A 57671-nucleotide genomic window follows, 5' to 3' on the forward strand; every position below is an offset into this window, starting at 1 on the left:
CCTTTGATCTGGTCAACTTCAACCGTCAGGCAGGGGCGACGCTTTCCAGCCTCGGGCGTCCCAAGGTCGAAGTGTTGGCCGACATGGCCAAGGGCATCAATCCTGAGATAAACATCAAACCCTTTCCCTCAGGCATTGATGAATACAACCTGTCGGAATTTTTTACAGAGGTAGACCTGTACGTAGACGGCCTGGACTTTTTTGCCCTTCCGGCGCGCCGGGCTGCCTTTACCGCCTGCGCCAAACTAGGCATTCCTGCCATCACCGCCGCCCCTCTGGGCATGGGCGTCGCCTACTTGGTTTTCATGCCCGGCGGCATGACCTTCGAGGACTATTTTTGCCTGCAAGGACTGGAAACCGAGCATCAGTATGTAAATTTCCTGGTTGGCTTGAGCCCCAAGGGCTTTCATCGGCCTTACCTTGTTGATCTCACTCGCGTCAGCCTCTCTGGACGGGATGCACCCTCAACGGTCATGGCCTGCCAGTTATGCGCAGGTGTCGCCGGCGTGGAAGCGCTCAAGATTCTGCTAGGACGCGGCAAGGTATGGGCAGCTCCTCACTACCATCATTTCGACGCCTACCAGGGAAAATGGGTGCGCGGCTGGCTTCCTGGCGGCAACCGTAACCCGATGCAAATTCTCAAGAGGCATATCGGCTATCGAATGTATGCGCGGCTATCCAGAAATTCACCGCCGGGAGCAAGCACCCCACTCCCATCAGAAATAGAAAACATCCTCGAACTGGCCCGCTGGGCGCCGAGTGGCGATAACGCCCAACCGTGGAGATTCGACATCGTAACCGATGACAAACTCACTATCCATGTAACCATACCGGACACCAATGTCTACGAGTACAACAATGGCCAGCCTTCTTTACTTTCCTTAGGATTTTTGCTCGAAAGCATACGAATCGCGGCTACCCGTTTTGGGCGATCCTTGACTTGGGCGTATCAGCAAACCGGAAGGCATGAGCACGCCATCAATGCTGAACTTCCCGTACACCCCGAGGTAACTGAAGACCCCTTGCTTTCTTTTCTCGCCATACGCTCGGTGAACCGCAGACGCTACAAGATGATCCCTCTTACCCCAGAGCAAAAACAGGTGTTGACAGCAGCATTGGGCAATGAACTCGAGATACGCTGGCATGAAACCCTTGGTGAGCGCTGGCGTATGGCGCGCATCAATATGCTTGCCACCAACGTCCGCTTGCGCATTCGAGAGGCATTTGAGGTGCACCGGCGAATTCTCGATTGGGAACGGGAATTCAGCATGGAAGGCGTGCCTGTTAAGGCGATTGGGCTTGATCCGCTCACATTAAGGACCATGAAATGGGTAATGCAGGATTGGCCCAGGATGCATTTCATGAATCGCTTCCTCGGCGGCACCGTCACTCCCCGTGTCGAGCTGGACCTGCTGCCGGGTCTGTTTTGCTCCGCGCATTTTAGTATAACGCGCAAGAACACCCCCGCCGCCGGAGACGAGACACCTTCTTTAGTAAGGGCCGGCCAAGCGCTTCAACGTTTCTGGTTGACGGCAACCCGTATAGGACTGGTGATGCAGCCTGGCTTGGCGCCGCTCTGTTTCGCCCATTATGGCAAACATAAGATCGCCTTCACAACCGATAACGCAATCCATCGCAAGGCGGAACATTTGGCCGCCAAGTTAAGCCAGGCGTGCGGGATTCAGGACAGCGATAACCTGCTTTTCATGGGACGGATAGGGCCCGTCTCAGCCAGGGTTGAATCCCGTTCGATAAGGCGTCCGCTTTCAAGCCTTTTGAATACCCCGGAGGCGAACCCAAAGTAATCGCGTACTCCTAAGGAAGCTCTGATTTATGCATGTTGAACCGCCAAGACGCCAAGAACGCCAAGACTTTTATTTACAAATTCAAGCCTTTTTTCTTGGTGACCTTGGCGCCTTGGCGGTTGGCGATATATTTTTCAGAGTTTCCCTAACGAAACGGATCGTTCCTTAACCCGCCCAACCGGAAGAAAAAGCGCAAATCGTCCAGATCACGGCGGTAACGTGACGGGAGCTTTTGACGCATCTCTCTTAACCGCTGCTGCAACGCATCCGGTAACGGCTTGTCATCGCTTTTGATCAGCACAAGAAAAGGCATCTTGAAGGTACTGTAAACCGTCGCATGAGGGGGAAGACATCCCCTTGCAGCAACCTGAAAGTCTTCGAATAAAAACGCGGCGCGCAACGAACGTTCGTAATCCAGCGAAAAAAGATGCGGTTGATGCCGGGCGTTCATGTAGGCGAAAAATAGCACAGACTTAAGTGACTTCAGGCGCCCAAAATCGACCAGATAGAGCGCGCCGCCAGGGCGTAAAATACGCTCGATTTCCCGGAAACAGTCCCTCAGAAGAGTATGGGTCGGAAGATGATGAAGGGCCATGGTGCTTATGACGCCATCGGCAGCGTGGTCCGTCATACCCTCCAGACGGGTGATATCGCCCTGGGAAAACTTCACATTAGAGAGACCTAAATTTCGGACATGAGTTTCCGCGCTCTCCAGCATGGCGGGGGAGAGATCAATCCCTAGGAAGGAAATATGAGGATTAAGTCCGGCGACTTGCGCCAATTGCGTGGCAGGACCGCAACCAAGATCAATCACCTTCTGGCAACCCTGGATCACCTGAGAGATCCGTGCGGAATGAAACAGGTAGGCGGCCGCCATTACTCCGTCGGCCCGGCCCGCCTCGCTATAAGCGGCCACCTGCCCGGGATCGTCCATGACTAAATCAGGCTCAGGCTCGCGGGGTAATGTCCGCTCGCTGAACACCTCCCGGAGAAGGGTTGGAATCAGGGATAATTGCGGCATCGAAACATCATAAAACAAAAGGCCTCCCCTTTGCCAGCAAAGGGGAGGCCTGTGTCAGACTGGATTAAATCAATCTGTCAGACTGTAAATTCCGCGTTAAGCCCTACGGCGGCGGCTTGCGAAAAAACCAAACGCCGAGAGGCCAATACCCAGCAAGGCTATACTGCTGGGCTCCGGCACTGTTTGAAGGCGCAGATCAGCGGATCCGGAAAGCGGTTGATTGGCGGGCAAGAAGGCATTGCTGAAGCTGCTGCCCACCTGCGCATCGCCTTTACCATCGGCATCGGGGTCTCCAAGCGTATCCTTAACTAAGAAGGGCGCAGCAGCACCACCGACAATATCCAATAGTCCGGTTCCGCTACCGGCTATAAGCGCGCCGATACCATCAAGGCCCACACCGGTTGCGTGCAAAGAGATGCCCGTAACATGATTCGGAAAAGCACCCCCATTTGTATCATAGATGTTGTTGCCTGTCAGATCCAGCCAGAGAAGACCATTGCCGGTGCTGGCCTCGACAAAGTCAGCCGCTATGGCCGCCGGAGTCCCCGGGCCGACGGGGGTAAGCGCAGTATAACCCGCAAGCGAGGGGTGATCTGTATAAAACTTAACAGTACCACCCGTAAAGTCAGTGTGCGTGGGAGAAAGGAAACTAACAGCATAATTGTCAAAAACATAGGTTAGACGGGTATCATTGTCACCCGCACTCCAGGTTAAACCGTTCGTATCGAAAATTTGGGTCACCTCGCCATAACCGCTTAATATATCCCCTAGCGCAGTGACTACACCTTCATAAACACTGGCAACCTTGAAGAGAGGACTCCCGCCGCTGCCGATATTAACGCCATCTACAATAATGGCTGCAGTTGCCTGGCCGGAAAACGAAAACGCCGTTGCCAGCCCCATCGCTAAAAGTAGCTTCTTGTTCATAGCATTGCTCCTTAGTAAAACAGTTGAGTGTTGTCGGTACGGGTCAAATTACGAATCTCAACAGGTTCATTTGCAAACTCGATGCCATGTCTAAAAAAAAAATATAACTACTTGTTTTAATTAGTAATATTTTTCATCTCGTCTTGAGAATTAGACCTTCTCATCCTTCGACTGTAAAATTTTTCGACAGAAACATTCGGCATCCACTGGCTAGAAATGTGAGTTAAGCGAAAAATTACAGGGATTCCTGGCGAACTGCTCTAAAACCCTCATCTAGAGCACTCTAAATAAGTATTTGTTTTTATAGAGATAATTTAAAAACCACTGCCAGTATAACCACCACTGGTACAACCGGCCATCAGCAATGTACCCGGCTTTGGAAATGTAAAATTCTCTGACAATTTTATAGTTAGGGAAGCTCTGATTTATGCATGCTGAACCGCCAAGACGCCAAGAACGCCAAGACTTTTCTTTACAAATTCAAGCCTTTCTTCTTGGTGACCTTGGCGCCTTGGCGGTTGGCGATATATTTTTCAGAGTTTCCTTAGAGGATAATCCCATTTTCAAGGTGCTCAGAGAGCCGCCTTGTCTACCATCCCATAGCTTGATCTGCTCATCAAATATCTCAGATAACCGGCGTAACCATTAAAGACATTTCTTTCTGTAACAAGCCCTTCCTGACAAAAAATTTCATGCACCTCCGGTAACTTTGAAAACGGGATCCCGGGATAATAGTGGTGATACACATGCAGCGTAAAGTTTAAATTAGGGATCAATAGAGATTCCCACCAGCGAAGCTTGATAAGCGGGGTGGATTCCGCAACCGTCGGATGAACCAAGTTATATTTATGTTCACATATCGCTCCCCAGCGCACAAGAACTTGCAGAACGGTCATCAACGGCAGTATCCAGTAAAGAAGAAACAGACTCCATGTATTTGTCCATACGAGAAACATTATAAGAATCAGATAGTATCCCAATCGAGGCCATCTTTGCGCGGACGCCTTTCCTTTAACGGGGGATGGCATATCCATTTGTTTGGATTTTATGGTTTTCCACGTGCTGAGCCCAATAAAATCCTTTAATACCGTCTTCAGTAAAGCTCGTCCTGGCTGCGGAAAAGTCCATTCTTCCCCCTGCTTACGAAGATAATCAGGGTCTTTGTCCGTAAAATATTCACGGTGATGGGTGAGGTGGACATTGCGATACCCTTCCAGAGTGATCAATAACGGGTAGGCGGTCATGAAATTGGCTATATAATCACCGAGCTTCGATCTAAATGCTGACCTGTGACACTGCTCATGCAACAGTAAACCAAGAATGTTTTGGCGTGTACCGATCAAGAAAATCGCCAGGACAGTAACCCAAATGTTCTGGAAATAGTCCGCAATGAAGATTACCCCAATGATCGTTACCCACGCCATTGCAAGTTGAAACAGGAAACGGCCCGGATCAGGCCGCGCGAAAGCTTTTATTTTATCTCCCGCTTCTTTTGAGAGACTCGTTGCGTCGCCCATAACCGCCGGTGACAGGGGTTCACCCATTTCAAAAATGTCTACACCACTCTTCGCTGTCATCGTGTTCTCCTCCATTTCCCAGCCGCTCACAGCTGATTACTGAGCGTCAAGGAAATAATATGGAAACCTCTGACGTGTCAAAGCTTCCTTAACTATATCGTCCTCATTACTTATCTACTTTAACCCAAATAGTGTCATTTTTTGGCGCCTGCTGACTCGGAGGAAGATCGCTATTCGTGTGTTTGCGAATCGGGGGGTCAGGGCTGTGCCTGTTCGACAAAGGGATGCCGAAACAATTCCCGCTGGAACCTCTCTCGGTGTTCATAGGAGGAAAGACAAGGGAAAGAATTGACGACCACAACACGCAGGAAATAGTGGGCGACGCTAAGCCGTTGAACAGGTGTAGTAAAGCGCCCTAAACTGGGCAGGGCAGATTTTCACTTCGTGGCCTGAGACCTCTCTCCGGGATGGACTTATTCTGGGCTTCCTCAGCGGAGACTAAGAACTTATCCATAAATAATTTACCGCAGAGGGCGCAGAGGAATCAAGAAGGATTTGTTTCTCCTCCGCGTCCTCCGCGGTGAAGCTTTTTCACCGCAAGGGACGCAGGGGAACTATTTATGGATATGCTCTAAGCCGGCGTAAGCCCAGCAAGCCCGCCATGCCAATACCTAACAACCAATAGGTCGCTGGTTCGGGAACGGCCAGGAAACTACGGCTTGACCACTCTTCAAAGCCCGCGCTCGCGCCGTAATTGCCGGCTGGAAGGGCGCCGGGCGAGACCTGGGCGCCGGGCAGCGGACCCAAGGAAGGTGGAGGTGAGTTATTTTTTTTACTGCTGTTACCAACTATGTTACCTACACCGCCAAAAGAAGAATAAAGGTAAACATACTGTTGGTTATTCGCCCCGGTGAATACCGAGTCAGGGACGAGTACGGTAAGGTCTATCCCTTTGCCGCTGCCACTGAAGTTGGAATAGTCAAGCCCAATGGTATTGTTGGTGGTGCTGGTATCCAGGTCGTAGACCTTGGTGGCGGTATGGGTCCCGTTGGCGTAGCTTAAGGTATTGGTCGTAAGATTATAGTTGTCGAGATCACCAACAGACCCCAAAAAAATCCTGAAATCATCCAGGGAAAGATATTGCTCCCCCTGGCCGCTGGATTCGTTGATATCCAAAAAGAACTCGCGGTACAAGGTGCCATTGACGTCTTTAGTGGAAACCGTCGAAAGCAGTAAGGAATGCGTCCAACGATTCTGGTCTTTGGTATCAAATTCCACCGGCCTACCATCGGTGTTGTAGCCATTTTCCACGGTGTCGTTGCCGTTCTGGGCCTGGATCCTCACGAAGGGATCAAATACCCCCGTGCCGACTGTGGTGTCGTTGTCTGGCGTAGCAAAGATGGCGTTGTTAATGACCGCGTATCTGTTAATCCGGGTAAGATCATAGGCATTATTGGTTATTATAGGACTGGCAATCACTGTGCAACTCGCCAAGCCTAACACGCCAAGCAAAGGATTCAATAATTTAGGGTTGGTTAGCTTCTTCACAGCAAATCCTTCAATTTCTTTCCGCCAAGGCAGCACCTAGATTGGTTGTTCATACGCAAATAAAGCAATTCTCATGCCTTATTATTAAAATATTGATATTCATCATATTTATTTATATAAAAAATCAAAGCGTAAGTACCACTGTAAAATTATTCGACAAAACAACCTGCATTTTGTCAAAGTTGCTTCAATAACGCCCGCGCCTCGGTTTCCTCGGGGAATTTCTTGCCGGAGGAGAGCAGCCGCTCCAATTCGCGGCGGGCAAGCGCCTTCTCCCCGGCCTTGGCCAGGGCGGATGCATAGTGATAATGCACTAGCGGGACATCAGGGGCAAGCTCAAAGGCTTTCTGGAGCTTCTCTAGGCCCTGCTTAGTCTTGCCCTGTTCTACCTCTAGCCAGCCGAGCGTATCCAACATGCTGAAGTCGTCGGGCTTAACCTTGTTGGCCTTTTCGGCAAGCTCCAGAGCACGTGCAGGTTCACTCTTGCGCAGCAGCCAGGCCAGATTGTTGAGCGATTTCGGATCATTAGGTGTCTTTTTCAGTATGGCTTCAAAGGCGGCGATAGCCTCTTGTTCCCGACCCAACTCGAGATAGGCGCCGCCTAAAAAGACGGGAGCGCGGATATCGTCTGGATGAGATTTTTGCCAGTCCAGCACATTGGCGAGGCCACCTTTTTTATCGCCAGCCGCCCAACGCGTACGGGCTAGCGCAAACACCAGCGCGTCCTGCTCAGGGAATTTTTTCACCGCCGCCTCGACGACCTGAATGGCTTTCGGATAGTCCTTTTGACGGAGGTAGATTTCAGCTTCGATTCCCATCCCCTCCGGCGAATCTTGCGATTCTTGCTGTAGTTCGCGGCTTAGCCGGAGCGCCTCGTCCAGCTTGCCTTCATTGAGGTTAAGCCGGGCAAGCGCCGCTTTTGCCCGGGGATGAGAGGGCTGAAGTTTAAGCGCCTGCAACAATGCAGTGCGAGTTGCTGCTGCATCATTCAACGCAGCGTGGGCGGTAGAGAGATAAAAATTTGCATCTGCCGAGTCCGGCCGCAGTTGGACAATATATTTAAAATTCCCGAGCGCATTTCCGGCATCACCGGTCATAAGATATGCCAATCCACGCACCTCTAATAAACCGAGGTCATCCGGATGGGCGCGGGAGGCCGCTTGGCTGACCTCAAGCGCCTTTGAGGGGTTACCCGTATTCAGGTAGTTTCTCCCTAGAAAGACAGCGGGCTCCGCTACCTCCGGATATTTGCGCATCGTATGCTCCAAAATTTCCTTGGCCTTTTCCTGGTGTTGGGCTTTCAGCTCTAACTGGGATAGGGCTAGCAGCGTCGGCAGATGGTCTTTATTGTGATCCAATATTTTTTGGTAATAACTGCGCGCCTCGTCCAGATTTTGTTTGCTTAACGCGAGCTGAGCAAGGTTATGGGCAGCCGGTGGATAACCGGGTTGTAGCTCTAACGCCTTGAGAAAAGACCGTCGCGCGCCCTCTTGATCCTTTTCCATCAACAGCACCCCGCCTCGATAATTATGGGGCACTGGACTGTTGGGTTGTTTGGCCTGGAGGGCGTCAATCGCCTGCAAAGCCTTGTCAAACTGTTTGTTACGCATTAGGGTCTGGATCAATATCTCGTCAGCCTCTGGTGCGTCGGCATTGAGCTGAATGGATTTTTCAAGCTCTTCGATCGCTCGTGTGTTTTCTCCTTTTTGCAGCAGGGCTACCGCAAGATCGGCGCGTGATTCGGCTTTAGCAGGTTCGTGCTCAACAACCCTTTGCAGGTATTGGGTGGCAAGTTCATTCTCACCTATAGCCAGATGTATCCGCCCTAATGCACTCAGGCTTTGCGGGTCATCTATGTTAATGTTTTGTAGCGTCGTAAGCGTCTTTTCGGCCTGCTCCCTGTCTCCCATCTTTATCTGTACCGCCGCGAGCAGCGCTTGAATCTGAACGGCTTTGGGATAATGACGTGTGTATTGAGTAAATTGTTGTGCTGCCTGCTGATAATTTTTCAGGGCAGTGTTGGTGAACCCAAGCCACAGTATTGCGGGGAGATATCCAGGCGTAGCCTTGAGCGCGGTCTCAAACGAGGTCTTTGCGTCGGTATAGTTACGGTTCTTAAACTGAATTACGCCGCGCAAGTGAGTCACTATGGGATGATCCTTGGCTATCTTTGCCGCGGTATCGAGATCCTGGCCGGCCTCTTTGAGGCTGTTATTTTGAACCCGTACCGCGGCCCTCCCGAACAGGGCGTTCAAATTACCGGGTTTGCGCTGCAAGGCGCTGGTGTAGGCGGCCTCCGCCTCGATCAAGCGTTTGTTGTCGCGCTCCAGATCGCCAAGCAGGGACCAGGTGTCGCTGTTTTTGTCTTCCAGCTTTAATGCCTTCTGCAGCTCTGCCCGCGCCACATCCGGTTTGCCCTGCACCGCCGCGCAACGCGCCAGGCCCCAATAGGCGGGGACATAGCCGGCATCTTTCTGTTGCGACTGCTGGAACAGCAGGCACCCTTCCAGCTTGCCCAAGCCCAGTTGCGCCTGCCCCTGGATTTCCAGCATCCTGGCGATAGCACCCTGCGAGGAGTCAGGGCCGGGCTGGGTTTCATCGAGGGCGCGCTTGTACAAGCCTTGCAGCAGCAGGGCGCGGCCCATGGGCGCCTTGAGGCTTTCCGGATTAATACCGAGTTCCTGCGCGCGTTGCAGCTCCTTTTCGGCATCCCGGCCCTGCTCGAGGGTGACATAGGCCTCGCCCAGCAGCCACCTCGCCTCGGCGTTGTTCGGATTCTTCTGCAAGGCGTTTTTGAGGTTGATGACGGCCTCCTGGAGCTTCCCCTGGCTCTGGGCGGTCTTGGCCTTTTGCAGATATTCCTGATCGGTGTAGCTCTTGAGCCGCTCACAACCGCTAAGCCCTAAAAGACACACAGCCAAAGTCAGTCCAATTACCCTCGCCTGACCATGTCCGATGAAATTTTCCATCATGTCAGCTCTCCTAATTCCTTAATTCTTTTAGCAACTGTATGGCTTCCTGCTCCTGGGGAAATTTGGCGCCCCCGGAGAGAATGCGCTCCAATTCATCGCGCGCCTTGATGCGATCGCCGGACTTGAGCCAGGCTTGCGCCAGGTGATAGCGTATTTCTTGCGCGTCGGGCGCCAATGACACTGCCTGCTCCAGCAATCCCAATCCGCGTTCGGTCTTGCCCTGTTCGACCAGCATCCAGCCTAGCGTGTCCGCCACTGCGGCGTTGTCGGGCTTGAGTTGATACGCCTTTTCGGCATACTCCAACGCGCGCGGATCCTTGACCTGCTGATACGCCCAGGCGAGGTTGTTGAGCGCGACGAGATTGTCGGGTTGTTTCTTCAACAAGCCGGCATACTCTTCGATGGCGGCGGGATATTTGGACGCCTTGAGATAGGCATCCGCCACATAAAATCGCACCGTCAGGTCTTCGGGATTTTCCTCAAGCCACTGCTTAACGCGCGCCTCGCCCTCTTCCGGCTTGCCGGCTTGTGTCTGGGCGGCGTGGATCCTCATGGCCAGCGCCCCGTTCTTGCCCAGGCCATAGGCCTTTTCATAGAGCGCCGCCGCCTCGGTGAATTTTTTCTCCGCCATGCGGATATCGCCTTCCAGCACATACCCCGCAGGCAATTGAACCGCCTGGCTTTGCACCTGCTGAGCGATTTTGAGCGCCTCATCATTGTGCCCTGCGCGCAGCTCCAAACCGGCCAGCGCGACCCGGGCGTCAAGATAGTCGGGCTTAAGCTCCAAAACCTTTTTCAGGGTCAAACCGGCGGCCGCCTGATTACCCGCGGCGATCTGGGCGCTGGCCAGGCGAAATTGGGCAAGCGGCGATTTGGGCTGGAGTTCGACCAGCTTGCCATACGTAGAGAGGGCATGGTCCTGTTCTCCTGCGGCCAATTGCGTCAAACCGAGGATGTCGAGCGCCTCGAGGTTATCCGGGTTGGCATTCTTGGCTTCCTCCGCATTGGCCAGGGCCTGCTTGACGTCGCCACTCTGCAGATAATACTTGGCAAGCATCAGCAGAGGCTGCGGCGCTCCGGGACTGGCCTTCTTGGCGCGCTCCAGCCAACCGAGCACGTCTTCCCGCTTGCCGCCGGTGCGAGCCGTGAGGTTCGCCAGGGCCAGCATGGCCTGCATATTGTTTTTGTCTTTTTCGAGCAGCGCCTCGAAACGCCTGCGCGCCTCATCGGGCTTCTTGTCCTGTAAATCAAGCTGGGCCAGATTCATCGCCGCCGGAAAATAGGCGGGTTGCAGCTTGAGCGCGTGTTCAAATTCCCGGCGGGCGCCGGCAAAATCCTTTTTGCCGATATACACAGACCCTCTCAAGTTATAGGTGAGAGGGTTGTCCGGTTGTTTTTTCTCCAGGCCCTGGATCGCGGTCAAGGCTTGATCGAGCTCATTACGCTGGATGTGGGTCATAATGAGCAGAATATCGGCCTGAAACTTTCCGGAATCGAGCTCGACGGCTGACTGTAGATCGGTCATCGCCTGCTCTGTTTCGCCCGCCGCCAAACGGCTTAAACCGAGACTGACCCGCGTCCCCGCGCTTTTCGGATCGAGCCTCGAGGCCTTCCCAAAGTATTCGGTCGCCTTGGCGAAGTCATTACTCTCCAAGTAGGCTTCGCCGGCCAGCATCAATAACTGACCGTCATCAGGGAGCTTCCCTAGAGTAGCCTCGAGGAGTCGTATGGCGCGTTGAAACTGTCTGGTCTTGATAAGGGTGGCCGCCATCAGCTTGCGCGCATGGAGGGTATCCGGCGCCTTGTCGAGCACGGTATTAAGATACTGCTCCGCCTGTTCAAAGCTGCCCAGCGCATACTCCGCGGCCCCCGCCAATAATACGCTGGGCAGATGAGCGGGAGCCGCCTTAAGCACCTGCTGTATCGCGTCACGCGCCGCCGCGTAATGGGTCTTGCGGTATTCGAGCAGGGCCTTGAAGTAATTGACCAGGGGGTTGTTCGGGGCGGACTTGCGCAGAATCTCGATATTTTTTTCCGCCTCGTCATATTGGGTGTCGCTGATCTGCATCGCGATCAAGCTCAACCTCGCCATGGCGTCGTCCGGTGCAAGCTCAAGCGCTTTTTGATAGGCCGCTATGGCGGCGCCGTTGTTGGGTATCAAGCGCTGCACATCGCCCTTCATTAACCAGGCCTGTACGTTTTTGGGGTCACCGGCAATCGCCCGCTCAATCAAGCCGACGGCGGTCTCCAGCTTGCCGTCCAGCCCCGCGAGTCTTGCCTGGCCGAGCAGCGCATCGGCAAATCCGGGCTGCTTGGTGAGCGCCTGCTCGAAGGAGTTTTTTGCATCGTCCAGGAGGCCCAATCCGAGTTGGGCATGGCCACGCACGCTAAGCACCTCCGGGGTGGGCTCTACCTTGGCGTCTCCTTCCAACTGGGCCTCGTCCAGCGCCTTTTGAAACTCACCTTGCATTAACAACGAGCGCGCCAGCGCGGGCGCCACTTTGGCCCGATCCATCTTGAGATCCAGTGCCCTGCGCAACTCCCTCTCCGCCAGTTTGACTTCGCCGGTAGTGTTATAGGTAGTCCCCAATAGATAGCGCGCCTCGGCATAATCAGGCCTTTGCTGCAACGCGTTTTTGAGTTGAATGACGGCCGACTTGCTGTCGCCCTTCTCGAGATAGTGCTGAGCTTGGGTAAACTGGGCCTCGGGGCTTTCTTTTTTGGCGCAGCCGGGGGCAAAGACAAGCGCCATCGCGGCGAGCGCAAAGACCAGCAGCCTGGCTGCGGCGGGAAGGGATCTTGATTCTCTCATGTGTGGTTATCCTAAATTTAGAGACTTAGGGACAAATGATTTCACCGCAGAGGACGCTGAGGATACAAGGAAGTTACTCATAAAGTCAGTAAGTAACTCTACACTTCCCGCTACGTCCCCGCCCCCTGTTCAGGGGGCGGGGACAGGGTGGGGGTAGATAAAACAGTGTATTTCTCAGGAGTCACATCATAAGAGCATTGTAACCTTACTTTGTGACTCCTGAGTAAAACTCAAACCTTGCAATTCAGCGATAGGAATATAAATTCCTCTCAACGATTCTCAATCATTTTTATCTGCGTCCTCCGCGGTAAATCAAGCTTTCTCTAACATAGCGCTATTTGAGTCCATGCCGGTTGAGCAAATCATACAGGGTGGGCCTGCTGACACCCAGCAGCTCAGCGGCCTTGACGATATTCCCGTCCACCCTGCCCAATACCCTGATCACCGCATTGCGCTCGGCCTCATCGCGCACCTGGCGCAGGTTCACCGGCTCCGGCTCCTTCGCCGACGCCTGCAGCCCGAGATCCTCGGCATTGATCTGCGGGCCCTCCGACATAATCACGGCCCGCTTGATGCAGTTTTCCATTTCGCGCACGTTGCCCGGCCAGTTGTAATGCTCTATCACATCCAGCGCCTCCGGCGTAAAACCGGCCAGCGAACGCCCCTGTTGCTTGGCGAATTTGTTGAGGAAGGCGTGCGCCAGCAGTGTAGCGTCTCCATCACGCTCGCGTAGCGGCGGGATGGTGATGACGATCTCGCTCAGCCGGTAATAGAGATCCTCGCGGAACGTGCCGGCCTCCATCAATTCCTTGAGATTCTGGTGCGTGGCGCAGACGATGCGCACATCCACGGGGATCTCTTCGCGCCCGCCGAGCCGTTCCACCACGCGTTCCTGCAAGAAGCGCAACAGCTTCGCCTGCAGGGACATGGGCAGATCGCCCACCTCGTCCAGGAAAAACGTGCCGCCGTTGGCGTACTCGATCTTGCCCAGGGTTTGCTTGGTCGCACCGGTGAACGCACCCCGCTCGTAACCGAACAGCTCGCTCTCCAGCAGATTTTCCGGTATGGCCGCGCAGTTGATCGCCACAAAACGTTTGTTCGCGCGCGGGCTCAACTGGTGCAGCGCGCGCGCCAGCAGCTCCTTGCCGGTGCCGCTTTCACCCAGCAACAATACGGAGGCATCGGACGGCGCCACCCGCTCCACGCTGCGGCAGGCCTTCAGCATGCCCTGGTCCCGGCTGATGATGCCGTACATCGGCGAATCCGTCTGGATAAACTGCAGACGGCGGTTTTCCTGCTGCAGGGCGTGCAGGCGGCAGGCCCGGTCTATCATCAGGCCCAGAATCTGCGGGTCGAACGGCTTCTGATAAAAATCATAGGCGCCCATGCCTATGGCCTTCACGGCGTTGTCTTTGTCCTGATTGCCGGTGATGACGATGACCTTGGTATCCGGCGCCAGCGCGAGTATCTGCTCCAGCGTCGCAAAGCCCTCCGATGAGCCGTCCGGATCCGGGGGCAGGCCGAGATCCATGGTAACCACCGGCGGCTCGTGGTGGCGCACTTGCGCGAGCGCCTCCTCGCGGTCACCGGCGACGAGCACCTCGTAACCGTCGAAACTCCAGCGCATCTGCTTTTGCAGACCGGGGTCGTCCTCCACCACCAGCAGTATGCCTTTGTCCTGGCTCACAGAGCCTCCTTGGAAACATAGCCCGCTATGGCCTGGGCTTCGTGGCGCCGCACGATAACGCGGAAGATCGTACCGATAGCCTCGCAACTGGTGACCTCGATCCGGCCGCCCAATTGGTGGATGTATTCACGGCTTTCGTAGGCGCCGATACCCATGCCCGTCGCCTTGGTGGAGACAAAAGGCTTAAACAGGTTGTCGCGGATAAACTGCTCACTCATACCACACCCGGTGTCGGATATTTCGATTATTGCACAATTATCCTCGGCATTGAGGCGGACGCACACCCGCCCTTCCGATGAAGTGGCCTCGATGGCGTTCTGGATCAGGTGCCCGATCACCCGCTCCAACCGCTCACGATGGGCGAGCACATAAAGTCCGGCGCTTGTAATTTCAAGCGCCGGCGTATGTTTGGCGCCCGATTTTGCCATAATCACACGCCGCAATAGCTCATCGAGCGGCAGCGGGACGGGTTTTTCGTTGCTCTGTCCGCCGGCGCGCAACTGCAGCAACAAGTGCTTCATCTTTTCGACGGAGTGCCCGATCGTGCCGAGCATATCCTGGCGAAATGCCGGGTTATCCTTATGACGTTCTGCATTGGCCAGCAGCAACGACAACTGTGACACCAGATTTTTGAGATCGTGCACCACAAAGGCGGACATGCGGTTGAACGACTCGAACTGGCGCGCCACCAGCAAGGCCTTGGCCGCCTCGACCTGCGCGAGATAGCTCGCCGCCTGGCGTCCCGCCGTCTTGAGCAGATCGCTCACCTCCCAGTTGAAGTGCACCTGCCCGCGCGACCGCGCCAAGACCACAAAACCGATGAGCCGGTCATGCAGCACCAGCGGCGCCACCAGCCACGCCTTGGGAATGGACCGCAGCCAACCGGGCAACTCCAGCGAGGCATAGAGATCGGGCTGGGCGGCATATTCTTCCAAATTGACGACCCACTGGCGGCCTTCCAAAAAGCGGCACAACGGTCCGCCCGGCTGTTCAATGCCGTTCGCAGCGGGCATATTCCAATGCGCCGCGCGCTCGAAGGCCCCCGACTCCTGGGCAAGCCATAACGCCCCGCCCGGACTCTCCACCAACTCGGCAATAGCCTGAATGGAACGTTCATAGAATCTCACCCCGGGCTCGCCCTCGGACAAGGTGCGGGTGAAGCGCAGCCACTCCTCGCGGTAATCGTACTTGTAACTGAAAAAATGCTTACTGAGAAACACCCTGAGCCGCGCGCGCAGGGTGCCGGAAAACAGCAGCATGATGAGCAGCAGCGCGGCGCCGAACAGAAAGGTGACCTGCAGGACCGTACCCCAATTCCCGCCGAAGAAGCGCAGGTAATAGCCGACCGCCGCCATGACCAACAGGTACACGCCCGCGCCGAACAAGGCCGCGGAGTGAAACAGAATGCGGCGCGACACGAAAATCTCCAGCGACCACTTGGGGTTGCGCGCAGCCGATACTGCAACCAGCGGCACAATGAGCGCATTGATGATTCCGCGCGCCTCCCAGATGGCGCCGTCTATCCGCTTAAACAACATGGCGTCGGAGTAAAGATAAAAGTCATAGGCGAACATGCCGCCCAAACCGATGCATACATGCTTTATTCCCCAGCGTTGGTCGGAGCGGGTATTACGGAACAACTGCTCCACCAGCACCATGCCTATCACCGCCAACACCACGCGAGCGGCAATGCCGGTCAGAAAATTGGGCGCTTGATTAACTGCAACGGAAAATACATGCGGATACACCGCCGCGGCTATCAGCAGAATACAGAGCAGTATCACCCCCGCCGCCATAAGCCGCAGCCCGCGTGACGACAAGGCCGCTGCCTGCCTGGAAAAACCCAGGAGAATCACCAGGAAGGCGAGCCATGCGGCGCCGCGCAGGACTTCAAGGAGATCGCCGGGAAGCGAGTACCCGCGGCCCTGGCTCACCTGGTAGGCCACCACCGCGGCCCAGAGAGCGGAAATCAGACAGGCCGCCGTTAACATCGCGCCTTGCAGACGACCGCGCCAACTGGTTAATAACAGCAGGGATAAAAACAGGAACGCCACGGCCGCCGTGGCGTAACTAATCGTTCCGATATCTGCGGTCATACCCAGCACACCTTACAAAGCAATCACCGCGGAGGACACGGAGGAAACAAGCTGCCTTTTGATTGCAATCCTCTGCGCCCTCCGCGGTCGTATTCGATTTTTGAGCCTATCTCGCGCCCTTGCCCCGCAACACCACTCTGATCGTCTCGAGCAGTATCATGATGTCGAGAAACAGAGTATGGTTTTTCACATAGTACAAATCATATTGGAGCTTTTCGACGGCGTCCGCAAGCGAGGCACCATAGGCATAACGCACCTGCGCCCAACCGGTGATGCCCGGTTTGATGCTATGCCGGGCATTGAAGTAGGGGATCTGAGCGGCCAGCTTCTCCACAAAGTAAGGCCTCTCGGGGCGCGGCCCGATAAAACTCATCTCGCCCTTGAAGACATTGATGATTTGCGGCAGTTCGTCAATCCGCAATTTGCGGATAATGCGCCCCACCCTGGTGATTCGATCGTCATCGGCCTTGGCCCAGCGCGGGCTGCCATCTTTTTCCGCATCCTGTCTCATACTGCGGAATTTATAGATCGTAAAGATTTGACCGCTCTGCCCCACACGTTCTTGCCGGTACAACACCGGGCGTCCATCCTCGAGTAGAATCGCGAGCGCGGTGATCAGCATGACGGGCAGGGTAGCCAGAAATAATACCGAGCTCGCTACCAGGTCAAAGACGCGCTTGATCGCATTCCTCAGTACACCTTGACGGAAGCCTTCTCCGAACACCATCCAGCTGGTATTGAGCGAATCGAGTTGTACCTGTCCACATTCCCGCTCAAAAAAGGTGGACAGTTCGGTGATCTTGACGCCGCTCAGCTTGCACTCCAGCAACTCCTGCACCGGCAGACCGCCGCCGCGCCAGTCGCGTACCGCAATGACAATCTCGTTCACGCCGTAATGTTTGGCCACGGAGAGGATGGATCCCTGCGCCGGCAGGACGCGCGAGGAACATACGTCATGCTGGGTCGCCAACAGGGGCAGGTAACCCACGATGTCAATATTTCCGGCGTGAAGATTCGACTGTGCGCCCTTCTCCACGTCAGCCGCCCGGGTACCCGTTCCGAGCACCAAGATACGCGGCTTGAAAGTGCCCAAGTTTGTCCATTTAAAGAGGATGGCGCGCGTTAACAACAGTCCTAAAAAGGCAATCAAAAAGGCAAGACCGAACACCCCCCGGCCTAAATAAAAGGAGGGCACAAGATAAAAGATGAGACCCAGAATTCCCGCGCCGAGCAAGAAGGCGAGCACCAGTTGCAACAGAATGCCTCGCAAGCCTTCCCTAAAATCACCGTGATAAAGCCCCACCGCGCTCATGGCCAGAAGAATGAGTGAGGTGAAGACCAGAGACTTAGGCCAAATCGGCGCCAGCGCATCGCTGAACCCTGCCTGATCCCCGGCAAAGCGCAGTGATCCGCCCAGATACACGGCCGAGACCAGAATTGCCGTCTCCACAAGAAGTAGCAGCAACACCTTAATCGGGATGTAATGGCTGAAGACGCGGATCATTCTAATTACGACCTCTTTTATTCCCTGGCTTTTTTGGAGTGCCGGCCGACTAATCCGTCGAACCTTCAATGAAGGCTTACGACACCTCTGATACTTTCCTGTAGCGCGTAGCGCCGCACTGACTGCAAAATATAACCGCAGAGGTCGCAGAGGAGATGCGTTATTTCAAGACACCCCCAACACCTCTGCGTCCTCAGCGGTGAGTTTTTTATCAGCGCATCCGGTGCAATGCGCTACGCTTATTGCACCCTACATACTGACTGCAAAATATAACCGCAGAGGTCGCAGAGGAGATGCGTTATTTCAAGACACCCCCCAACTATTTCAAGACACCCCCCAACATCTCTGCGCTCAGCGGTGAGTTTTTTATCAGCGCATCTACGTGCCAGCCGCTTACCCTGCTTAAAAGTATCGGCTTCCTACGTGGCAACTTTAATTCGCCACAGGTCTTCTTTGACATGCGCTCGACAGACGGCGTGCCTTTGGCCCTATGGGTGGACCGCAAAGCGGGATGCCTTGAAAGCGGCGCCCTGCTGACAATGGCATCATTTTACCGTTGTTTACCCACACACACCGAGTTTTGTCGGATTTTTTTACAGTCCAACCATTCCGTCCCCGGCTTCTTGCTATAACTAACTGAAAACAATAATAAATAAAATCAAGGTATGAAACTTGCTCAGGGCTATCCAAATGCATCCGTATACCCAGAAGCTTATGAAAACAGCCAAACTCGCTCTTTCCCTGCCTGTGCTGTGGTCGCTCTCCGCGACCGCCGATATAGTCAGCCCCTCTCTCGGCGCGCTGGAAGCCGCGGCCAGCCAGGGGGACCCCGAGGCCCAAACGGCGTTGGCCGTAAGATATGAGCATGCGGAAGGGGTGCCCAGGAATTACTCCAGGGCCATCGAGCTTTACTGCAAGGCCGCCAAGCAGGGCGGCGCCAACGCCCAGTTCAAGCTCGGCTGGATGTACGCCAACGGCCGCGGTGTGTCACGGGACGACGGCCTGGCTCTGGCGCTGTTTGATCTCGCGGCCAAGCAGGGACACAGCTTCGCGCAACAGATGATGGGTAACATGGGTGAGGCGATCCAACCCAAGACGCCGGCCTGCCTTAAACCGGAATCTGTTCCCATCCAGAATTTGGCCCTCGACTCACCGGCGAAGAAAGAGATCGCAAAGCTGGTCTATCAACTGGCCCCGGCTTACTCCGTAGACCTGGCGCTGGCGCTGGCGATCATCGCCGTCGAATCCGGCTTCCGGGTCAACGCGGTCTCGCCCAGGCAAGCCCAGGGCCTGATGCAGCTCATCCCGTCCACCGCACAACGGTTCCGCGTCAAGAACGCCTTTGACGCCGCCGACAACATCAAGGGCGGCCTGGCCTATCTGCAGTGGCTGCTCGCCTATTTTCAGGGTAACATCTTTTACGTCGCGGCCGCTTATAACGCCGGCGAGGGCGCGGTGGACCAGTATCACGGCGTGCCTCCTTATCCCGAGACGCAAAGCTACGTAGGAAAGGTCACCAGGATGTACCCGAAAACCCAACATCCCTATCAGGAGCACATCACCGGCCCGTCGCCGCTGGTGACGAAGCTTGAGGTGGCGCTGGTCGCTCCCGGCATCCTGCCTCCCGCGACACTAGTACGTCCCGGTACGTCGCAATGAACGAGCTATTCGGCTGGATCATCGTAACGGGCCTGGGCCTGGTCATCATCGGCATATTTCTGTTGTCCAGCCAGATTTCCGAGCATATGCGGGTCGCCGCCCAGATGATAGTGAACGGCAACAAACAGATCCTCGATCGCCTTGCCGCATTCACCCACCCCTCACCTCAGGAGCAGCCTACTGCTCAGCCCGGCAGAACCATCGAACGCCGGATTTATCAAAGAAGGGACCCGCTTAAGCAGCTTATGCAGGCTGCGGCGGAAGGCGAGCGCAGACGCTCTCCCGGCCGCCGCCTTGAGGATATGCTCGCGGCTCACGCGGCAGGCTACAGCCCTGATTGATTTGTCGAATAATTTTACACTCACCTATACTTCTCTGAGAGCGCTACCTCACTAAATTTTAAAAAATGTAATAATAACAGTAAGTTAAAAATTGTTTGTACTTTCTGGCACAAAAAATGCTGAGTTAGTAATTGAATGAAGATTTTTATCGTTAATTAGTGTAAGGAGATTAAAACCATGAATAAAAAATACAGCGCCATTGCGGCCGGCGTGATGATGGCCGTGGCGGGTACGGCAGCCGAGGCCTCGCATTTTCGCGGCGCCGCGATGATACCAAGCGTCAACGCCAACGGTCTATTAACCGTAACCACCACTAATTTCTGGCGGCCAACGGGTGTTTCAAGCGCGTTTGCCTCAGTCGGCGGGGGAGCAACTTTTGTAAGTTCGGCTCCATCCGTTATAGACACCAGTGACAGCCGTTTCACCAAGGTCACAAATGTTGACACGTATCAATTAAATAACGCCGGGACCTACGGCATCAGTTGGAGCAGTTGCTGCCGTGTAGCAGGGATTCGCAATTGGGATGGTTTCGGATCGAGCTCAACCAGCTGGACCATGAATTCGACCATCGTGTGGAACGGCGCCACCGCCAACACGCCCATCCTGTTTAACTTCAGCTCGGTGCAGCCCGAGGTGGTGCGCGGCGTGAACTACAACGGTAATCTCGGCGCCGTTGGCGGCGCGGGCATCACCCTAAGCTACGACCAGACTCTGAACGGCATACCGGTGCAACCGCCTGGATTTGCCGTCGACACCAGTACCGGCGCCCTTTCCATACCTGCTGTCAACACTGCGGCCTATATTGATAATAGCGGAGGTAATGCGGGCGCCGACTATGCCTTCAGCGGCAATATCAACGCGAGCGACGGCAGCAAAGTGGAATTCGACTGGCTATTCGACGCGGTGAACACCGCCGGCAATAACGCGCCTACCGTGACCGACGCCATCATCAATGCCTTGGTCGGCGCCACTGTCAACCATACCTTCACCGCGACCGATGACGGTCTGCCGAATCCTCCCAACGCATTGACTTGGAGCGGCCTTGTCGGCTTCTTGGGCGCCGCCCCGGCGATCCTTCCGACGTTTAATCCTCTGACCCAGGTGTTCACCTGGAATACCACCGGTTCCGCCGTGGGTACCTATATTGCTCTGGTTCAGGCCTCGGATGGTTCTCTTACCGATATTGGCCAGTTGACCATTAAGCTGGGGACGCAGCCAGGCCGGGTGCCCGAGCCCGCGACTTTATCGCTGCTCGGCTTGGGGCTCGCCGGCTTGGGGTGGATAGGCCGCAGGAAAAAGCCGGCCAACGGCTGACCGGTTCATCTTTTCAGTTACCTTCAAGAACTCCCCTCTGGGGAGTTCTTTTTTTTAGGAACTCTGAAAAATCCCGCTCTTAGGTAGGTTACACTTTAAAAGAATCTCTGATTTATTCATGTTGAACCGCCAAGACGCCAAGATTTTTCTTTACAATTCAAGCTCTTTTCTTGGCGGCCTTGGCGCCTTGGCGGTTGGCGACATATTTTTCAGAGTTTCCTTAAACTAAATAAGTGACCCTTCCGGAAATCCAGATTGACTTCAGTTGCCCTAAAGATTGGCCGTAACGATCCCTGCCCTTGCGGCAGCGGCAAGAAGTTTAAACATTGTTGTGGCGTCCTGGAACAAAGCAGGAGTCTGAATACAGACGTCGCCTCAATGTTGCGCGAGGCCTTTACCTTGCAGCAACACGGCCAGCCTGCCCAGGCGGCAGGGCTCTATCAACGCATCCTGCAGTCACACCCCCGCCATCCGGAGGCCCACTATCTATTAGGCTTTATTGAATACCAAGCCGGGAACCTGACACACGCCGCTGATCTCATGGGCAAGGCCCTGGAGCTGGGGTTAACCGACGCCGCCGCCCACTACCATCACGCTGTGGTTCTTCTCCAGTTACGCAGAGCCGCCGAGGCCATTGTGCAATTACAACTGGCGCTGGCGAAAAAACCGGACTTTGATGATGCACGGGTCAATCTGGCCAACATCCATTTTGAGTTGGGCGCCTTTGACGAAGCCGAAAGGCTGTACCGCGCAACGCTTGTTCGTCAACCGGAAAACTGGAAGGCCTATCACAATCTGGCGCACGTATTTTATTACTTGGGTAATATTGACGAGGCGATTCGCTATTTTGAGCAGGCCATCCAAATCGTTCCGCAGTACGCCGAGGCCCATGCCAGTCTGGCCACCATGCTGGAAGTCAACAATCAGTTAGTGGAGGCCGAACGAGAGGCCTTGAGGACACTGGAACTGCAACCCGGCAACGCCAGCGCGTCGGTAGTGATCGCCAAGATCCTGCGCCGCGGGGAGAAACCGGGCGAGGCGCTGGCGGCTTTGGATAAGATTGATTTTAACACGGCCACTCAACGCACCCTGATTACCATCTGGAATGAGCGTGGCCAGAATTTAGACCGGGTGGGCCGTTACCGGCAGGCCTTTGAAGCCTTTTCTCAATCCAAACAAGCGCTCGCCGCCTTTCGTGGGTCCGCCTACAATAACAAAGAGAGGGAGCTCCCTCTTGACGAGGCCGAGGCCTATTTCACCCGTGCCAGGACGGCGCAACTCGTCAAGACCCTCCACTACCCCTCTACCCTGCCCCTGCCTGTCTTTGTGGTGGGTTTTCTTCGTTCCGGCACCACCCTTGTGGAGCAGATATTGAGCTCGCATCAAGACATTGCAGCGGCCGGGGAACTGGAATTTACTCTAGAAATTGAGCAAGGACTGGTCGACCGGCAGGGAACTGCCTACCCCCGCTCCCTGGACAGCCTGGTCACAGACGGCGACGGTGCTGCATTGATGGCAAGCCGTGAACAATATTTACGCCAGCTTGCCGCACTTGGAGACTATCCCGGTAAAAAATGGGTGGTGGACAAACTCCCGTTTAATATGCTGCATTTACCACTGATCCGGCTGCTGTTTCCCGAATCGCCCATTATTCATGTGGTACGGCACCCGCTGGACACCGTGTTGTCATGCTTTTTTCAGGCATTCCTGCACGAGCATGAGTGGTCTTACACAGTGCAAGACACTGCAGAGCTTTATGTCCGCGCCGTCAGGCATGTGGAGCGGATGAAGGAGGCGCTGGATCTGCGCTATATGCAAATACGCTATGAAGACCTGGTGGCTGATCCCCAACCCAATATCCGCTCGCTGCTGTCCTTTGTGGATGTAGACTGGGATCCCAACTGCCTCAAGTTTTACGAGAACAAGCGCGTTGCCCGCACCGCAAGCTATGAGCAGGTGACGCGCCCACTCTACTCAAGCTCGGTTAACCGCTACCTTAATTATATTGATATGATTGATGAAGAAACCTTATCATTGCTTGAGCCCGTTATCGTTTCACTCGGCTATGAATTAAAGCGCAGTAAAAATGCTGTACCTTGAAAAAATATATGCCTCGATCAGATCAAGCCGTTTCGAGTAAGGAACCACTTATGCCGGGAATTAGACGAATTGCGCTGGTAGCATGCTTGGGATTGGGCTTGCTCAGCGGTCGGACTTGGGCCGTCCCCTTCACCGTCACACCGGACCAGCCCAATTTAAATTTGGGGCTACTGCAAAATACTTGGCGAGGCTCGCAAGAATTACAAGAAGTCTCCGATCTGCTGAAAAAAGGTGAACGTAAACAGGCCAAGCTCAAACTGGCCAACTTTCTCACACGTTTTCCGCGCGACGCGCGCGGGCCGGAAATGGCGGGCTTGATCTTTCTCGAGGAAAAAAACCTCGGCATGGCCGATCTCTCCTTCCGCAATGCCTTGACACTGAATCCGCAACAGGCCACGGCGCGCTCCAAATTGGGTGTAACACTGTTGATGCAAAACAGCCCCAAAGAGGCGGAAACCGAGCTCAACAAAGCATTGGAAGTCAGGCCGGCCGATTCGGTGGCGCGCCGCTATCTGGGTTGGCTGGAAGAAACGCGCGGCAATCTGCCGGGCGCGCTAACGCATTATGAATACTTGCTGAAGTCGGGTGAGCTGGCGCCCAATACCCTTACCGAGGTTCATGCCACCTTGGGGAAGGTCTACAATCTCTTGCAGCGCTATTCCGCTACGGTAGATCTGCTCACGCCGTTACTCGATCATCCGGAATCAGAAACAGTTAACACCGGGGCGCGGATGGTAGTGGCCGCAGCATATATCGGACTGGGTGACAAGGCCGCGGCGAAGACCCAATTGCAGCTATTGCAAAAGCTCTTGCCTGCGGATCATCCGGAATTGAGGATTATCCAAGCGGGCGTTGCGCGCTTAGAGGGTGATTTCGCCACAGCGCGAACCCGCCTCCAGGCCGTAAAAAAGGACTCGCCGGCATTTGCCGCATCGGCGGGCTATCAGTTGGCGCGCACCTATCAGGATGAGGGCAATTGGCAGCAGGCGGCCAAAGAACTGGCAACGCTCGCTTCCATCGTGGAAAAGAACGACCTCGCTTTCGTGTTGGGTGAACTGATGAATCTCTATTTCGGTCAGCATCACGTTGAGAAGGCAGTACCCATCCTGGCAGAGTATGTCAGTAAGCACCCCGATCTGCCGGCGCTGCAATATCTCTTGGCCGAGGCCAAGGTGGAGGCGCACGATACGGAAGGGGCGATTACCGTACTCCAGCAACTGAAATCCGCACACGCCGACTATGCGCCGGCCTATCACCTGAGCGCGATGATCGCTACCTTGCAGAATAAACCCGCCGACACCGAAAAAGATCTGCGGAAGGCCATTGAATTGGAACCAAAATTCCTCGATGCCTGGGTGGCGCTGGCGGGATTACATCTCGCCCAAAAGGATTATGACAAAGCCAAGATCACCCTCGATCGAGCCTTGCAGGCAATACCCGATCATCCCATGTTGTTATTTCAGCGCGGTGTGACCTATGACATGACAGGAAAACCGGACGAGGCGAATAAGGTTTACCGTTCAATTTTGAATAAATATCCTGACCATGTCCCCGCCCTCAATAAATTGGCTCTGAACCTGGCGGACAACAACAATCTGCAGGAGGCCAAGCAGCTTGCCGAGCGGGCTTACAAATTGGCTGAGCGCGAACCCACAGCGAAGGACAGTTATGGGTGGATTCTGCTGCGCACGGGTGATACAAAGACGGCCCTGCCATTGCTCGAAGAGGCCATTAAAGATATGCCGACGGATGGCGTCGCGAACTACCATCTGGGGGCGGCCTATTTAAAGACCGGCAAAACGGCTCAAGGACGTCAGTTGCTGAGCAAGGCGTTGAGTCTGGGAGTTGCTAAAAACACCGAAGGAGAAATCAACAACCTGCTGAAATAATTTGTGGGCCTGTTATTTATTCCAGAAGGCGGCAACTACCCTACAAAGCGGCCAACGCCGGGCTGAGGTTTTTAACATACCAGTCCATTGCCTGCTGGAGACCTTCTCCAATGCGGTGAGTCGGCGCATAGCCGAGTAATCGCGCGGCTTTGGAGATATCGGCTTGGGAGTGGCGCACGTCGCCCTCGCGAAAGTCTTGATAAATCGGCTGGCGGTTTCGCAAATGTGGAAATGTCTTTAGTAGCAGCCCTCGCTGCATTTCAAATAACTCGTTGAGACTGGTACGTTCGTTGAGCGCAACGTTATACACCTGATTGAGCGCCTCGGGGTTGTCGGTGAGGGCGGCGAGCAGGTTGGCCTGGTTTACGTTTTCGATGTAGCAAAAATCCCGGCTGGTTTCCCCATCCCCGTTGATATATACCGGTTCATCGGTAATCAAGGCGGCGATCCAGCACGGTATCACCGCGGCATAGGCGCCGTTAGGGTCTTGGCGCGGCCCGAAGATATTGAAGTAGCGCAGGCCGATGCAATTGAGCCCGTAACAGCGGGCGAACACCTCGGCGTACAGCTCGTTGACGTACTTGGTGACCGCATACGGCGACAGCGGTTTGCCAATCACCTCTTCCACCTTTGGAAGACCTGGATCGTCACCATACGTGGAGCTGGAGGCAGCGTAGATAAAACGTTTGACGCGTGCATCGCGGGCCGCCACCAGCATGTTGACGAAACCGGTGACGTTGCTTTCGTTGGTGAGCAACGGATCTTCAATCGAGCGCGGCACGGAACCCAACGCCGCCTGATGCAGAACGAAATCCACGCCCGCGCAGGCGCTCCGGCAATCCTCCAAACGTCGAATGTCGCCCTCCCTAAAAGCAAACCTGCTCCATGCCTCCGGCGCAACAAGCTCTCGCACCTGATCGAGATTGCGCTGGTAGCCGGCGGAGAAATTGTCAAGGCCGGTCACCTGCTGATCAAGCTTGAGGAGCGCCTCCACCAGATTGGAGCCGATGAAACCCGCCGCTCCGGTGACCAGCCAGTGATAACGATGCTTACGCAGATGGCGCTGCACATCCTGATATTTTGACATCGCTTTAGAGCCTCCAGACATGGAGTCCGGCCTGGTTGAGCGCCGCCCTGTCGAACTGCGATTTCACATCTATGAAGCAGCCGTTGTTGTCGAGTTTGGAGATGTAGTCCTGCAAGGGGCGTCCGGTAAACTCGCGGTGAGCCACCGCCATGACGATGGCCTGGGCGCGCGGCAAATCCTCCCATCTACGCAGTTCGATGCCATACTCATGCTGCGCCTCTTCTGTATTCGGCACCGGGTCGTGCACATGGACGTCAATGCCGTAGGATTCCAGTTCGCGGATCACGTCTATGACCCTGGAGTTGCGCAAGTCCGGGCAGTTTTCCTTGAAGGTGAGGCCCAGCACATTGATCTTGGCGCCTTTCACCTGCGAACCGGCGCGGATCATGTGTTTGACGGTTTGCTCGGCGATGAACTTGCCCATCCCGTCGTTGATGCGGCGCCCGGCCAGGATCACCTGCGGCTGGTAACCGAGCATCTCGGCCTTGTGAGTAAGGTAATAAGGGTCCACGCTGATGCAGTGCCCGCCCACCAGTCCGGGACGGAACGGGAGAAAATTCCACTTGGTGCCGGCGGCCTGCAACACCTCCAGCGTGTCTATGCCGATCTTGTCGAACACGATCGCGAGCTCGTTCATCAGCGCGATATTGAGATCGCGCTGGGTATTCTCGATGACCTTGGCGGCCTCGGCGACCTTGATGCTGGAAGCGCGATGCACCCCGGCGGTAATAATGGTTTCGTACAGCCCGGCGACCTTCTCCAGGGTCTCTGCATCATCGCCCGAGACTATCTTGAGGATCCTGGTGAGGGTATGCTCTTTGTCGCCGGGATTGATGCGCTCCGGCGAATACCCAACATGGAAGTCTTTTTTCCATTTCATCCCGGAGTGCTGCTCCAGGATGGGGATACAGACTTCCTCGGTCGCGCCGGGGTAAACGGTGGATTCATAAATCACGATGGCGCCGGACTTCATGTTCTGCCCCACGCTCTTGCTGGCGCCCGCCAGCGGGCCGAAATCGGGCTGATGGGCGAGGTCAACGGGGGTAGGCACCGCTACAATGATGTAGTCGGCCTGCGCCAATTGTTTAGGATCGGTGGTAACGGTGAGATGACACGCCGCGCGCAGATCTTCCGGGGAAACCTCGCCGGTCGGATCAATATACCGCTTATAGCTTTCAACCTTGCCGCCGGATAGATCGAATCCAAGGGTGGTTTGTTTCTTGCCAAACTCAACCGCCAACGGCAACCCGACATAGCCCAGGCCGACGACCGCAACCACACTCATAATACTTCCTGCCTTAGATATAATGGGTTATCTGAATTTATAGCGAGTAATCTTAGCAAATTTTGAGCCAACCCTCACGAACAGATGAGGGAACGCCTGGCGAACTCCCTTAAATAAATTTTACGCAGGTCATCACCGCTTCCCTCATTTAAGGATAGGATAGTCAGTAACTATAGCGTTACCGGGGAAAATCAATGGACGATAAAAATCTGTTACGCCACTCAAGAATTTTCGGTTACACAGCGGTTTTGTTGCCGCTGATGCTTACGCTCCTGGCGCCGCCACTCTATGCCGTGGAGCTCATCAAGGTGATCGAAAAGGTCAAGCCCGCTATCGTCGGTGTGGGTACCTTTGAGCAGACCCGCAGTCCACCGATCAACTTTCTGGGGACGGGTTTTGTGGTGGGAGACGGGCGGCACGTCGTCACCAACGCCCATGTCGTCCAGGCCGTGCTGGAAACAGACAAGAAGGAGTCGTTCATCGTCATGGTCGGGCAAGGCAAGGAGGGGCAGGCACGCGAGGCCCAGCGGGTAGCTGTAGACCCGGAGCATGACCTTGCCCTGCTCAAGATCAGCGGGGAACCCTTGCCTGCCCTGCAACTCGGCGACTCCGACACGATCCGGGAGGGCCAAACCGTGGCCTTTACCGGATTCCCCATCGGCATGGTGCTCGGCCTCTATCCGGTGACGCACCGCGGAATCGTCTCGGCGTTAACGCCCATCGTGCAGCCCGGGCTTAGCACCAAACGCCTGGACGAAAAGATGATCAAACGCCTGCGCGACTCGGCTTACATCGTATTTCAGCTCGACGCGACCGCTTATCCTGGCAATAGCGGCAGCCCGCTTTATGATCCCGAAACCGGCACTGTCTACGGGATCATCAATATGGTGTTCGTGAAGGGCACCAAGGAAGCGGCACTGAGCCAACCGAGCGGCATCACTTACGCCATCCCCGGCAATTACCTCCGCGATCTGCTGAACAAGCAATCAGACTCAGGCGCGAATTAAGGCAGTTCAGCCCAGCTTTTTAAGGAATCCCTGATTTATTCATGCTGAACCGCCAAGACGCCAAGGGCGCCATGATTTTTTCCCTACAATTCAAGCCTTTTTTCTTGGTGACCTTGGCGCCTTGGCGGTTGGCGATATATTTTTCAGAGCTTCCTTAATAAAAACCTTGGAGTTGCGCTGATAGTTGTACAAGGCTTGCCGCGCGACCGGCAGGTCTTTGATACTCCCTGCCTTAAAAGCGCGCTCCTGAAACCAGTGCGGGGTGTGAGTGGTGAGCACAAACAATCGTTTGATCTTGCCCTGCTTAGCCCTGCGCTCAATCTCCCCCAGCAACGCCTCGCCGCGCCCGGCATCCCGATAGTCGGGGTGCACGGCCAGGGCGGCCAACTCCCCGACCCCTTCTTTTGGATATGGATAGAGCGCCGCGCAGCCTATGACCATGCCATCGCGTTCCATGACCGTGAAGTGGCCGATCTCGGTTTCCAGGCGCTCCCGCGAACGGCGCACCAATACGCCATCCTCTTCCAGGGGCGCAATCAGTTCCAGAATGCCAGCGACATCATCAATCGTCGCGGCGCGCATGTCTTCATACACATCGCCCGCGATGAGCGTGCCGACGCCGTCGCGGGTGAACAATTCCAGCAGCAGCGCGCCGTCGGTACGGCGGCTGATGAGATGCGCGCGCCGTACGCCGTTTTGACAGGCCCGCACGGCGCAGGCGAGGTGGCTCTTCACGTTGGCATCCAGCGCACGTTTGCTGAACAGCACCCTTTGCGCTTCGCTGAGCGTCAATTGCCGCAATAACTGCTTTTTCTCATCCGCCAGGCCGGGGCCCTCGGTCAAGCACAGCAGTTTGTCCGCGCGAAGCTCCACCGCCACAGCGGTAGCGACATCCTCCGCGCTCAGGTTAAACACTTCCCCGGTGGGCGAATAGCCGAGCGGCGAGAGCAGCACCACGGCATTGTCGTCCAGCGCCTTTTGCAAGGCCTGCGCGTCCACGCGCCGCACCTCGCCCGTGTGCTCGAAATCCACGCCGTCGCGCACCCCGAGCGGGTGCGCAATAATATAATTGCCGGAGGAGGCGCGGATGCGCGCGCCCGCCATGGGGGAGTTAGCCACGCCCATGGAGAGCAGGGCCTCAATCTCCACGCGCAGCGCGCCCGCTGCCTGTTTTACGCAGGCGAGCGCCTCGCTGCCGGTCACGCGCAGGCCATTGTGATGGCGCGTTTTAACGCCGCGCTCGCGCAAAATCTCTTCAATCTGCGGGCGGGCGCCGTGCACCAGCACCAGCCGCACGCCCAACGTGTTGAGCAGCGCAATATCCTGGATGAAATGGGGAAAGCGCGCATCCGCCACCATCTCGCCACCGAACGTGATGACAAACGTGCGGCCGCTATGCGCCTTGATATAAGGGGCGGAGTGGCGGAACCAGTTTACAAACGCGGCGTTGTTATTTTTTTCCGGCATAACAGGACCTTGGTAAAGCGTCTATTATACCGCGAGTTTCAGTCTTGTTTGGCCAATTTAAGTGCCCGCGCCTCCAAACATCAAACCTTACCGATACACTTCTCTACGATGCGCGACACGCATGACCAGTATCACCAGCTCTGCGTTGCGCAATTCATAAACGATGCGATAGTCGCCCACACGCACGCGTCGTAAACCGTAGAATTCGCCTTTCAGTACGCTCCCGGCGGCAGGGTGTGTTTTTAACTTATCTATCGCCTCAATCAATCGCAAACGGTCGGCTTGGGGATTTTGGCGAGCGCCTTGGCCGCGCTTTGCTTAAGGAAGCTCTGAATAAGTCCGTCCCGGACTTCTCAGAGCACGGCCGCTCCTGCGCATCCCTGCGCCCGCGGCATTGGGGCGTCCTGCCCGGCAAAAAGCAAAAACGTGGCCATAAGATTATTATGGTGCTTTTCTTCATTTCAAACACTTGCGTGTTTGAAAAATGGCGGTGCATCCCTGCACCGCAGGAACCTCTGACTTAATCAGAGGTTCCTTAATCTTTAGCGACCAACTCACGCCTCACCTTTTCCCAGTCCAATACCGGATCGGCCGGATCGCGCAACCTATCCATGGCACGCTCCAGGTCTTCCACATCATCTAGATAATACTCAATAGCCTGACGTATCACATCGGCGCGGCTGCGCTTGAGGCGGCGCGCGGCGGAGTCCAGTGATTTGGACATATCGGGCGGGAGCTTGGCTGTTATCTGGGTCATTTCAACTTCCTTTAATGTATTTTAATGTGGCGGTCAAGCTACCGGCGATCCATCCGTCACCGCACCCACGCTGCTGCTCGACACCTGTTTGGCGTATTTCGCCAGCACGCCGCGCGCGTAGCGTGGCGCAGGCGGCTTCCATGCCGCGCGGCGGCGCGCAAGTTCGGCGTCGGGCACATCGAGTTGCAGCAGGCGTGCGCTGGCATCAATGGTGATGGAGTCGCCCTCCTGCACCAAGGCGATGTTACCCCCCACCGCGGCCTCCGGCGCGACGTGGCCGACCACCATGCCGTAGGTGCCGCCCGAGAAGCGGCCGTCGGTGATGAGGCCGACGGAGTCGCCCAGACCCTCGCCGATGATGGCCGAGGTCGGTGACAACATCTCGCGCATGCCGGGACCGCCCTTGGGGCCTTCATAACGGATCACGATCACGTCGCCGGGTTTGATCTTTTGCGCGAGGATCGCCTCCATGCAGGATTCTTCCGATTCGAACACGCGCGCCGGACCGGTCATCACCGGCTTCTTCACACCGGTGATCTTGGCGACGGCGCCTTCCTCCGCAAGATTGCCCTTCAGAATCGCAAGATGACCCTGCGGATAGATGGGGTTGTCCCAGGGACGAATGACATCCTGATCCTTGCGCGGCTCTTCCGGAATGTCCTCGAGCACCTCGGCGATGGTCTGACCGGTAATGGTGAGTGCATCGCCATGGAGAACACCATGCGCGAGCAGTATCTTCATCACCTGTGGGATCGCACCGGCTCTGTGTAAATCCGTGGCGACATAACGGCCGGAAGGTTTGAGGTCGCACAACACCGGCACGCGCGCGCGCATCGCCTCGAAGTCGTCAATGACTAGCGGGACTTGCGCGGCGTGTGCGATGGCGAGCAGATGCAACACGGCGTTGGTGGAACCGCCCACCGCCATGTTGACGGCGATGGCGTTTTCGAACGCCTTGCGCGTGAGTATCCGGCGCGGCAGAATTTGCTTTTTGATGGCGTCCACCAGCACGGCGGCGGATTGCGCGGCGCTTTCCGCCTTTTCCTCGTCTTCGGCGGCCATCGTGGAGGAATACATCAGGCTCATCCCCATCGCCTCGAAGGCCGAGGACATGGTATTCGCGGTGTACATGCCGCCGCACGAACCCGCGCCGGGACAGGCGTTACGTTCCACTCCGAGCAATTCCGCTTCATCAATCTTGTGCGCGCTGTACTGGCCCACCGCCTCGAAGGCGCTCACGATGGTGAGATCACGGCCTTTATAGTGGCCGGGCTTGATGGTGCCACCGTACACGAAGATCGCGGGGATGTTCATACGGGCCATCGCAATCATCGCGCCGGGCATGTTTTTGTCGCAGCCGCCGATGGCAATCACGCCATCCATGCTCTGACCGTTGCACACGGTTTCGATGGAGTCGGCAATCACCTCGCGCGACACAAGCGAATATTTCATCCCTTCGGTGCCCATGGAGATGCCATCCGAGATGGTAATGGTGCCGAACATCTGCGGCATCGCGCCCATCTTTTTCAACGCAGTTTCGGCGCGCGCCGCCAAGGCGCCGATGCCCATGTTGCACGGCGTGATGGTGCTGTGCGCGTTGGCCACGCCGACGATGGGCTTGTCGAAATCCATGTCGCCAAACCCTACGGCGCGCAGCATGGCGCGGTTGGGTGAACGTTGCACCCCTTGGGTGACAATTTTGCTTCTGCGGTTATCCGCCATGGAATGACTCCAGCTTGAGTTAGAACTGGGATTTTAACCTAAAAGCAGGGGGTTGCCAGCGGGAAGGACTAGAAGGTATGCCAGGATTTTCTCCGCCACTGCATCTTGGGAATGATGAGACCGATGACCAAGCCTAACAGAAGGGTGCCGGCCCCCGCCAAGAACCACTGTTGGTCGCGATGAACTTTCAGTTCTTCGTTCGTATCGCGCAGCACTTTGAGTTCACTCTCCATCATAGCAAGCCGGTCAACCTGCGCCGGAACAGTGGATAGTGTGGCCACGCTCTGAGCGGAGATCTTCACCGCGGTTAACTCTGACGGGCCTGAGGCAAGTGCATCCGTATTACCCAGTGGCGCAACCGGTATGCCTATCATCCCGGCGGTGGTGATTGAGCTTGCCAGCAAGGGGGCCGGTACCCAGCCCTCCACTCCGTCGGCGCTGCGCACCCGCAAAAAGCCGGGCGACTCATTATCCAACACCTCCACGACCGCGCTTTTCATCAATCTGCGCAGAGGTTCGGCATTGGCGCTGGCGGCGCCCAGCAGGTCTACGCCCTGGTCTTGGGAGACATAGGCGAGGGTTTGCGGCCAGGCCAGCACCGGCAGGAACAGGACTAAAAACACGATCGCCCGCATTATTCCACCTTTAAGGACATGTCAGCCTTCAGGCTTTTAAGCAAGCCTAGCGTCTCGATAACACAAGACATTTTCACGTTTTGGTCTGTTACGATTCCGGGGCGCCCTGGCCGCTCCCGGCATCCTGCCTGCCGTGCCGTACAGGGAAGAGCGACAGCGAAGGGTTCTACCAATGTCGCGGGAGGCAGGATGCCGGGAGCGACCGGCATTAGTACGTCCCTGTACGTCACAACTGCTTCCATACACAGCGCCCGCCGCTCGTCTTATCTATCGCTTCCAGACGCTGCAAGTGAGCAGCGGATTCATCAGTTGTCGCCAGCGGCACACTGAGGCGCGGGCGGTCGGCCTGCAGGCGGCGGGACGCCTGCTGGGCCTGTGTGCTGTCCGAGGCGCCGCTATCCAGTGACAGGCTGGCCTGGCCGCCGGTCATGGCCAAATAGACATCAACCAGGATTTCGGCATCGAGCAGCGCGCCGTGCAGGGTGCGTTGCGAGTTGTCCACCCCGTAACGCTTGCACAGGGCATCGAGGCTGTTTTTTTGGCCGGGATGAAGCTGACGGCCCAAGGTGAGGGTACAGAAGACCGGACAGTAGCGGCCTATCGGCCCCCTGTCTCCCCCCAGCAGCGATAACTCGCGGTTCAGGAATCCGACATCAAATGCAGCGTTATGGATAATCAATTCCGCATCGCGGACAAAATTCAGAAACTCCTCCGCGACGTCGCGAAAGCGCGGCTTGTCGGCGAGAAACTCGTCGGTCAGGCCGTGCACCTCCATGGCGCCGGGATCTATGGGACGCTCGGGGTGCAGGTATTGATGATAGCGGTTACCGGTGGGGCGGCGATTGACCAGTTCGACGCAGCCGATCTCGATGATCCTGTGCCCCTTCTCGGGGTCCAGACCGGTAGTTTCGGTGTCCAGCACAATTTGTCGCATTACTGTTTTGCTCCTTAAGTTTGGGAAACTCTGAATAAATCAGAGATCCCTCACATCATATCCACAAATAGTTCTTGCGGTGAAAAAGCTTCACCACGGAGGGCGGAGAGGAGAAACAAACCCTTCTTGAGGGTATTCCTCTGCGTCCTCTGCGGTAAATTATTTATGGATACGTTCTTAGTTTGTCTATCGCCTGCGTAGCCAGCTGGTCCGCGCGTTCGTTTTCCGGATGACCAGAGTGTCCCCGCACCCAGTGCCACTCCACCTCGTGGGCCTCCAGGGCCCGATCCAGGCGTTCCCACAGGTCGGCGTTCTTGACCGGTTTTTTGTCTGAGGTCTTCCAACCGCGCCGCTTCCATCCCGCCAGCCATTCCGTGATTCCTTTGTGCAGGTATTGGGAATCGGTCGTGACGCGCACCTTGCAGGGGCGGCGCAACGATTCCAGCGCCTGGATGGCGGCCATCATCTCCATGCGGTTGTTGGTGGTGTGGGCCTCACCGCCCGATAACTGCTTCTCATGGCCCTTGTAGCGCAACAAGGCGCCCCAGCCGCCCGGCCCGGGGTTGCCGCGGCAGGCGCCGTCGCTGAAGATCTCCACCCGATCAGTCATGTTTCATATGACTGGCGGTAGGCTCCACGACCCCTGTATTAACCAGCCGTGAACGCCGCCAGCTTGGCTTGATCGGGGTCAGCGTGGCGACCCGTTTCCTGGCCAGCAGGACATAGCACCCCGCCAAGCCCGGCCACCAACGCGCGCCCACGTTTTCCATGAAGCTCAGTTTCTGCATAACGCGGACATTCTGCAAGGGGGGGCGGAAAAAGTATCCCTGCTCCTCGATATTATCGAAGCCGAGCAATGCCAGCCAATCTTTGATGCGGGTAAGCCCGCGGAAGTTTCCGCACCAGGGGGGATAAGAACCTCGCCGCAGGAATAAACGCCACAGACCCCACAGGCTCCAGGGATTAAAACCCATTATCACCACGTGTCCTTCGGGGATAAGCACCCGCTCGGCCTCGCGTAACACCTGATGGGGATCGGCCTCAAATTCCAGAGTATGGGGCAGCACGATGACATCTACACTGTCGGAGGCCAGCGGCAGGGCGTCGGCTCTGGCGTACAGGCACATCCGGCCCCTGGTTTCCACATCCACCCCCAACACCATGCGATGGGTAATCCTGCTGCCGGCCAGGAGATCGGCGTCGCCGATCTGGCCGACCTGTAAAAGGTGGTACCCGAACAGATTGGAGAGTATCCCGTTAAGCCGTGTAACTTCCGTCTCAAGCAGAGTCCGCCCCAGATTGAGGCCATACCAAGCTTGCTGCCGTTGCCTAAAAAGTTGGGGATCACACTGCATTGCCGGTTTCATATATGCTTCATGATACGCGATAGCAACCTGCTCTATGAAGGGGTAGGATCTGACAGCCAAACTTGCGGTAGCGTAGCCTTCGGCGTGTTGAGCAGGCCCTTGGATAGGCAAGCCCTAAACGGACCAACTGTGTAAAAAATATACAAAGAGATCTTGAATTAGATTAAGTCTTAATTTTTAACTATTTGAAATATAACATATTTAGTATTTTTCTGGTCAATAAAGGTTGACCCGGCTGTCCCTAGCTTTTACCATGGGCGGATGAGTACACCCACTCTGACCCACGAACTGAGCAAGTTTGGGGGCGCTTTTGGGGGCATGAGCCTGCTGGCACTGGGGCTACTCGCCTGCGCGCAAACCCCTCAACGCGCCGATCAACCCCCCTCCTCGCCGCCGCCCCCAGCCAACTCTTCGGCCAAGTCTTCGGATGGTATGGCTGCTGAGCGCTATTCGGTGACGATCTCCCCTACCAACCTCTGGGAAAAGTTGGGCGAGAGCTTTGGGCTGAGCCCTTCGACAGAATCAGTACAGGCTTCAACCGAGCGTGCCGTCTTGGGCCGAACCGACCCTACGATTTGGGACAGGATGCGGACAGGCTTTGCACTCCCGGGGCGTCATGAGCAGCGGGCGCAGCGCGAGGCCCGGGATTTTGCCGATGACCAGGAAAGGCTTGGCGAGACCCTGACGCGAGCGGAGCCTTACGTTTACTTTGTGCTCGAGGAGATCGAGAAGCGCCAGATGCCCACCGAGATCGCGCTCTTGCCCCTGATTGAAAGCGCCTATCAGCCTCTGGCCCAATCCGACCAGGGTGCGGCGGGGATGTGGCAGTTTATCCCCTCCACCGGCAGAAACTTCGGTCTCAAACAAACCTTCTGGTACGACGGACGGCGCGATGTTATCGCCTCCACCAACGCCGCCCTGGATTATCTGCAAAAACTAAACATCGACTTTGAGGGCGACTGGCTGCTCACCCTGGCGGCCTACAACGCGGGCGAGGGCGCGGTGCAGCGCGCCGTCAAGAAAAACCTGCGTGCCCGCAAGTCCACCGACTTTTGGTCGCTCGATTTACCCAAGGAAACCAAGGCCTATATTCCGAGACTGCTGGGGATAGCGGCGCTGGTCGCCGCACCCGACGAGTTTAACATGACCTTGAATCCGATCCCCAACGCCCCCTATGTGGCGAGCGTGGATCTGGATTCTCCGATCAATCTCACCTTGGCCGCCAAGATGGCGGACATTTCCCAAAAGGAAATGCGTCAGCTTAACCCCGGTTTCCTGCGCGGGGCCACCGCCCCCCACGGCCCCCATCAACTGCTGCTGCCGGTAGACAAGGTGGCGGCCTTCGCCGCCAAGCTCGCCGCCCTCAGCGTGGACAAACGCCTCGCCGTGCCGGGCAGGCCCGGAATCAAGGACAAAAAGTCTGTCCTGAGCAAAGCCGAAGGAAAAGATCCCGGTGGAACCGCCACGCAATCTCCCCCTTCCAAATCTCTCGTCATAGCCTCATCCTCCACTCAATCTTCCAAGCCCCTCGTCCAGTACACAGTCCGTGAGGGTGACTCGTGGGAGCGCATCGCCAAGCACTTCAAGATCACCACCGCCCAGCTCCGCGCATGGAACGCGGATAAGGTCGAATTCAAATACCTGATGCCTGGGCATAGCCTTACCGTCTACCCCGATAGCGGCAGCGTGGCGAATGCCAGCATGGGTAGAGAGGGATTGCGCTAATAGCAGCAGACCGAGCTAGGGACAAATGATTTCACCGCAGAGGACGCTGAGGATACAGCAAGTTAAAACTCAAAATCTTGCAAGTTCAGCGATAGAAATACAAATGCCACTCAGCTATCATTTTTCTCTGCGTCCTCGGCGGTAAATCAAGCTTCCTTTAACCCCCTGCTCACCTCACCCCTTCAATCCTAGGCACTGCGTCGAGCAGGGTTTTGGTGTAGGGGTGGCTGGAATGGCGCAACACAGTCTCGGTCGGGCCGTGCTCCACGATCTTGCCGTGATACATCACCGCGACCTCGTGGGCGAGGTATTCCACCACCGCGATATTGTGCGTGATGAACAGATAGGCGATACCGAGCCGTTCTTGCAAGGTCTTCAGCAGGTTCAGGATCTGCGCCTGCACCGAGACATCCAGCGCGCTGGTCGGTTCATCGCAGATGATGAGTTTGGGATTCACGGCGAGCGCTCGCGCAATGCAGATGCGCTGGCGCTGCCCGCCCGAGAATTCGTGCGGATAGCGGTATTTGAGTTCGGCTTGCAACCCCACCTGCTCCAACAGTTCGTCCACGCGCCGTTCGTGTTCCCCGGCCGTGCCTACCTTAAGCGCCTGCATGCCCTCTTTCAGAATATCGCTCACCATCATGCGCGGGTTAAGCGAGGAATAGGGATCCTGGAAGATGATTTGAAAATTCGCGCGTTGCCGGCGCAAGGCCTCGCCGCGCAAGGCGCGCAGATCGAGTCCGGCAAACCGCACACTGCCTCCGGTAGGCGGCGCCAGTTGCAGGATACCCTTGCCCACGGTGGTCTTGCCGGAACCCGATTCGCCCACCAGGGCGAGGGTCTGGGCGGGTTTTATCGTGAGCGAAACGCCATCCACGGCGCGCACGTAACCCGCCACACGCTGCAAGAGGCCCTTGCGGATGGGGAAATAGACCTTGAGATCGCGGATCTCCAGCAAGGCCTGCTCCGCGCCGGCCTCGTGTGACATAGGAACGGCTGCTTCGGGATGAGGTAATACCGCAAAATCCGCTGCCATCTTAGATCCCACATCAGCAGGCCGCGCGGCGCTGTAGGCGGGGTCGTAGAGATGACAGAGTACTCCATGCTCGGCCGACGACGTACATGGAAGTACTAGTGTCGCAGGAGGCAGGACGCCGGGAGCGACACCCGTCCAGCGCGGGATGATGTCCCGGCATGTCTGCCAGGCAAAATCGCAGCGGGGGGTAAACCGGCAGCCCGTAGGGCGCTCGGCAAGCGAGGGCACCGATCCCTTCATGGCTGTGAGGCGTTGCCCGCGTTTGTTGAAACCGGGCAGCGAATCAAACAATTTCTTCGTGTAAGGATGTTGCGGCTCGGCAAAGAATTGTGCGCGGGAGGCCAGCTCGACGATCTGACCCGCATACATGACCGCCACGCGATCGGCCATCGCTGACACCACGCCGAGATCATGGGTGATGAGCAGGACGGTCATGCCCATATCTTTTTGCAGCTTGCGCAACAGCTCCAGAATCTGTGCCTGGATGGTGACATCGAGCGCCGTTGTCGGTTCATCGGCAATCAGTAATTCAGGCTCGCCTGCCAAAGCGATGGCAATCATCACGCGCTGTTTCATGCCCCCGGAGAGTTGATGGGGATAATCGTGGATGCGCCGCTGGGGCTCGGCGATACCGACGGCGTCCAGCAGTTCGATGGCGCGCTGTTCGGCGCGCCTTTCCTTAAGCCTCCGGTGCACCTTGAGTGCTTCGCCGATCTGTGTGCCCACGGTGAGCACCGGATTGAGACTGGTCATCGGTTCCTGAAAAATCATGGCGATGCGTCCGCCGCGGACCTCGCGCATCTTGACCTCCGGGAGGCGCAAGAGATCCTGATTATGTAACAAGATCTGGCCACTGCTGCGCGCGGTCGAGGGCAGCAAGCGCATGATGGAGAGCGCGGTGAGCGACTTTCCGCTGCCTGATTCGCCGAGCAGAGCGAAGACTTCGCCGGCGGCGATGTCGAAACTGACGCCATCCACGGCGCGCAGTTGGCCCTGACCGGTTTCAAACCAGGTGATTAGATTGTTTATGCTGAGTAACGCAGTCATAGCTTTCTCAAGCGCGGGTCAAAGGCGTCGCGCACCTTGTCGGAAAACAGATTGGCGGCAAGCACCAGGATAAACATGAACACAAAGGCCGCCAGCAATGACCACCACACCATGGGTTCACGCGCCATCTCCATGCGCGCGCTGTTGATCATATTGCCCCAACTTATCATGGAGGGATCTACGCCTACGCCTACGTAAGACAGCACCGCCTCGGCCAACACCAAACCGCTGAAACTCAGCACCATGGTAATCAAAACGATGTGCATGACGTTGGGGATGAGATGACGCCAGATGACGGTGCCGTGGCTGACACCCAGGGCGATTGCAGCCTGAACATAATCCATCTCGCGCAGTTTCAGCGTCTCGCCGCGCAGCAGACGCGCCAGCCCCGTCCAATTGGTGATGCCCAGGATAATGCACAGAAATAACAGCCGCACGTCGGCGCGCAGGGCCACGGTCTCGAATTGATCGGGATGGTTGGCCATATACACCTGCAACATGAGTATCGCCGCGGCGATCAGCAGCACGTCGGGGATGGAGTTGAGGGTGGTATATATATATTGCACCACGTCATCCACCCAGCCGCGGAAATAACCCGCCAGCACGCCCAGCATGGCAAACGGAAGCGTGACCAGAGTAGTAAGCGTGCCTATCACAAGTCCGGTGCGCATGCTCTTCAGGGTCGCATAGAACACGTCCTGCCCGACCTTGTCGGTGCCGAAGATGTGGTAATGGATGCTCAACGCGGCTGACCAAATGGCAAATAAAATAATCGCACCGAGTGTGAGCAGAATCACGCGCCAGGGGACATGGGTTTGACCGCGCGCCACGTTGTTGAGCATGAGACTGAAAGAAGCTTTGGCGCGCCACGCCAGCACCATAATCCATAGCAGGCTGACCAACAACCAACCAATCCCTCCCCATACAGCCGCCTTCAGGGAGCGGCTAACGATGTCCATGCCTCGCTCCGCAGCGGGATCTTTCAAGTGAGAGCCGCCAAATTGCAGACGTGGAAACTCTCGCACTTGCGTACCGTCCGGACGTGTGATCGTTTCCTTTGCATATAAATGTGCGGCGAAGGGAGCGGAGTAGGTTTTTTCGGTGCGAGTACGAAGCGGCGTAGCGAGCAGGTCAAACACACTCAACACCTCGGAGGAATAGTCCACACGCCCATTGCTTCCCCCGGACGTGGGAAGGGCAAGACGAAAATGGAACGAATCGAGCAGACCCACCGTGAGATAGGCCAGCAGAACCACCAAACAGGCCATTGCCATTTTACTGCGCACAACCTCACGCCAGGGCGCGCGCAGATGCTCCTTGCGCCGCGCAACGATGATGAAAGCGATTACCACACCGAACAATAGATAGATCAGAGCGTCGGTCCAGAGGATGACAGGCTGAAAAGACATCAGGAGCACCTCAGTTCAGCCTCACGCGCGGGTCTACCAAGGTATAAGAAATATCGGTGAGCAACAGACCGATAATGTAGAGCACCGAGCCCAGAAAGACCATGGCGCGCACGACGGCGAAGTCCTGGGCCTGAATCGCATCTATGGTGTAACTGCCCAAACCGGGAATACCGAAAAAAGATTCCAGGATCAGGCTGCCCAGGAACAGGATGGGCAAGATCACGACCACACCGGTGAGGATGGGGATCATGGCGTTTTTCAATACATGGGTGAACAGCACGCGCACCTCGGAGAGGCCCTTGGCGCGTGCGGTGCGCACATAGTCTTTGCCCAGCTCTTCCAGAAACAGGGTGCGATAGAGACGTATGCCTGCGCCCATTCCGCCGATCACTCCGATGATCACCGGCAGCACGATAAACTTGAAGGCATTAATACCCATGTCATAGCCGGAGATCGGCGCCAGGCGCCACAGCTTGCTGATGAGGTATTGCCCGCCGATGATATAAAACAACCCTGAGATGGACATCATGATGATGCAAATCACCACGCCCCAGAGATCAATATAGGATCCGCGAAAAAAAGCCAGCAGCAGGGCAAAGCTGATCTGCACCCCAATGCCTATAATCAACGTGGGTACTGCAATGGCGAGGCTCGGCCACATGCGGGCGCTGATCTCGCGGCCGATGCTGCGGCCGTCATCGGCGCGCCCGAATTCAAAGGCGAGCAGGGCCAGAGACTTTTCAAAAAAGATGGTGTCGGTGACTTTTCCCATACCGGCCGCCTGTTCGTTAACCATGAGCGGCTTGTCGTAACCGCGCTCGGCCTTCCACTTTTCTATCGCCTCCTGTGTGACGCGCTTTACGCCAAGGTGCATACGGGCCATGTCATCCGGACTGTTGACGACGAAAAATAAAACAAAGGTGATGAGATTGACGCCGATCAGTATCGGGATGGCATACAGCACGCGGCGGATGATATAGGCGATCATAATGCGGGGCTGCGTTCCCTGCGGCCGCTCCTGCGCATCCCTGCGCTCGCGGCATTGGTGCGTCGTGCCCGGCACAGATAACTCAGCATGGCGGGGAAGATGCTGATAAACAAGATCACCACGATGCCAAATAGCGGCGTCAAGATAGGCTTGTTCCACTCTGCGCGCTGCTTGCTGCGCAGTCCGGCGTCAATGCGTATATATTTCAACTCGTTGTTGGCCATCTCGTTGGGCTTGGCGTTTTCATACCAGGCGTGGTACAGACCGAATTTCTTGCGATGCAATCCCCACAACAGCGGCGCATCCTTGCGCGCGATCTCCATCATCTTGTTGATGATCGCCTGACGCTCCGGGCCATTGTCCATGTTTTTCATCTGTTCAAATAATTTGTTGAACTCCGGGTTGTCGTAGTTCGCCGCGTTTTCACCGTTCTTGCCCACTTTGGCATTGGGGCCGTAGAGCAGAAACATAAAGTTTTCGGGATCGGGATAATCCGCGTTCCAGCCCCACTGCCAGATCTGCGCGTTGCCCTTCAGCATCTTTTCCTGAAAGCGGTTGAAATCGGTATTGCGGATATCCAATTGCAAATCCAGTTTCTGAAACTGCTTGCGCAACCAGTCGAGATAGGCCTTGTCATCGGGGCCTCGCAGCGCGGTATCAAAATGCAGCAATAGCGGCTTGCCCGTCTGCGCATCTCGCCCGTTCGGATAGCCCGCCTCGGCCAGCAGGCGGCGCGCCTCTTCGAGCGATTTGCGCTGCGGCCGGCCGTTCACCCAATCATAGACATAAGGATTAACACCCGTCTCGCCTTCTACATAGCCGAAGATGCCGGGCGGGATGGGCCCTTGCGCCGGAATGCCGCGCCCGTTGAGAAAGATGGAGATGAACTCTTCATAATCCACCGCGATAGAGATCGCCTGGCGTAGTTTGCGCGCGCGTTCGCTCAGGCCACCCACCACCGGGTCGAGCATGTTGAAGCCCATGTAAGAGAGATCCGTGCCGATACTGGTAAGCAGGCGAATACCCTTTCCCTGCATCCCCTCCGTCACCGCCACATCACCGCCCGTCGAGATGCGCACCGCCTGATCGAAGCTGTCGGAACTGATGCCTGAGGCGTCGTAATAGCCTTGTAGAAATTTGTTCCAATACGGAATACTCTCTTTTTCCAGACTGTATACCGCCTTGTCAATAAACGGCAACGGCTTGCCGGCATCAGCGAGCAGGCCACGCTCTCTGTCTTCGGGTTCGCCTTCGCCGGGATACGTTTCACCGTGAAAATTGGGATTGCGTTCCAACACCAACTGGCGATTGGGATCATTCACCGTGAGACGGTAAGCACCGGTGCCGACGGGATACCAGTCTAGCGTGATGTTCTTTTCAATGAGCCCGGGTTGTGAATAAAAACGATCCGCCTCCGGCGGGACAGGCGCAAAAAAAGGCATCGCCAGCCAATACAAAAGTTGCGGGTATTTGCCGCGCACCTTGATGCGATAGGTGTAACGATCGAGCGCCGTAACGCCTTCCAAGGGATAACGGGTGAGATCGAGATAGCTCTGATCGCCCTGTTCCTTCGCTGCATTGTTTAACATCTCGCCATATTCTTTAAGCCCCACGATATATTCGCTCATCAAACCAAAAATAGGCGAGTGTATGCCGGGGTGTGCGAGGCGCTTGATCTGATACACGTAGTCATCGGCGACCAGCTCACGGCTGTCGCGGTATTTAAAGTCCCGGAGCGTATCAATTCCGGCAAGCTCGGAGGAAGTCAATCGGTGATAACGATAATTCCCGGTCTCGTCACGGGCGAAGGCCGGGTGGGGTTCATAGCGTATGCCGGGCTTGATGCGGATGTCGTAAATGCTGAAGGCGATATCCTTGGTCTCAGCGGTTTCCGGTAAAACCTTGCCCTCCGCGTCGAGATACACTGCATGCGGCATCTCTTGGGCGGCGAGCGGGATGAGTGTGTAGGGGCGTTTTAGATAATGATATTGCAACGGCGGTTCATAGATCTGCGCGATCAAGGCAAATTCGTTTTCGACATAGGATCGCGCAGGATCGAGGTGTTTGGGACGCTCGGTGAAGGAGGAATAGAGGATATTCTTGCCCTCCTCGTGAGCGGGGTAAGGATTATTCCAGGCCTGCCCGGTGCAAGCAACGAGTGACGCCGAGATCACGGCGAAAAACAGGCTTCGGAGCGGGCGGGCGGTGAGATTCATTCCTATCATCTTGTCGGAAGCGTGAGCGAAGCGCAATCCTTTAGCATGAAGTTGCGGGTGGCAAGTCGCCCAGGAACACCCTACACTATATAATAGCCTTGATATAAGAAAAGGATAAATCCATGGGATTTCTCAACGGTAAACGCGCCCTTATCGTGGGGCTCGCCAGCACCCGCTCCATTGCCTGGGGCATCGCCCAGGCCATGCGCCGGGAAGGGGCCGAACTGGCCCTTACCTATCAAAATGAAAAATTGCAGGAGCGAGTCGAGAAGATGGCGGCCGAGTTAGGCTCCACCATCACCCTGCCCTGCGAATTGAGCGACGATGCCGAAATCGCCCGGACATTCGAGCGGCTAAGCGAGCACTGGTCACATCTCGACAGCATCGTTCATTCAGCCGCCTATACCTTCCGCAGCGAGCTGGAAGGCCCCTATATAGACGCCGTCACCCGCGAGGGATTCCGTGTCGCGCACGATATAAGCTCCTACAGCTTCACCGCGCTCGCCAAGGCCGGCCGCAAACTGATGCAGGGCCGTAACGGGTCGCTGCTGACCTTGAGCTATCTGGGCGCCGAGCGCGTCATCCCCAATTACAACGTGATGGGCCTCGCCAAGGCGAGCCTGGAGGCCAATGTATGCTATATGGCCGACAGCCTGGGACCCGAGGGTACCCGCGTCAACGCCGTCTCGGCAGGGCCGATCAAAACCCTGGCCGCAAGCGGCATCAGCGGCTTTAACAGAATTCTCGATCACATGGAGAAAAACGCACCGCTACGGCGTAACGTGACCATCGAAGAAGTCGGCAATGCCGCCGCATTTTTGTGCTCCGATCTCGCCTCCGGCATCACCGGCGAGGTGGTGTATGTAGACAGCGGTTATCACATTGTGGGTATGGGACCGCTTTAGTAGGATAGTCGCCGGGATGAAGGTGCGTGATGCACTCAAACGGCTTAACGAGTATGGTTGGTATTTAGCTGTCACTGAGGGCAGCCATCGCCAATTCAAACATCCTACGAAATTGGGTCGCGTAACCGTTCCGGGTAAACCAGGCGATGATCTGCCACCCGGCACATTAAATAGCATCCTGCGTCAAGCAGGTTTAAAGAAACAGGAGGGTTAAAATGCGTTATGCCATAGTAATTGAGAAAGCGGAGAACAACTATGCCGCTTATGTCCCCGATTTGCCGGGCTGCGTGGCAACCGGGAAGACCATGGAAGAAGTTGAAGATCAAATTCGCGAGGCTATTGATCTCCATTTGCGCGGAATGCGCGAAGACGGTCTAGCCATTCCCGAGCCCACCAGCCGGGTTGAGTATGTGGACGCCGCATAAAAAACATGACCACTCGAAACATCGAATCTACCTTACACGAAAAACGCCTTTTTGAACCTGCTGCGGAGTTTGCCGCCAAGGCGCGCATCAAAAACCGGCAAGAATTGGAGACCCTGCGCCGTGAGGCCGAAGGGGATCATGAGAAATTCTGGGCACGTCTTGCGCTCCGGGAAATCAACTGGCAAAAACCCTTTACGCATGTTCTGGATAATAGTAAGGCGCCCCACTTTCGCTGGTTTGATGACGGGTTGTTAAACGTCTCCTACAACTGCCTCGATAGAAACCTCAAAGACAAAGCTCAAAAAACCGCCATTATTTTCGAAGGCGAACAGGGCGACGTCCGCCGCCTTAGCTACGCCGAACTTTACCGTGAGGTGTGTCATTTTGCCAATGCGCTCAAGGCCAAAGGCATTAAAAAAGGCGACCGGGTGGTGATCTACATGCCCATGGTGCCGGAGGTCGTCGTCGCCATGCAGGCATGCGCACGTATCGGCGCGATTCACTCCGTGGTATTCGGCGGATTTTCGGCGCAATCCTTGAAAGACCGCATTGAAGACGCCGGGGCCAAAATGCTCATCACCGCCGACGGTGGCACGCGCGGCGGCAAGATCATTGAGTTAAAACTCGCCGCAGATCAGGCGCTCGGCAAAGGCTGCCCGACTATTGAGTCCGTCATTGTATTAAAGCGCAGCGGTCAAACCATTCCCATGCAAAGCGGGCGCGATGTGTGGTGGCACGATGCAGTAAAAAATGTTCCCGATCAGTGCGATCCGGTGTGGGTGGAGAGCGAGCACCCGTTATTTTTACTTTACACCTCCGGCTCTACAGGAAAACCAAAAGGCATCCAACATTCCAGTGCCGGTTATTTGCTCGGCACCATCGTCACCATGCAGTGGGTGTTCGACATCCGCGACGATGACATCTTCTGGTGCGCCGCGGATGTCGGCTGGGTGACAGGCCACAGTTATGTCACTTACGGCCCGCTTGCGACCGGCGCGACAATGATCATGTACGAAGGCGCGCCCACCATCCCCGACGGCGGGCGCTTCTGGGACATCTGCCAGCGCCACGGTGTTACGATTTTTTACACCGCGCCTACGGCGATACGTGGCCTGATGAAACTGGGCGATGAGATTCCCGCCAAATACGATTTATCCAAATTGCGTTTGCTCGGCACCGTCGGCGAACCCATCAACCCCGAGGCTTGGATGTGGTATCACACCCACATCGGACACGAACGCTGCCCCATCGTGGACACCTGGTGGCAGACGGAGACCGGCGCGCATCTCATTTCACCCATCCCCGGCGCGGTGACCACCAAACCCGGCTCCTGCACCCTGCCGCTCCCAGGCATCGCGGCGGACATTGTGGACGAAGAAGGTCACAGCATTACCAAGCCCAATCAAGGCGGATATCTGGTCATCAAAAAGCCCTGGCCGTTCATGCTGCGCACCATCTGGGGCGACGAACAGCGTTACTTGGACACCTATTGGAAAAAATTCAACAACAAATACTACGTCGCGGGCGACACCGCACACCGCGACGAAGACGGCTACTTCTGGATCATGGGCCGCGCCGACGACGTGCTGAAAGTCTCCGGCCACCGCCTCGGCACCATGGAAATCGAATCCGCCCTCGTCGCACACCCGCGCGTCGCCGAAGCCGCCGTCGTAGGCAAACCTGACGAGATTAAAGGCGAAGCGGTATTTGCCTACGTAGTATTGCGCGGCTCACGCCCCGCAGGCGGCGTGGACGCAACACTCACCAAAGAATTGCGCGCCTGGGTCACCGAACAGATCGGCCCCATCGCCCGCCCGGACGACATCCGCTACGCCGACAACCTCCCCAAGACCCGCTCCGGCAAAATCATGAGGCGTCTGCTGCGCTCTATCGCCGCAGGTGAGGCCATCACGCAGGATACTTCAACACTGGAAAATGAGGCGATACTGTTGCAGTTGCAGGGGAAGGCATAATGGTTAAGGCAATTCATCACGCCATTTATGGCGGCTATTTCTAGTCAGGCTCACAGATGCTAAGCCGCACTGCATGCATTGTTTTGCTCGCGCTCTTCGCCGCAGCCGCTTCTGCGGACAGACCTCAAGTGCAGCATGTCACTGGCATTTACAGCAATCTCTATTACAGCGAAGAGAGCGGAACTTGTCGTCCGTTGGAGCCAAGGCACTGAGGAGCATCTAATGCGTGGTAAAAGTTACTGGCAGTGAGCCCCACAAGGCACTCCAGCCCGGGAGGGCACAATAGCGCAGCGTATTGCGCCGGATGCCGCGACGGATATACATAGGCTTCGCTAACCCGCCTACTCAAATACACTCCATACCGCTTGCGATTCCCGCCTTGAACTTTTGTATCCAATCGAATACACTGTGAGGCATGTACACTTTATCTGCGCTCCGAGGAATTCGACGCTTGGCTTGCGGCACTTAAAGACAAGGTCGGACGCGCCAGAATCATCCATCGCATTCGCGCTGCCGAGGCTGGTAACTTCGGCGACTGTGAGCCGGTTGGTGAAGGAGTGTCGGAAATGCGTATTCATGTCGGGCCAGGCTACCGGCTTTATTACATGCGGCGCGGAAAAGTGATCTATCTGCTCTTGCTGGGCGGCGACAAGTCCGGCCGGAAGCGCGACATCAAGCGCGCCCTGGAAATGGCGCGAACGTTGAAGCGGGAGAAAATACCATGACGAAATTTGCACATTTTGACGCAGCGGATTATTTGACAGACGAAGAAACCATCGCGGAATATCTTACCGTTGCACTGGAAGATCCGAACCCGGACTTGTTTCTGGTCGCAGTGCGAGACGTTGCCCGTGCACATGGCATGACGCAACTGGCGAAGGACACCGGACTGGGGCGCGAAAGCCTCTACAAGGCGCTCACGCCCGGCGCCAAACCGCGCTACGACACGGTGCTGAAAATTATGCACGCTCTCGGGGTAAAACTAACGGCGGCTCCAGCCCGTAGGATGGGCAGAGCGAAGCGAACCCCCATCATCATTATCAAGACAACTAATGACGGAAAAGTAGGATCAAGTAAGTAGTTTTTCCGAAATAAGCTCCGTTCGTGCTACTCTGTAGCAAGATGCCTAAGCAGAGTATCGAACGTGTCCGCTGCCCCTAATATTCCCTTTGACGGCCTCGGTTTTGCCGATCTGTTCCGGATCCATGGCTTGCGCCGCCTTGATGAGCTGTTTCTAAACCGGCTTGCTGCGGATGACACGGCTTTGCACGCTGGGCTGCTGAGTTATCGCGCCCCCTCTACGTCATTGACTCCCTTAGAGCAGAGTGAACTGCTACTCGCCTGTGCGCCCTATTTGGAAGATTTCATCGCCGAACTGTTCGATATCGAACAGGAACTCGAGACCTCCCAGGCACGCACGCTCTCGCACAATGTCGTATCTGCTTTCAAGAAATTATTTGTACAGCGTCGCGCGCGGCGGCGCTTGAAGGAAGATCCGCCGGAGACTTTTACCGAGCTGGATAGCTGGCTTGGCTCGGCGCTGGCAAGTTCTCCATTTAATGGGATGGATCGGGAACGCGCCGTGGCAAGTCTCGCCGAGCAGTGGCTCAAAGACCCTGAAACCAATGCGGAAGTCATTGAAAAACTGACCCGCTGGTGCATCCGCGCCATCAATGATGAAGACGGTCGTGCAGCGGTAAGCGGCTGGGTAAGTTTCAAATTTCCGCAGCCGCTCGATTACCCCCACCTGGTGCGCATTCAAAAAACTCTGAACGATCCCTTGCCACGATTGGAAGGCCCACCCGATCAGCGGCATAAGCGTGACGGCTTCAAGCTCACCGATTCGCGCATGTCCGCGCGCGCGGTGCAGGATCAAGTCAATTACTGCATCTACTGCCACGATCACGACGGCGATTTTTGTTCCAAGGGTTTCCCGGAGAAGAAAGCAGAACCGGAGCGCGGCTTAAAGATCAATCCGCTCGGCGTGGCGCTCACCGGCTGTCCCCTGGAAGAAAAGATCTCCGAGATGCACACCTTGAAACGGGATGGCCACACCATCGCGGCGCTCGCTATGGCGATGGTGGACAACCCCATGGTGCCCGCCACCGGCCACCGCATCTGCAACGACTGCATGAAGGGCTGCATCTATCAAAAGCAGGACCCGGTGGACATCCCGCAGATCGAGACGCGCTGCCTCACCGACGTCCTGGAACTTCCCTGGGGCGTGGAGATTTATGATTTGCTGACGCGCTGGAACCCGTTGCGCCGGCAACAGTACCTGGCCAAACCTTACAACGGCCGCAAGGTGATGATTGCTGGGATGGGTCCGGCCGGCTTCACCCTCGCCCACCATCTTACTATGGAAGGCTGCGCGGTGGTCGGCATTGACGGCCTCAAGATCGAGCCGCTGCCGCAGGGGCTGGTGCAAAAACCGGTGCGCGATTATTCGACCCTGGAGGAATCGCTCGACACGCGCATCATGACCGGTTTCGGCGGGGTGGCGGAATACGGCATCACCGTGCGCTGGGACAAAAATTTTCTGAAGCTCATTTATTTAAGTCTGTCGCGTCGGCCCTTGTTTCAGGTGTTTGGCGGCGTGCGGCTGGGCGGGACCCTCACCCTCGACGACACCTGGCGGCTTGGTTTTGACCACGTCAGCATCGCCACGGGGGCGGGACTCCCCAAGGTGGCGCCGATGGAAAATTCTCTGGCGCGCGGCATGCGCCAGGCCAATGATTTTCTCATGGCCCTGCAACTCACTGGCGCAGCCAAGAGTACCAGCCTCACCAATCTGCAGGTGCGTATGCCCGCGGTGGTCATCGGCGGCGGGCTCACCGGCATTGATACGGCGACCGAGGTGCAGGTCTATTACATCACCCAGGTCGAAAAAACCCTGGCACGTTATGAAACCCTGGCGCGGGCCTTTGGCGAGGCGCGCATCCGCAGCCAGTTGGACGAAGAGTCGGCGGGGATACTCGAAGAATTTCTCGAACACGGCCGTGCCGTGCGCACGGAACGCACCCGCGCCGCGGCGGCTTCCGAAGCACCGAATTTTTTACCTCTGTTGCGCACGTGGGGCGGTGTGACGGTAGCTTATCGCCAAACGATGCATCAATCGCCCGCCTATATCCGCAATCACGAAGAAATCAGCAAGGCGCTGGAAGAAGGCATCTTCTATGCCGAGGGCCTGGAGCCGGTGCGCGCCGTGCTGGATCGCTTCAAACACGTCGAGGCGCTGGTGTGCCGCCGCCGTGTTCGTGATGAGCACGGCAAATGGACAGCGACGAATGAGGAAGTGACATTGCCTGCGCGCGCGATTTTTGTCGCAGCCGGCGCCACGCCCAACACCATTTACGAACGTGAATACCCCGGCAGCTTCGCCATGCAGGGCGATCACTTTCAGCCTTACCAGGAACAAAACCACAGCCTGCATCAGGTGGGACACACAGCGCATTGCAAAGAGGCTGTGTTCGGTCCGTTTACCTCATATGCCAAGAATGACCACCGCGTCAGCTTCATCGGCGACACGCATCCGGTATTCCACGGCAGCGTGGTCAAGGCCATCGCCTCGGCCCTGCGCAGTTATCCGCACATCATGGCCAAACTGCCGCCCGACTCTGCACGCCTTGACGATCATCCCGTGTTCCATGCCCAGATGCGGGATCTGCTGCAGCCGCGCGTCATACGTGTGCACCGGCACAGCCCCAGCGTGGTTGAGCTTCAAGTGCGCGCCCCGCTCGCCGCACGCAATCTGCGCCCCGGTCAATTCTTCCGCCTGCAAAACTTTGAGAGCCTGAGCCCCGTCATTGAAGGCAGCCGGCTGCAAACCGAGACGATGGCGCTTACTGGCGTCACCCACGAAACCGATCCCGATTGCGTCTCGCTCATGGTGCTCGAAGTCGGCGCCAGTTCACGGCTGTGCGCGACGCTGCGCGTGGGGCAGCCCATCGTGCTGATGGGGCCGACCGGCAAACCGACTGAAATCCCTCAAGGCGAAACTATTCTCGTAGCAGGCGGACGCCGCGGCGCAGCAGTGATGCTTACCTTAGGCCCCGCCCTGCGACGCGCCGGAAATAAGGTGCTCTATTTCGCCGGGTTTCGTACCGCCGACGAATTGTATCTACAGGAACGGTTACAAGAGGCCGCCGATGTGGTGGTATGGTGCACCGCGGGCGGCCCACCCATCACGCCGCGCAGACCGCAAGATCGTACTATGACGGGGGATTTCATAGACATCGTCAAACACTACGCAGACGGCGAGTTGGAACCAACCGGACAGGCGTCCGCTTTCTCCCTCAATAAAATAGACCGCCTTCTCGCCATCGGCAGCGAGCGTTTGTTGCGCATGGTGCAGGAAGCCCGCACAGGGCGGTTGAGCAGCTACTTTTGCAACAATGTGCGGGCGATAGGCTCAGTCGGCAGTCCCATGCAGTGCATGCTGCAAGGCGTCTGCGCGCAGTGTCTGCAATGGCAGATTGATCCCGCTACCGGCAAACGCACGCGCGCGGTCTTTTCCTGCGCGGGACAAGACCAGCCGCTCGACTGGGTAGACCTCGACAACCTCGATGCACGCCTCGCGCAAAATCGCCTGCCTGAACATCTGACCAATCTCTGGCTTGACTATCTGTTCGCCCGCAGCGCCGTGGAGCATGTATAGCGTAGTGCGGCCTTAACACCCATATACACCGCAGAGGACGCAGGGGAACAAGGTTAAGCCGTTTTACTTCTTCTCCGCGACCTCCGTGGTGAAGCTTTTTTTACCGCAGAGGAATAGAAAATAAAAATGGATATTATTATTTACGCAAAGGCCCTGCTGCTCGGTCTCGTCGAAGGCGTCACGGAGTTTCTGCCGATTTCCAGCACTGGTCATCTAATCATTGCCGGCGATCTGCTCAACTTCACTGGTGAAAAAGCCAAGACCTTTGAGATTGCGATACAGCTTGGCGCGATACTCGCGGTGTGCTGGAATTATCGCGTCAAGATCACCGAGGTCGCGCGCGGACTCACACATGACCCGAGTGCACAGCGATTCGTGATGCACTTGATTATCGCCTTCCTGCCGGCCGCCTTCTTGGGGCTGGCGTTTCACAAAATGATTAAAGAGTATTTGTTTCATCCCTTCAACGTCGCCATTGCACTGGTCGCGGGCGGCATTATTATTATCTTAATCGAGCGAAGGGCTTATCAGCCGCGCGTTCAAACCGTGGAGGAAATGCGCTGGCCCCATGCCCTGAAAATCGGCCTATGTCAGGCGGTGGCGCTGTTTCCGGGCACTTCGCGCTCGGGTGCGACGATCATGGGCGGTTTGCTGTTCGGTCTGTCGCGTCAGGCGGCGGCGGAGTTTTCCTTTTTTCTCGCCATCCCGACCATGTTCAGCGCGACGCTGTATGACCTCTACAAAAATTGGGGTTTACTCGACAGCCATGATCTTGGCATGTTTGCGGCAGGATTTTTCGCCGCGTTTCTCAGCGCCCTGCTTACCGTAAAGGCGCTGCTGCGATTTATTGCGCACCACAGCTTTGAGGCGTTTGCTTATTACCGGATAGTTTTCGGCCTGATAGTGCTGGCCTACTTCTGGTAAGGTTTGACGGTAGCAGCGTCTTCACCGATGATGTCTACGCCTTTCGGTGGTGTGAATACGAATGCGGATGAATCGAAGACAGGATTGCGTTGCAGTTTAGAAAAGCGTAATTGAGTGGTCGCGCCAAAGCTGTCCAGCAGCTCCATCATTTCCAAATCATGCGCGCCGAAACCCAGGCGCACTCTCTCGAAATTGTTGTCAGGTGTTTTGGGGGTCAACTCGACCCACTCCAATCCGTCTTTCGAGCCCAGTTCTTTGATCTTGAAACTCTCCCACACCGTTTCCTGACCGCTCAATAATACAGCCGGAGTGCCGCCCAGCGTTGTATCGAGCGGCTTGACGGTCACCTGCTCCAATTCAACATCGTAGATCCAGATCTTCTCACCGTCCGCGACGATGGTCTGCCGATAAGGCCGGATATATTCCCAGCGGAATTTGCCGGGGCGCTGCATCACCAGCGTGCCGCTCGACTCCTTCACTGCCTTTGACTTGTTATCAATCAACAATTGATGAAAATCGGCCTGCATACCCTGCACGTTGCTGATGAAGTCATTGAGCCGCTTGACCGTGAGCGGCGCTGCGGGGGCGGCGAGCGGTACACAGAGCAGCAGGCACGATACTGCTGATATTCTAGATAAATGTCTCATGTACTCTCTTGCGGTGAAAAAGCTTCACCACGGAGGACGCAGAGGAAACAAACTACTTTTGATTGCATTCCCCTGCGCCCTCTGCGGTAAATGATTGATGGGGGATTTCCTAATCTCGCGGCGGCGGCGCCAGCACTTCGCGCGAACCGTTGGATTGAAGGGGTCCGACCACACCGGCCTGCTCCATTTCCTCGATCAGCCGTGCGGCGCGGTTATAGCCGATCTTAAGACGGCGCTGGATGCCGGATATCGAGGCGCGGCGGGTCTCGGTAACGATGTTGAGCGCCTGGTCATAAAGAGGGTCACTCTCAACGTTGGACAGCTCATCGCTGAAAGAGTTGCCTCGCTCTTCCACATCGCCGCCGCTCAGCACTTCTTCAAGATAGGCCGGCGCGCCCTGTCGCTTGAGATAGGCGGCGACCTTGTGCACTTCGTGGTCGGCCACAAAGGCGCCGTGGATGCGGGTAGGCATCCCGGTCCCGGGCGGCAAATAGAGCATGTCGCCGTGACCCAACAACTGCTCTGCCCCCATCTGATCGAGGATGGTGCGCGAATCTATTTTGGAGGAAACCTGAAAGGCGATGCGCGAAGGGATATTGGCCTTGATGAGGCCTGTAATCACGTCCACCGAGGGCCGCTGCGTGGCGAGAATAAGATGGATGCCCGAGGCGCGCGCCTTTTGCGCAAGGCGTGCGATGAGGTCTTCCACTTTTTTGCCGACCACCATCATCATGTCGGCCAGATCGTCAATGACGACGACGATATACGGGACCGGCTCGAGCAACGGCGTAGCCAGTCCGTCCACGGGGGTGTGAAACGGATGCGCGATAGGCTGACCGCTCGCCTCGGCCTCATGGATGCGTTTGTTGTAGCCGCCGATGTTGCGTACCCCCAGCGCCGACATTAAACGATAGCGCTTGTCCATCTCCGCAACACACCAGCGCAGCGCGTGCGCCGCTTCCTTCATGTCGGTGACTACCGGCGTCAACAGGTGCGGGATGCCTTCATAAATGGAAAGCTCCAGCATCTTCGGATCTATCAGGATCAGGCGCACCTCGTCGGGCTTGGCGTTGAAGAGCAGACTCAAGATCATGGCGTTGATCGCCACCGATTTACCGGAGCCGGTGGTACCCGCCACCAGCAGGTGCGGCATCTTGGCGAGATCCACCACCACCGGATGACCACTGATGTCCATGCCCAGGGCGAGCGTAAGCTTTGATGCCGCATCGTTGTATTCTTTGGACTGCAGTGTCTCAGTGAGCCGTACCAGGCTGCGCCGCTCATTGGGTATTTCCAGCCCGATCACCGGCTTGCCGGGAATGACCTCAACGATACGCACGCTGGGCACGGACAAACTGCGCGCGAGGTCTTTCACCAGATTGGTGATCTGGTTGACCTTCAAACCGGGCGTAGGCTGCAACTCAAAGCGCGTGATCACCGGGCCGGGATGCACGGCGACCACTTGCACCTCGATGCCGAAGTCGAGCAGTTTCAACTCAACCTGGCGCGACATGGCCTGCAGTGCGTCGTCGGAGAGACCTTGCTGCGCGGGTTCGGGAGGATCGAGCAACGACAACGGCGGCAAGGAACCGGCGGGCTGGTCGAACAAAGGCACCTGCCGTTCCTTCTCCACCCGTTCGCTCACCTCGAAATTCTTGATGACCGGCTCAATGCGCGGCGGCGTCCGTTTGCCTGTCTTTATGCGCTGCGCCGTCACCGTCTCATCGCGCTGGATGCGCGCGCGGCGTCCGGCCCAGCGCTCCTGCAGGTCGAGCCACAGCGGTCTGAGTCTTGCCATGAGGGTGAGGGTTAGGCGGCCCAGGGTATCGGTCAGCCACAGCCAGGAAAGGCCCGTCGCCAAGGTCACGCCAGTCAGAAACAAGGCCAGCATCAACAGTGTCGCACCCAGAGGATTGAATGCGCCTACCAGACCCTTTACAACCTCTTCGCCAAGGATGCCGCCGGCGCTCTCCGGCATGGTCGCGGAGAAGATGTGCAATGTCGCCAGTCCAGCGCCCGCCGTGAGCGCCAGCACAAAGCCGACGCCGGCCAGTATCAAATGGCGCGGATCGAACCCTTCACCGCTGTGACGCTGTTTGAACACCACCCAGCCGGCGTAGCCAATCATCAGCGGAAACAGATAGGCAAGGTAGCCAAACAGGTGTAAGAAGATGTCGGCAAACCACGCCCCCGCAACCCCCCCCCTATTGGCTACCTGGCCTGCGGCGTCACTATGCCACCAGCCCGGGTCCGAGGGCTGGTGAGTAGAGAGCGACGCCCACAGATACACGGCAATCGCACCGCCTAAAAACAACGCGCCTTCGCGCAGGCGCGGGCCCAGGCGGCGCGCCAGCGGCGCAAAGGGATTGACGGGATCTTTTTTGCGAGAGGCTTGGGGCATGGATACGGGTGAGGGGTGAGGAGTGAGGAGAAATCGGATTTACGCCTCACACCTCACACCTCACGCCTCACTTTCTTCAGAACGGGATGTCATCATCAAGGGTATCGGTCGCAGGCGCAGGCGCCGGTTTACCCGCCTTTGCCTCTACACCGCCTGGCTCCGACTGATAGCTCGGGCTGCCCTGGCCTGCGCGGCTGCCCAACATCTGCATCTCGTTAGCGATGATCTCGGTAGTGTAGCGGTCGGCGCCGGTGTTTTTATCCTGCCATTTGCGGGTGCGCAGGCTGCCCTCGACATAGACCTGTGAACCCTTCTTCAAATATTCGCCGACGATCTCGGCGAGCCGATTGTAAAACACCACATTGTGCCATTCGGTGCGCTCCTGCTGCTCGCCGGTGGTCTTGTCCTTCCAGGATTCGCTGGTGGCGAGGGTGACATTGGCCACCGCGCCGCCGCTCGGCATGTAGCGCACCTCCGGGTCTTTGCCCAGATTGCCGATCAGGATGACTTTATTTACACCTCTTGCCATAACTCTCTCCTTACTAAAAAATATTGGCCGAATGAATTCGGCCCAACCCTAGGCGAATATTACGCCTCGGCCGCAGAAAATTCACGCAGCGCCGTCTCATCGAGCAGCGCGCTGTCTACCTTTAAATAGGCGACGCCCTCCTCCGCGACGACCACCGCCTCGACCACGCCCGGCACCTTTTTGAACCGGGAGGCCAGCTCGTACGCCCGCTCGGCGCTAATTGTACCGACATTGACCATCCGGTTTCTGAGATAGCGCGGGCTGGGCATACCCACCGCCACCAGCACCCAAGTGGCCGCCATCAGGGCGCAAAACCCGAACACGGCGGCAAGTCCATACGCGCCCAGCAGCCACCCCCCCGCCCCCCCGCCTATGAAGGCGCCGATGAACTGCGAGGTGGAGTAAATCCCCATTGCCGTGCCCTTGCTGTCGGCGGGCGCCGCCTTGGAGATGAGCGAGGGCAACGTCGCCTCCAGGATATTAAAGGCCGTGAAGAACAGCAACAGCGCCACGGTAATGCCGGCCACGGACTCATACCCCGCGATCAGGCCCAGTTCCGACAACCCCAGCAGCACGATCGCCCCGACAAAGACCTGTTTCATGCAGCGGCGCTTCTCGGCCACAATCACAAACGGCGCCATGACCGCTATCGCAACCAGCATGACCGGTAGATACACCCACCAATGATGATCGCTGGAGAGCCCCGCGTGATCGCGCAATGCGAGCGGCAAGGCAACGAAACTCGCCATCAACATGGCGTGTAGCGCCAAAATCCCGAAATTGAGCCGCATGAGCTGCGCATCGCCGAACACCCCTGCAAACTTGGAGGGCATAGCCTCGGCGTCACGATGAAAGCGGCTGTCTACATGCTGCGGGACGCCCAGCTTCAACACTACAATGCCCCCCAAGGCCAACAGGGCGGTCAGCCAAAAGATGCCCGGCACACCGATCCAGCTATTGAGCAGGGGGCCTGCGACCAGCGCCACGGCGAAGGACAATCCTATCGTGGTGCCGATCACCGCCATCGCCTTGGTGCGCTGCTCCTCGCGTGTGAGGTCGGCCGCCAGCGCCATCACCGCCGCGGCGATCGCCCCGCTGCCTTGCAGAAAACGGCCGATGATGACGCCCCAAATCGTGCCGGAGAGGGCTGCCACCACGCTGCCCAGGGCGAACAGGAGCAGGCCGATAATGATAATGGGCTTGCGCCGAAAGCGGTCGGACAACATCCCAAACGGAATCTGCAGCACGGCCTGGCTCAGGCCATAGGCGCCGATGGCGAGCCCGATCAGCATAGGGGTGGCGCCGGTGAGGTGATCCGTGGCGTACAGCGAGAACA

General features: G+C 56.6%; 43 protein-coding genes (2 of these 43 cut by a window edge). 16 read left to right on the top strand and 27 right to left on the bottom strand.

Annotated features, from left to right (window positions below; translation table 11 throughout):
• Nucleotides 1-1805, top strand: partial view of a ThiF family adenylyltransferase gene (locus HY028_08115; protein ID MBI3344800.1) — the 3' portion only. 175 nt of this gene lie to the left of the window's left edge; the window shows 1805 of its 1980 coding nt (coding positions 176-1980); its start codon lies off the left edge, out of view; the stop codon is at nucleotides 1803-1805.
• Nucleotides 1806-1950: 145 nt separating this feature from the next.
• On the opposite strand, the gene HY028_08120 is transcribed toward HY028_08115, so the two are convergent.
• The 9 genes from HY028_08120 to HY028_08160 all read right to left on the bottom strand — a co-directional run bounded on the left by HY028_08120 (nucleotide 1951) and on the right by HY028_08160 (nucleotide 17889).
• Nucleotides 1951-2826, bottom strand: coding sequence for a class I SAM-dependent methyltransferase (locus HY028_08120; protein ID MBI3344801.1), 876 nt, complete (start codon nucleotides 2824-2826; stop codon nucleotides 1951-1953).
• A 96-nt stretch (nucleotides 2827-2922) separates the two neighbouring features.
• Complete coding sequence (locus HY028_08125) at nucleotides 2923-3753, bottom strand: PEP-CTERM sorting domain-containing protein (GenBank protein MBI3344802.1); 831 nt, start codon at nucleotides 3751-3753, stop codon at nucleotides 2923-2925.
• A gap of 572 nt (nucleotides 3754-4325) precedes the next feature.
• The gene (locus tag HY028_08130; GenBank protein ID MBI3344803.1) at nucleotides 4326-5330 is read right to left on the bottom strand and encodes a fatty acid desaturase; all 1005 of its coding nucleotides are present in this window, start codon (nucleotides 5328-5330) and stop codon (nucleotides 4326-4328) included.
• Nucleotides 5331-5888: 558 nt separating this feature from the next.
• The gene (locus HY028_08135; GenBank protein MBI3344804.1) at nucleotides 5889-6818 is read right to left on the bottom strand and encodes a PEP-CTERM sorting domain-containing protein; all 930 of its coding nucleotides are present in this window, start codon (nucleotides 6816-6818) and stop codon (nucleotides 5889-5891) included.
• Between the two features lie 176 nt (nucleotides 6819-6994).
• Complete coding sequence (gene prsT / locus HY028_08140) at nucleotides 6995-9790, bottom strand: PEP-CTERM system TPR-repeat protein PrsT (GenBank protein ID MBI3344805.1); 2796 nt, start codon at nucleotides 9788-9790, stop codon at nucleotides 6995-6997.
• A 10-nt stretch (nucleotides 9791-9800) separates the two neighbouring features.
• Nucleotides 9801-12602 carry a PEP-CTERM system TPR-repeat protein PrsT gene (gene prsT / locus HY028_08145; GenBank protein MBI3344806.1) on the bottom strand — a complete coding sequence of 934 codons (2802 nt, stop codon included), beginning with the start codon at nucleotides 12600-12602 and terminating at the stop codon, nucleotides 9801-9803.
• A gap of 334 nt (nucleotides 12603-12936) precedes the next feature.
• Nucleotides 12937-14289 carry a PEP-CTERM-box response regulator transcription factor gene (gene prsR, locus HY028_08150; GenBank protein MBI3344807.1) on the bottom strand — a complete coding sequence of 451 codons (1353 nt, stop codon included), beginning with the start codon at nucleotides 14287-14289 and terminating at the stop codon, nucleotides 12937-12939.
• Nucleotides 14286-16385: a PEP-CTERM system histidine kinase PrsK gene (gene prsK / locus HY028_08155; protein ID MBI3344808.1), complete on the bottom strand. Its 2100-nt coding sequence runs from the start codon at nucleotides 16383-16385 to the stop codon at nucleotides 14286-14288. The genes prsR and prsK overlap by 4 nt, the downstream gene beginning before the upstream one ends.
• Nucleotides 16386-16491: 106 nt before the next feature.
• The gene (locus tag HY028_08160; protein ID MBI3344809.1) at nucleotides 16492-17889 is read right to left on the bottom strand and encodes a TIGR03013 family PEP-CTERM/XrtA system glycosyltransferase; all 1398 of its coding nucleotides are present in this window, start codon (nucleotides 17887-17889) and stop codon (nucleotides 16492-16494) included.
• Nucleotides 17890-18603: 714 nt separating this feature from the next.
• Here HY028_08160 and HY028_08165 point away from each other — a divergent pair.
• From HY028_08165 to HY028_08185, 5 genes are all read left to right on the top strand, one after another.
• The gene (locus HY028_08165; protein MBI3344810.1) at nucleotides 18604-19548 is read left to right on the top strand and encodes a transglycosylase SLT domain-containing protein; all 945 of its coding nucleotides are present in this window, start codon (nucleotides 18604-18606) and stop codon (nucleotides 19546-19548) included.
• On the top strand, nucleotides 19545-19889 hold the full coding sequence (locus tag HY028_08170; protein MBI3344811.1) for a hypothetical protein: 345 nt from the start codon (nucleotides 19545-19547) through the stop codon (nucleotides 19887-19889). Before HY028_08165 ends, HY028_08170 begins: the two co-directional genes overlap by 4 nt.
• A 555-nt stretch (nucleotides 19890-20444) precedes the next feature.
• Nucleotides 20445-21203 (top strand): PEP-CTERM sorting domain-containing protein, encoded by a 759-nt coding sequence (locus HY028_08175; protein ID MBI3344812.1) that lies wholly within the window; start codon nucleotides 20445-20447, stop codon nucleotides 21201-21203.
• 255 nt (nucleotides 21204-21458) lie between these two features.
• The gene (locus HY028_08180; GenBank protein MBI3344813.1) at nucleotides 21459-23303 is read left to right on the top strand and encodes a sulfotransferase; all 1845 of its coding nucleotides are present in this window, start codon (nucleotides 21459-21461) and stop codon (nucleotides 23301-23303) included.
• 50 nt (nucleotides 23304-23353) lie between these two features.
• A complete protein-coding gene (locus HY028_08185) occupies nucleotides 23354-25192 on the top strand; it encodes a tetratricopeptide repeat protein (GenBank protein ID MBI3344814.1) in 1839 nt (612 codons plus the stop codon).
• A 40-nt stretch (nucleotides 25193-25232) separates the two neighbouring features.
• Here the strand turns inward: HY028_08185 and tviC are convergent, their stop codons facing one another.
• Together tviC and HY028_08195 are read right to left on the bottom strand one after the other, a co-directional pair.
• A complete protein-coding gene (gene tviC, locus HY028_08190) occupies nucleotides 25233-26279 on the bottom strand; it encodes a Vi polysaccharide biosynthesis UDP-N-acetylglucosaminuronic acid C-4 epimerase TviC (GenBank protein ID MBI3344815.1) in 1047 nt (348 codons plus the stop codon).
• Between the two features lie 4 nt (nucleotides 26280-26283).
• Nucleotides 26284-27564 carry a nucleotide sugar dehydrogenase gene (locus HY028_08195; GenBank protein ID MBI3344816.1) on the bottom strand — a complete coding sequence of 427 codons (1281 nt, stop codon included), beginning with the start codon at nucleotides 27562-27564 and terminating at the stop codon, nucleotides 26284-26286.
• Nucleotides 27565-27758: 194 nt separating this feature from the next.
• Between HY028_08195 and HY028_08200 the strand changes: the two genes are divergently transcribed.
• Nucleotides 27759-28571, top strand: coding sequence for a trypsin-like peptidase domain-containing protein (locus tag HY028_08200; GenBank protein ID MBI3344817.1), 813 nt, complete (start codon nucleotides 27759-27761; stop codon nucleotides 28569-28571).
• Nucleotides 28572-28661: 90 nt separating this feature from the next.
• Here HY028_08200 and argA read toward each other — a convergent pair whose 3' ends face one another.
• The 8 genes from argA to HY028_08240 all read right to left on the bottom strand — a co-directional run bounded on the left by argA (nucleotide 28662) and on the right by HY028_08240 (nucleotide 35441).
• Entirely contained in the window at nucleotides 28662-30038 is a 1377-nt protein-coding gene (gene argA, locus HY028_08205; GenBank protein ID MBI3344818.1) for an amino-acid N-acetyltransferase, read from the bottom strand.
• A gap of 87 nt (nucleotides 30039-30125) precedes the next feature.
• Nucleotides 30126-30311 carry a type II toxin-antitoxin system RelE/ParE family toxin gene (locus tag HY028_08210; GenBank protein ID MBI3344819.1) on the bottom strand — a complete coding sequence of 62 codons (186 nt, stop codon included), beginning with the start codon at nucleotides 30309-30311 and terminating at the stop codon, nucleotides 30126-30128.
• A gap of 262 nt (nucleotides 30312-30573) precedes the next feature.
• On the bottom strand, nucleotides 30574-30795 hold the full coding sequence (locus HY028_08215; GenBank protein ID MBI3344820.1) for a ribbon-helix-helix protein, CopG family: 222 nt from the start codon (nucleotides 30793-30795) through the stop codon (nucleotides 30574-30576).
• Nucleotides 30796-30828: 33 nt separating this feature from the next.
• The gene (gene ilvD, locus HY028_08220) at nucleotides 30829-32517 is read right to left on the bottom strand and encodes a dihydroxy-acid dehydratase (GenBank protein MBI3344821.1); all 1689 of its coding nucleotides are present in this window, start codon (nucleotides 32515-32517) and stop codon (nucleotides 30829-30831) included.
• Nucleotides 32518-32585: 68 nt separating this feature from the next.
• Nucleotides 32586-33152 (bottom strand): SH3 domain-containing protein, encoded by a 567-nt coding sequence (locus HY028_08225; GenBank protein MBI3344822.1) that lies wholly within the window; start codon nucleotides 33150-33152, stop codon nucleotides 32586-32588.
• Between the two features lie 226 nt (nucleotides 33153-33378).
• Nucleotides 33379-34086: a DNA polymerase III subunit epsilon gene (dnaQ, locus tag HY028_08230; GenBank protein MBI3344823.1), complete on the bottom strand. Its 708-nt coding sequence runs from the start codon at nucleotides 34084-34086 to the stop codon at nucleotides 33379-33381.
• 163 nt (nucleotides 34087-34249) lie between these two features.
• Nucleotides 34250-34696 (bottom strand): ribonuclease HI, encoded by a 447-nt coding sequence (gene rnhA / locus HY028_08235; protein ID MBI3344824.1) that lies wholly within the window; start codon nucleotides 34694-34696, stop codon nucleotides 34250-34252.
• The gene (locus HY028_08240; GenBank protein MBI3344825.1) at nucleotides 34689-35441 is read right to left on the bottom strand and encodes a class I SAM-dependent methyltransferase; all 753 of its coding nucleotides are present in this window, start codon (nucleotides 35439-35441) and stop codon (nucleotides 34689-34691) included. The genes rnhA and HY028_08240 overlap by 8 nt, the downstream gene beginning before the upstream one ends.
• A gap of 273 nt (nucleotides 35442-35714) precedes the next feature.
• Between HY028_08240 and HY028_08245 the strand changes: the two genes are divergently transcribed.
• On the top strand, nucleotides 35715-37178 hold the full coding sequence (locus HY028_08245; protein MBI3344826.1) for a transglycosylase SLT domain-containing protein: 1464 nt from the start codon (nucleotides 35715-35717) through the stop codon (nucleotides 37176-37178).
• A 169-nt stretch (nucleotides 37179-37347) separates the two neighbouring features.
• On the opposite strand, the gene HY028_08250 is transcribed toward HY028_08245, so the two are convergent.
• From HY028_08250 to HY028_08265, 4 genes are read right to left on the bottom strand one after another with little or no spacing between them, the layout of a single operon-like run.
• Complete coding sequence (locus HY028_08250; protein MBI3344827.1) at nucleotides 37348-39261, bottom strand: ABC transporter ATP-binding protein; 1914 nt, start codon at nucleotides 39259-39261, stop codon at nucleotides 37348-37350.
• On the bottom strand, nucleotides 39258-40670 hold the full coding sequence (locus tag HY028_08255; protein MBI3344828.1) for an ABC transporter permease: 1413 nt from the start codon (nucleotides 40668-40670) through the stop codon (nucleotides 39258-39260). The genes HY028_08250 and HY028_08255 overlap by 4 nt, the downstream gene beginning before the upstream one ends.
• Nucleotides 40671-40680: 10 nt before the next feature.
• The gene (locus HY028_08260; GenBank protein ID MBI3344829.1) at nucleotides 40681-41658 is read right to left on the bottom strand and encodes an ABC transporter permease; all 978 of its coding nucleotides are present in this window, start codon (nucleotides 41656-41658) and stop codon (nucleotides 40681-40683) included.
• Nucleotides 41655-43883 carry an ABC transporter substrate-binding protein gene (locus HY028_08265; GenBank protein MBI3344830.1) on the bottom strand — a complete coding sequence of 743 codons (2229 nt, stop codon included), beginning with the start codon at nucleotides 43881-43883 and terminating at the stop codon, nucleotides 41655-41657. The genes HY028_08260 and HY028_08265 overlap by 4 nt, the downstream gene beginning before the upstream one ends.
• Nucleotides 43884-43996: 113 nt before the next feature.
• On the opposite strand from HY028_08265, the gene HY028_08270 reads away from it, so the two are divergent.
• The 8 genes from HY028_08270 (at nucleotide 43997) to HY028_08305 (ending at nucleotide 52758) form a co-directional block, all read left to right on the top strand.
• A complete protein-coding gene (locus HY028_08270; GenBank protein ID MBI3344831.1) occupies nucleotides 43997-44779 on the top strand; it encodes an enoyl-ACP reductase in 783 nt (260 codons plus the stop codon).
• A gap of 16 nt (nucleotides 44780-44795) precedes the next feature.
• The gene (locus HY028_08275) at nucleotides 44796-44993 is read left to right on the top strand and encodes a type II toxin-antitoxin system HicA family toxin (protein MBI3344832.1); all 198 of its coding nucleotides are present in this window, start codon (nucleotides 44796-44798) and stop codon (nucleotides 44991-44993) included.
• Between the two features lies 1 nt (nucleotide 44994).
• Nucleotides 44995-45204, top strand: a complete 210-nt coding sequence (locus HY028_08280; GenBank protein MBI3344833.1) for a type II toxin-antitoxin system HicB family antitoxin — start codon at nucleotides 44995-44997, stop codon at nucleotides 45202-45204.
• A gap of 5 nt (nucleotides 45205-45209) precedes the next feature.
• Nucleotides 45210-47177: an acetate--CoA ligase gene (acs, locus tag HY028_08285; GenBank protein MBI3344834.1), complete on the top strand. Its 1968-nt coding sequence runs from the start codon at nucleotides 45210-45212 to the stop codon at nucleotides 47175-47177.
• Nucleotides 47178-47578: 401 nt separating this feature from the next.
• Nucleotides 47579-47902: a type II toxin-antitoxin system RelE/ParE family toxin gene (locus tag HY028_08290; protein MBI3344835.1), complete on the top strand. Its 324-nt coding sequence runs from the start codon at nucleotides 47579-47581 to the stop codon at nucleotides 47900-47902.
• Nucleotides 47899-48258, top strand: a complete 360-nt coding sequence (locus tag HY028_08295) for a putative addiction module antidote protein (GenBank protein ID MBI3344836.1) — start codon at nucleotides 47899-47901, stop codon at nucleotides 48256-48258. Before HY028_08290 ends, HY028_08295 begins: the two co-directional genes overlap by 4 nt.
• 63 nt (nucleotides 48259-48321) lie before the next feature.
• Nucleotides 48322-51834 carry an FAD-dependent oxidoreductase gene (locus tag HY028_08300; GenBank protein ID MBI3344837.1) on the top strand — a complete coding sequence of 1171 codons (3513 nt, stop codon included), beginning with the start codon at nucleotides 48322-48324 and terminating at the stop codon, nucleotides 51832-51834.
• 126 nt (nucleotides 51835-51960) lie between these two features.
• Nucleotides 51961-52758, top strand: coding sequence for an undecaprenyl-diphosphate phosphatase (locus tag HY028_08305; GenBank protein MBI3344838.1), 798 nt, complete (start codon nucleotides 51961-51963; stop codon nucleotides 52756-52758).
• On the opposite strand, the gene lolA is transcribed toward HY028_08305, so the two are convergent.
• From lolA to HY028_08325, 4 genes are all read right to left on the bottom strand, one after another.
• A complete protein-coding gene (lolA, locus tag HY028_08310; GenBank protein ID MBI3344839.1) occupies nucleotides 52746-53405 on the bottom strand; it encodes an outer membrane lipoprotein chaperone LolA in 660 nt (219 codons plus the stop codon). The genes HY028_08305 and lolA overlap by 13 nt on opposite strands.
• Nucleotides 53406-53514: 109 nt before the next feature.
• Nucleotides 53515-55806, bottom strand: coding sequence for a DNA translocase FtsK 4TM domain-containing protein (locus HY028_08315; GenBank protein ID MBI3344840.1), 2292 nt, complete (start codon nucleotides 55804-55806; stop codon nucleotides 53515-53517).
• Nucleotides 55807-55882: 76 nt separating this feature from the next.
• Entirely contained in the window at nucleotides 55883-56335 is a 453-nt protein-coding gene (gene ssb, locus HY028_08320; GenBank protein MBI3344841.1) for a single-stranded DNA-binding protein, read from the bottom strand.
• 59 nt (nucleotides 56336-56394) lie between these two features.
• Nucleotides 56395-57671 carry the 3' portion of an MFS transporter gene (locus tag HY028_08325; protein MBI3344842.1) on the bottom strand. Its footprint extends 85 nt past the window's final position, so only the last 1277 of its 1362 coding nucleotides appear in the window; its start codon lies off the right edge, out of view — the gene reads right to left on this strand; the stop codon is at nucleotides 56395-56397.

The organism is Gammaproteobacteria bacterium (genome assembly GCA_016195665.1).
GTDB lineage: Bacteria > Pseudomonadota > Gammaproteobacteria > SURF-13 > SURF-13 > JACPZD01.

Excerpts from the sequence above, each read along its gene's own strand:
- HY028_08260 (MBI3344829.1), bottom strand. The coding sequence starts at position 41,658 with ATGATCGCCTATATCATCCGCCGCGTGCTGTATGCCATCCCGATACTG.
- dnaQ (MBI3344823.1), bottom strand. The coding sequence starts at position 34,086 with ATGCGACAAATTGTGCTGGACACCGAAACTACCGGTCTGGACCCCGAG.
- HY028_08130 (MBI3344803.1), bottom strand. The coding sequence starts at position 5,330 with ATGACAGCGAAGAGTGGTGTAGACATTTTTGAAATGGGTGAACCCCTG.
- HY028_08160 (MBI3344809.1), bottom strand. The coding sequence starts at position 17,889 with ATGATCCGCGTCTTCAGCCATTACATCCCGATTAAGGTGTTGCTGCTA.
- prsT (MBI3344806.1), bottom strand. The coding sequence starts at position 12,602 with ATGAGAGAATCAAGATCCCTTCCCGCCGCAGCCAGGCTGCTGGTCTTT.
- HY028_08315 (MBI3344840.1), bottom strand. The coding sequence starts at position 55,806 with ATGCCCCAAGCCTCTCGCAAAAAAGATCCCGTCAATCCCTTTGCGCCG.
- HY028_08280 (MBI3344833.1), top strand. The coding sequence starts at position 44,995 with ATGCGTTATGCCATAGTAATTGAGAAAGCGGAGAACAACTATGCCGCT.
- HY028_08200 (MBI3344817.1), top strand. The coding sequence starts at position 27,759 with ATGGACGATAAAAATCTGTTACGCCACTCAAGAATTTTCGGTTACACA.
- HY028_08170 (MBI3344811.1), top strand. The coding sequence starts at position 19,545 with ATGAACGAGCTATTCGGCTGGATCATCGTAACGGGCCTGGGCCTGGTC.
- HY028_08275 (MBI3344832.1), top strand. The coding sequence starts at position 44,796 with ATGAAGGTGCGTGATGCACTCAAACGGCTTAACGAGTATGGTTGGTAT.
- HY028_08215 (MBI3344820.1), bottom strand. The coding sequence starts at position 30,795 with ATGACCCAGATAACAGCCAAGCTCCCGCCCGATATGTCCAAATCACTG.
- argA (MBI3344818.1), bottom strand. The coding sequence starts at position 30,038 with ATGCCGGAAAAAAATAACAACGCCGCGTTTGTAAACTGGTTCCGCCAC.
- HY028_08175 (MBI3344812.1), top strand. The coding sequence starts at position 20,445 with ATGAATTCGACCATCGTGTGGAACGGCGCCACCGCCAACACGCCCATC.
- rnhA (MBI3344824.1), bottom strand. The coding sequence starts at position 34,696 with ATGACTGATCGGGTGGAGATCTTCAGCGACGGCGCCTGCCGCGGCAAC.
- prsT (MBI3344805.1), bottom strand. The coding sequence starts at position 9,790 with ATGATGGAAAATTTCATCGGACATGGTCAGGCGAGGGTAATTGGACTG.
- HY028_08305 (MBI3344838.1), top strand. The coding sequence starts at position 51,961 with ATGGATATTATTATTTACGCAAAGGCCCTGCTGCTCGGTCTCGTCGAA.
- HY028_08295 (MBI3344836.1), top strand. The coding sequence starts at position 47,899 with ATGACGAAATTTGCACATTTTGACGCAGCGGATTATTTGACAGACGAA.
- HY028_08195 (MBI3344816.1), bottom strand. The coding sequence starts at position 27,564 with ATGAGTGTGGTTGCGGTCGTCGGCCTGGGCTATGTCGGGTTGCCGTTG.
- acs (MBI3344834.1), top strand. The coding sequence starts at position 45,210 with ATGACCACTCGAAACATCGAATCTACCTTACACGAAAAACGCCTTTTT.
- ilvD (MBI3344821.1), bottom strand. The coding sequence starts at position 32,517 with ATGGCGGATAACCGCAGAAGCAAAATTGTCACCCAAGGGGTGCAACGT.
- lolA (MBI3344839.1), bottom strand. The coding sequence starts at position 53,405 with ATGAGACATTTATCTAGAATATCAGCAGTATCGTGCCTGCTGCTCTGT.
- HY028_08265 (MBI3344830.1), bottom strand. The coding sequence starts at position 43,883 with ATGATAGGAATGAATCTCACCGCCCGCCCGCTCCGAAGCCTGTTTTTC.
- HY028_08120 (MBI3344801.1), bottom strand. The coding sequence starts at position 2,826 with ATGCCGCAATTATCCCTGATTCCAACCCTTCTCCGGGAGGTGTTCAGC.
- tviC (MBI3344815.1), bottom strand. The coding sequence starts at position 26,279 with ATGTCAAAATATCAGGATGTGCAGCGCCATCTGCGTAAGCATCGTTAT.
- HY028_08225 (MBI3344822.1), bottom strand. The coding sequence starts at position 33,152 with ATGCGGGCGATCGTGTTTTTAGTCCTGTTCCTGCCGGTGCTGGCCTGG.
- HY028_08240 (MBI3344825.1), bottom strand. The coding sequence starts at position 35,441 with ATGCAGTGTGATCCCCAACTTTTTAGGCAACGGCAGCAAGCTTGGTAT.
- HY028_08270 (MBI3344831.1), top strand. The coding sequence starts at position 43,997 with ATGGGATTTCTCAACGGTAAACGCGCCCTTATCGTGGGGCTCGCCAGC.
- HY028_08245 (MBI3344826.1), top strand. The coding sequence starts at position 35,715 with ATGAGTACACCCACTCTGACCCACGAACTGAGCAAGTTTGGGGGCGCT.
- HY028_08255 (MBI3344828.1), bottom strand. The coding sequence starts at position 40,670 with ATGTCTTTTCAGCCTGTCATCCTCTGGACCGACGCTCTGATCTATCTA.
- HY028_08185 (MBI3344814.1), top strand. The coding sequence starts at position 23,354 with ATGCCGGGAATTAGACGAATTGCGCTGGTAGCATGCTTGGGATTGGGC.
- HY028_08250 (MBI3344827.1), bottom strand. The coding sequence starts at position 39,261 with ATGACTGCGTTACTCAGCATAAACAATCTAATCACCTGGTTTGAAACC.
- prsK (MBI3344808.1), bottom strand. The coding sequence starts at position 16,385 with ATGACCGCAGATATCGGAACGATTAGTTACGCCACGGCGGCCGTGGCG.
- HY028_08165 (MBI3344810.1), top strand. The coding sequence starts at position 18,604 with ATGAAAACAGCCAAACTCGCTCTTTCCCTGCCTGTGCTGTGGTCGCTC.
- ssb (MBI3344841.1), bottom strand. The coding sequence starts at position 56,335 with ATGGCAAGAGGTGTAAATAAAGTCATCCTGATCGGCAATCTGGGCAAA.
- HY028_08125 (MBI3344802.1), bottom strand. The coding sequence starts at position 3,753 with ATGAACAAGAAGCTACTTTTAGCGATGGGGCTGGCAACGGCGTTTTCG.